The following is a 56,496-nucleotide window of genomic DNA, read 5'->3' on the forward strand; positions in this document are numbered from 1 at the left end:
CCCTACGAACGTACCCCGACCCGCCCGCCCGGCGCCCGTCCGGGGCGCCCGCGCGGCGGACGGCGTCCGTCCCACGGGTCGGCCCTGGCGTGCGGGTCGGCCCGGGGCGCCGGTCGGCCCTGGCGCACGGGTCGGCCCTAGCGCGCGACGAACTGCGTCAGGATCGCCTGCACCTCGTAGATGTCGACGCCCTTGGTGAAGGTCTTCTCGATCGGCACCGGGTTGCTGGATATCCAGATCTTGAGCTCGGCGTCCAGGTCGAAGTGGCCCGCGGTCTCCACCGCGAAGTGCGTGATGCTCCGGTACGGCACGGAGTGGTACTCGACCTTCTTGCCGGTCATCCCCTGCTTGTCGACGAAGATCATGCGCCGGTCGGTGAGCAGGATCGTGTCGCGTATCAGCCGGTACGCGGCGTACACCTGCTCGCCGTGGCCCATGAGCCGCGCGTACTCCTGCTGTGCCGACGCCGGGTCGACGGTGTGCGCGTTTCCGAACAGCGCCATGGTGGCCCCACCCTCGTTCGTTCCTCTGCGGTCGCCCGTACGCGCCGACGGCGCACCGGGACCTCTCACCGTACGGGACCGCGCGGACGGACCGCGAAGGGTGGCCGTCAGGCCCGCTGACGCGCCCTGCGGGCGGGGCGCGGGCTCTCGGCCGGGGTCGCCAAGTGCCCCTCGACCAGGCGGTTCAGGGCGCGGAGCAGGGCCGTGCGGTCGGTCTTGGACAGCGCGCCGAGCGCCCGCTCGTGCACCCCGTCGACGATCTCCTGGCTGCGGGCCGCGACCTCGGCGCCCTTCTCCGTGACGGCGATGACGCGGGCCCTGCGGTCCTCGCGCGCCGGGCGCCGCTCGGCGAGGCCGGCCTTCTCCAGGGCGTCCACGGTGACGACCATCGTCGTCTTGTCCATGTCCCCGATCTCGGCCAGCTGCGCCTGGGTGCGCTCCTCCTGGAGCGCGTGCACGAGGACGCAGTGCATCCGCGCCGTGAGCCCGATCTCGCCGAGCGCCGCCGCCATCTGCGTGCGCAGGACGTGGCTGGTGTGGTCGAGGAGGAAGGAGAGGTCCGGTTCGGTGCGGGTGGGTGCCATGGCGGTCATACGGCCAGGGTAGCCGAGCGGTGGGGTGTGCGACCGAGATAGATAGTCTGCAACGAAACTATCTGCTACGGTCCAGAGTGTTGATCGGGTCGGGCCCGCGCCGCGGAACGCCGTGGGCGGCCCGCGCTTCCCGCCCCCTTCTCGCGCGCCTGGCTCCGTCGCCCGGCCGTATCGGACAGGAGAGACACATGACAGCCACCACCGCAGCGAACGGGGCCCCGGAGGCCCCGGATGTCCCGGCGGCTTCGGGCGTCGTGGCGGCTCCGGACGCACCGGCGGCCTCGGGTGCCGGGAGCGCGCCGGTCAAGGGCCGCTCCCGGCGACTGGCCCTCGGTGTCATCGCCACCGGGATGCTGATGATCATCCTCGACGGCAGCATCGTGACCGTGGCCATGCCCGCCATGCAGGAGGACCTCAACTTCACGCCCGCCGGGCTGAGTTGGGTCGTGAACGCCTATCTCATCGCCTTCGGCAGCCTGCTCCTGCTCGCGGGGCGGCTCGGCGACCTGATCGGCCGCAAGCGGATGTTCGTCACCGGCATCGGGCTCTTCACGCTCGCCTCCGTCCTCGCGGGCGCGGCCACGAGTCCCGCGACGCTCATCGCCGCGCGCTTCCTGCAAGGCGTCGGCGGGGCCATGAGCTCGGCGGTCAGCCTCGGCATCCTCGTCACCCTGTTCACCGAGCCGGGCGAACGGGCCCGGGCCATCGCCGTGTTCAGCTTCACCGGGGCCGCGGGGGCCTCGCTCGGGCAGGTGCTCGGCGGCGTCCTCACCGACGCCCTGAACTGGCACTGGATCTTCTTCATCAACCTGCCGATCGGCCTCGCCGCCCTGCTCCTCGCCCTGCCCGCGCTGCCCGCCGACCGGGGGCTCGGGCTGCGCGCCGGGGCCGACGTCACGGGGGCGCTCCTGGTGACGGCGGGCCTGATGACCGGCATCTACAGCGTGGTGAAGGTGGAGCAGTACGGCTGGGCCTCCGGGCACACGCTCGGCTTCGGCGGGCTCGCCGCCGTGCTGCTCGCCGGCTTCGTGGTCCGCCAGACCAAGGCGCGCACGCCGCTGCTGCCCCTGCGGATGTTCCGCTCCCGGGCGGTGACCGGGGCCAACGTCGTACAGCTGCTGATGGTCGCCGCCCTCTTCTCCTTCCAGGTGCTCGTCGCCCTCTACCTGCAGAACGTCCTCGGGTACGGCGCCGCCGAGACCGGCCTCGCCATGCTGCCCGCCGCCGCCGTCATCGGCGCGGTGTCCCTCGGGGTCTCCGCCCGCCTCAACGCCCGCTTCGGCGAGCGCGCCGTGCTCCTCGCGGGGCTCGTGCTGCTCCTCGGCGTCCTCGGCCTGCTGACCCGGGTGCCCGTGCACGCCACCTACTGGGTGGACCTGCTCCCCGTCATGCTCCTCGCCGCCGGCTTCGGGCTCGCGCTGCCCGCGCTGACCTCGCTCGCGATGTCCGGGGCCCGCGCGGACGACGCGGGGCTCGCGTCCGGGCTCTTCAACACCACGCAGCAGATCGGCGGCGCGCTCGGCGTCGCCGTCCTCTCGACGCTCGCCGCCTCCCGTACGGAGTCCCTCCTCGCCACCGGCCACTCCCGGGCCGAGGCGCTGACCTCGGGCTACCACCTGGCCTTCGGCATCGGCACGGCGCTGCTGGCCGCGGCCTTCCTGACCGCAGCGGCCCTCCTGCGGCCTGCGCGCTGACCGGGGCCCGCGCCCGGTCGGGGCCTGCGCGGTGACCGGGGCCCTGCGCCCCGCCCGGGGCCCTGTGCGCCCGGGGCCCTGCGCCCCTGACCGGGGCGCGCGCTGGCCGGGCCCTGTGCGGCCGGGGCCCGCGCGCTGACCTGGGCCCTGACCGGGGCTCGCACTGGCCGGGGCCCGCGCTGGCCGGGGCCTTGGGCGCTGGCTGGGGCCTGCGCGGGCGGGCCGGGGCCTGCGCCCTGAGCAGGGGCTGTGTGCTGACCGGGGCCGTGCGGTGGCGGTGGCGGGGCCGGGGCCTGCGCGGCGGGGCCGGGGGCGCCTGCCCTCAGCCCCGGCCCGCGGGTGGCCGCGCTCCGCGCAGCCGGGGTGGACCCACCCACCCGCCCTGGCCTGGACACCTCGCGGCCCCGGCCCGCGCCCGGGGTGGACCCACCCACCCGCCCTGGCTTGGGCGCCTCGCGGCCCCGGCCCGCGCCCGGGGTGGTCCCCCCGCGCACCTGCCCTGACCTGGCACCTCGCGGCGCCTGCCCGCAGCCGGGCCCAGCGACCCGCCCACGCCTGGGGAGGTGCCCCCGAGGCAGGGCGTTCGCCCTCAGCCCCGGCACCAGGTGGCCGCGCTCCGCGCGGCCGGGACGGTCCCACCCACCCGCCCTGAACTTGGACGGGGACCTCGGAACCCTCCGCCGCAGACGCCCCACGCCGGGGCCGGGCCACACAGGCTCGACGTGGCCCCACCGCGCCCGGGGCAGGACCCGTGGGGCGTCCGGCCCAACCGCCTGGTGCCGGGCCCGGCGGGCGAACCCGACGCGGTACCGCAGCCCATGCCCGGCGTGGCCCCGGCCCACCCCCGCCGGGGCGGAGCACGCTGCCGCGGGCGCTTGGCGTCGGAGCCTGGCCGCGCACGCTCGGGGCAGTCCCGCCGCCGCCCCGATCCGGGGTGGGATCCGTGGGGCGCCGCGCGCGGGTGCTTGGTGTCTGACCCTGGCCGCGTATGCACGGGGTGGTCCCGCCGCCGCCTCACCCGGGGGATCCGTGGGGCGCCACGCGCGGGTGCTAGGCGCCGGAGCCTGGCCGCGCACCCACGGGGTGGCCCCGCCGCCCGCCCCCACCCGGGGGATCCGTTCAGGGCACCACCCGCGGGTGCTAGGTGCCGGGGCCCAGCCACCCGTGCCCGGCGTGGTCCCGCCGCCCGCCCCCGCCGGGGCGGAGCACGCTGCCGCGGGCGCTTGGCGTCGGAGCCTGGTCGCCCACGGCCGGTGTGGTCCTGCCGTCCGCCCGCGCCGGGGTGGGGTCCGTAGGGCACACCACGTGCGGGTGCTAGGTGTCCGGGCCCAGCTGTCCATGCCCGGCGTGGTCCTGCCGCCCCCGCCCGGGGTGGGATGCATGGGGCGCCACGCGCGGTCGCTCGGCGTCGGGGCCCGGCTGGCGAAGCTGCCGAGTGTTGGGAGGGTGGGAGAGGTCCGCCGCGGTAGCGGTGGTGGTGCCTGCTCGGCCGTAGTCGCAGGTTGTCGAGGCCCGCCCGAGTGAGCTCGGCGTGGTCCCGCCGCCCGACCCCGCCCGGGGTGGGATGCATGGGGCACCACCCGGGGGCGCTTGGTGTCGGGGCCCGGCGGGCAAGGCTGCCGAGTTTCGGGTGGGAGGGCGGGAGAGATCCGCCGCGGTAGCGGCGGCGCCGTCTGCTCGGCCGCAGCTGCAGCCGCAGCTGCAGCCGCAGCCGCAGCCGCAGGCGCAGGCGCTGCGCCTCGTGTCGAGGCGCGCTCGCGCGAGCCCGGTGCGGCGCCGCCGCCCATGCCCGGCGTGGTCCCGCCGCCCGCCCCCGCCGGGGCGGGACGAATGGGGCGCCACGCGCGGGCGCTTGGCGTCGGGGCCTGGTCGGCAAGGCTGCCGAGTTTCGGGTGGGAGGGCGGGAGAGATCCGCCGCGGTAGCGGTGGGGGTGCTCGCTCAGCCGCGGGCGCTTCGCGTCGGGGCCCGGCCGGCAAGGCCACCCAGTGCCGGGTGGGGGGGGGGAGGGAGCCCGCCGCGGTAGGGGCCGGGCTCAGCCGCTGCCGGCCAGGCCGCCCCGGCCCTGGCGCACCGCCGCCACCCCCGCGACCAGGGCCACAGCCACCAGGTGCTCCCGGCCCGCGAGGTTCGGGTTGAGGAGGGAGCCGACGACCGTGGGGACGACGAAGGCCAGGCACAGGACGGGGGCCCGTAGCCGTACCGCCAGATAGGTGAAGAGGCCCACGACGGCCGCGGAGGCCCCCGTGTCCACGTCGTGGGCGTAGGAGGCCGGGACCCCGGCCCAGTGGCCGGGGCCGATGGCGATCATCACGCGGGCGCCGAGCGTGCCCGCGAGCGTGGCCCCGTACGCGACCAGGAGCGTGCGGCGCCAGCCGACGAGGAGCTGCGCCAGGCCGAAGGCGAGGACCAGGCGGGGGATGCCGCCCCAGGGCGGCTGGTCGCGGGTCGGTATGAACACGGACAGGGGGGTGCGGAGCAGTGACTGCCACAGGGGCTGGTCGGCGCGGACCTCGCCGAGCATGCGGACGACGCGGTCGGGGTCGGGTATCTGCTCCAGGCCGTGCAGGACGAGCATCGCGAGGGTGCCGCCGACGGCGAGCGCGACGCCCGCCGCGCCCCGGGAGCGCAGCTCCCGCCACGCGGCGACGGCGACGCCTTGCCACTCCCGCCGCAGCACACCACGGATCCGGGACAGCACACCCCGCCCCTCCCGGGCCACGCCCCGCTCCGCCCGGAGCCCGCCCCGGTGCGCAGCCCCCGGAACCTGCGCCCGGGGAGCGGCGCCCGGCCGTGGCCCGGCCTCGTCCGGCACCTGGGACACGGAGCGCGACGCTGCCCCGGCCCCGCTCTGCGCCTGGGGCACAGGGCTGGACTCTGCCTCGGCCTCACTCTGCGCCCGGGGCGCGGGGCGGGACTCTGCCTCGGCCTCACCTTGGGCCTGGGACACGGGGTGGGACGCTGCCCCGGCCCCGCTCTGCGCCTGGGGCACAGGGCAGGACTCCGCCTCGGCCTCACCTCGCGCCCGGGGCGCGGGGCAGGACTCTCCCGCAGCTCCACCCTGTGCCCGGGGCACGGGGCCCGACTCCGCCTCGGCCTCACCCTGTGCCCGGGGCGCGGGGCCCGACTCCGCCCCGGCCCCGTCCCGAGCCCGCCGCGGCAGCGGTCCCTCAGGTCCTGGCGGCAGCGAGCCCTGTGGTCCCTCGGGCCCTGGCGGCGGCGAGCCCTCAGGGTCCGGCGGCAGCGAGGCCTCCGGCCCCGGCGGCATGGGCCCCTCCGCCCCCGGCGGAAGCGCCCCCGCTATCCGGGGCTGCGGGCGTCTTCGCCCGCGGGGGCGTCTCGGGGGCCGCCGCGGCATCGGTTGTCCGTCCTCTTGATTCACCGCGTCGCGCCGCGAGGCACTTCGCTCCGGTTCGCATGTCGGACATGTGTCCGACACACGGCAAGGCTAGAGGAGAACGTCACCCTTCGTGCGGCCCGGCGCCGCTCATTCCTTGAGGACGCGGAGCGTGCGGAGGGTGTGGTCGGCGGTGTCGGGGATGTACATGCCCGCCGCGTGGCCGCTCCGCAGGTACGCGAGGACCGGTTCGGTGAGGCGTTCGCCGGGGAGGGCGGCGGGGATGCCCGGGGGGTACGGCGTGGCCATCTCGGCGGCCACGCGGCCCGCGGCCCGGTCGAGGGGCACCGACTCCACGGCGCCGAAGTACGCGTCGCGCGGCAGGCACACCTGCTCCATGCGCAGCTCGGCGGGGGAGGGCACGTCGACGCGTGGCGCGTCGGCCAGTTCGGCGCGGTGCGCGGACAGGTCGCGCAGGGCGTCGAGGAGCGGGCCGACCGTCTCGCGGGAGTCGGCGTGGGTGAGCTGCGCGCCGATCCGGCGGTGGTCGCCGATGTGCACGGTGAGCGCGTGGTGCTCGCGCAGCCAGTCGGCGGCGCGGTAGCCCGTCGTACCGAGTCCCGAGATGTCGATCACCGTGGGCAGCGGGTCGAGGTCGGCGGCGAGCCCGGGGCCCGTGAGGTCGGCGCGGCCGTTCACGTGCAGGCCCGGGATCAGCTCGATCTCCTCGTGGACCTCGGCGGCGAGCCGCAGCGCGCCGGACATCAGCTCGTGGCCGCGCAGCACCATCTGGCGGCGCCAGGCGTCGAGGCCCGCGTAGATGAGGACGGAGGGGCTGGTGGTGCCGAGCAGGTCGGCGCGCGAGGCCAGCTCGGCGGGGTCGACGCGGTTGCCCTGGAGGTGGAAGACGGAGCCCTGCTCCAGGCCGCTGCCCATCTTGTGGATGCTGGTCACGCAGATGTCGGCGCCCGCGTCCATCGCCCACGACGGCAGGTCCTCGTGGAAGGGCAGGTGCGCGCCCCACGCCTCGTCGACGACGAGGGGCAGCCCGCGCCCGTGGCACAGCTCGGCGAGCCCCCGCAGATCGGCGCAGCTGCCGTACGGCGTGGGGCTGGTGACGAGCGCGCCGCGCGCGTCGGGGTGCCGGTCGAGGGCCGCCGCGTACGAGGCCACGGACGGGGGGTGCGCCAGGGAGCGCTCCGCGTCCCACTGGGGCTCCACCCACACCGGGTCGATGCCGCACAGGATCAGCCCCGCGACCACGGACTTGTGCGCGTCCCTGCCGATCAGGAGCCGGTCGCCGGGGTGGGCCACGGTCAGCATGGCCGCCTTGACGGACAGGGAACTGCCGCAGGTGGTGAAGTACGTGTGCTCGGCGTGCACGGCGTCGGCCATGAGGCGCTCGGCCCGGCTCAGCACGTGTCCGCTCGCGCGCCGGTCGTCGAGGCCGCCGACGGCGAGCACGTCGGACCGGAACACGGCGTCCCCCAGGACCCGCCGCGCCTGTGGATCGGCACCGCGGGCCTGCTTGTGGCCGGGCGGGGTGAAGGCGAGCCGGCCCCTGTCGTGGTAGGCGTCGAGGGCTTCCAGGACCGGGGCCGCGGTGTGGTCGATGGGCTCCATACGGGATGAGTACCGCGATAGCGGCGGATGTCACGCGGCGTTCAGGGCAACCGCCGGATACGGCCGTGCCGTCCCGCCACGGTGGAGGTCGGGCGCGGCCACCCCCTCCGCCGCGGTGGAGGTCGCGCGGTGCCCAGGGCAGCCGTCGGGCGCGGCCGAGCCCCCGCCGCGGCGGATGTCACGCGGCGTTCAGGGCAACCGTCGGACGCAGCCGTGCCGCCCGCGCGGCCGGGTACAGGCCCGCGAGTACGCCGGTGACGAGGGTCGCGGCCAGGCCGCCCGCGAGGGACCAGGGCGGTACGACCGGGGTCCAGCCCTGGGCGAGGGCGAAGCCGTGGGTGGCGAGGGCGCCCAGGCCCGCGCCCGCGACGCCGCCGATGGCCGACAGGAGCAGGGACTCGGTCAGGAACTGGATCCTGACGGCGCCCCGGGTGGCGCCGATGGCGCGCCGCAGGCCGATCTCCGTACGGCGTTCGAGCACCGAGATCACCATGGTGTTGGCGACGCCGACCCCGCCGACGAGGAGCGCCACCGCGCCGAGCCCGAGCATCAGCGCGGTCAGGCCCTCGTCGGTCGCGGTCTTGGCGGCGAGCGCGTCGGAGGGGCGCGAGACCGTCACGGAGCCCTTGTCGCCGGGGTTGACCGTGCGGGCGAGGACCGCGCGGACGTCCTCGACGGCGGCGTCCGTGGAGCGCTCGAAGACCGTCGTGGGATGGCCGTCGAAGCCGAAGTACCGCTCCGCGGCCGGGAATCCGACCAGGGCGACCCGGTCGAGCGTCGGCACCAGCTCCATCGGCGCGAGGATGCCGACGACCACGACGTACCGGTCGCCCATCATGATCTTCTCGCCGGGCGCGGTGATGCCGAGCCGCTCCGCGGCGATCCGGCCGAGCACGGTCACGGGCAGCCGCTCGCGCCCCCGGTCGAGCCAGCCGCCCTTGGCCACCCGGGTGTTGAGGGCGGAGAGCAGGTCGGGGCGGGCCGCCTGCGCGGTCACCGGCGCCGACCGCTCCTCCGGTACGGCGGCGCTGCGGCGGATGCGCGCGTCGACGTTCGCCGTCGCGGTGGCCTGCCGCACCGGGCCGATCCGCTCGACCATGGCGACGGCGCTCTTCGGCAGCTTCACCTCCTGCCCGCTCGCGTCCTTGCCCGCCTCGGCGGTCAGCAGATTGGTGCCGAGCCGGTCGAGGCGCTGCATCAGATCGGCACGGCTGGACGTGGACAGGCCCACGACGGCCACCATCGTGGCGATCCCGATGGCGATGCCGAGCGAGGAGAGCACCACGCGGGCGCGCCGGGCCCGCAGGCCGACGGAGCCGACGCGCAGCACGTCGGCGGGGGAGAGCCGCGCGGGCCTGAGCCGGTCCCTGCCGGGCGCGCTCATACGACGACCTCCCCGCCCCGGAAGTCGGCCTCCCCGTCCCGGAAGACGATCTCCCCGTCGCGGAAGCGGACGCGGCGCGGCAGCGAGTCGGCGATGTCGTGGTCGTGGGTGATGACGCACACGGTCGTGCCCGCCGCGTTCAGCTCGCGCAGCAGCTCCATCACCACCTGCCCGGACGCGGAGTCGAGGGCGCCGGTCGGCTCGTCGGCCAGCAGCAGCCGGGGCGCGCCGACGAGCGCGCGGGCGATCGCGACGCGCTGCTTCTCGCCGCCGGACAGCTCGCCGGGCCGGTGGCCGAGCCGGTGGCCGAGCCGCACCCGCTCCAGGGCCTCGGCGGCGGCCGCGCGCCGCCGCCGCGCGGGGACGCCCGCGTACAGCAGGCCGTCGGCGACGTTGTCGAGGGCGCTGCGCCCGGGGGCGAGGTGGAAGTGCTGGAAGACGAACCCGATGTGCCGGGCCCGGAGCGCCGCGACCTGTGCGTCGGACAGCGCCCCGACGTCGTGCCCGGCCACCCGTACGCTGCCGGAAGTGGGCCGGTCCAGCGTGCCGATGAGGTTCAGGGCGGTGGACTTCCCCGACCCGGAGGGGCCGACGATGGCGAGCAACTCCCCGTCGTGGACGGTGAGATCGACCTCGCGCAGGGCGGTGACGCCACCGGGGTAGACCTTGGTGGCCCGCCGCAGCTCGACCACGGCGGCGCCCGGGGGCCCGGCGGTGTCCTGCCGTGCCGCGGCCGCCCGGGACGTGGGCGGGTTCACTGGGCCGCCACCCCCACCCGTACGCCCTCGCGCAGCCCGGCGCCGCGCACCTCGATCCGGCCGTCCGCCGTCATGCCGGTCCCGACGCGGATCATGCGGGGCGGGCCGGAGGCGGGCACGAGCTGGAGGCCGTAGCCGCCGCTCTCGCCGCGCAGGGCGACCAGCGCCTCGACCGGTACGGCCAGGACGCCGCGTCTGCTCTCGCTGACGAAGGTGACGCTGGCGGTGGCCCGCGCCGCCTCGCCGAGGAGCGCGGCCGCTCCGCCGTCCAGGGCGATCTCCACGGTGATGCCGTCGCCGCCCGGCCCGGAGTCCTCGGTGCGCTCGGGGCGCACGGTCCCCGTCACCTTCCCCCGCACCTTCTTGCCGCCCGCCAGCCGGATCTCCGCCCGGGTGCCGCGCGCGGCGAGCGAGCCGTCGCCCTGGTCGAGCCCGGCCCGCACCACGGGCGTCGGCGAGGCTGCGGTGAGGACGGCCGCGTCGGGGCCGACCTGGTCACCGAGGGCGGCGTCCGCCGCGACGACCTTGACAGGACCGCCCTGGAACACCACCTCGCCCTTGCCGACCCGCCCGGTCGGCACCCGGTTGAGGGACCGCTGCCACCGCTTGACGGCGGCCGCGGTCGCGGCGTCGTACCGTACGTCGACGTAGAGGCCGGCCCCGTACCCCAAGTCGCGCAGGTTGCGCTCCAGTTGGAGCACGTCCGTGCCCCGGTCGCCCTGCTTCATCCCGCGGAACACCGGCACCGGCCCGTACAGCAGGGTCACCGGCTTGTCGTCCAGCTCGTACAGGGCCTGGCCCTGCCGCACCGTCGCGCCCTCGCGCGCCGCCACGGTCACCGTGCCCTGCACCGCCGGCTTCACGGGCCTGCGCCCGGCGAAGTCCACCGTGCCGTCCACCGTCTTGCTGAGCACCAGGTCGGTGCGGACGACCTCGGCGGTCGCGGGCGGCGCCCCGCCCTCGTCCGCGGCCCCGTCCCGCTGTCCACCGCCGACCGCGAAGGCACCCGCCGTCACGACCCCGGCGGCGGCCGCGCCCGCCGCCGCCAGCCATCCCGTACGGCGTCTCACTGCATGCCGTCCAGGCCGTCGAGCAGCTTGGACGCGCAGGCCTCCCGGGCCTCCTCGTAGGCGGGGGACTTCGTGTCGAGCTTCGGTGAGGTGGGGTCGGGCTCGCCGCCGGGCTGCGCGTTGCCGTCGGCCATCGTCGGGTTGCGGAACCGCGAGACGCCCTTGTCCCGCATGCACTTGGCGTGCGCGAGCATCGACTCGAAGTCCTGCTGCTGGTCGCGCTTGGGCTCCAGGTTCATCGCCGCGCGGAGCTCGTCGCCGCAGACGCCGTCCTTGCCGCCCTTGTACTCCTCGCCGCCGCCGTTGGGGTCGACGATCTTGTCGATCTCGGGCCAGTTGAGATAGCCGCTCAGCTTGGGGTCGGGATAGTCCTTCAGCCCCGCTTTGGTGCGCATGCAGCGGACGTACGTCATCTGCGCGTCGAAGAAGGCGCTCTTGCCCGCCTTGTCCCCGCCGGACGGGTCCGCCGAGCCCTTGGCCTTGTCGCCGCCGCCCCCCTTGCCGGGGGACTCGGGCGCGGAGGCGACCTGGTCCTGCTTGCCGCCGTCGCCGTCGCCGTCGCCGTCGCCGGAGCCCGAGCCGCAGGCGGCGGAGAGCGCGAGCACGGGGGCCGCGACGAGCGCGGCGAGCCGGAGCCGGGGTGCGCCGGAGACCGGCGCCCTGCGTGAGGTGGTGGTCATGCGCCTCACCGTCCGGCGGCCACATGATGGTCGCTCCATGGCCACATGATGAGCACGTAACAATGTGCGGGCGGCGCCCGTCCGACCCCCCTGACCAGCTGGGAAAGGCCGGGCCCTCGCCCATAATCGAGCGCATGCCGCATGTGCTGCTGATCGAGGACGACGCCTCCGTACGCGACGGGATGGAGCTGGTGCTGCGCCGCCACGGCTACGAGGTGTCCGCCGCCGCCACCGGGGAGGCCGCCCTCGCGCTGCTCGACGGGCCCGGGGGCGAGGCCGTCGACATCGCCGTGCTCGACCTGATGCTCCCCGGCCTCGACGGCTTCGAGGTGTGCCGCCGCGTGCGGGCCCGCGCGTCCCGCCCGACGCTGCCCGTGATCATGCTGACCGCGCGCGGCGACGACACGGACGTCGTCCGGGGCCTGGAGGCGGGCGCCGACGACTACGTGGTCAAGCCCGTCACCGCGCCCGTCCTGGAGGCCCGCATCCGCGCGGCCCTGCGCCGCGCCACCCCGGTCGCGGCCCGGGACACCTACGCGGGCCTCGTCGTGGACCGCGCGGGCCTGACCGTCACCAAGTCCGGCACCCCCCTCGCGCTCCCGCCCACCGAACTCCGCCTCCTCCTGGAGCTCTCCGCGTCGCCCGGCCAGGTCTTCAGCCGCGAACAGCTGCTGCGCAGCGTGTGGGACCACGACTTCCTCGGCGACTCCCGCATCGTGGACGCCGCCGTCGGCCGGCTGCGCGCCAAGATCGAGGACGTGGCGTCCCGGCCGCGCTACGTCCAGACGGTCCGCGGCTTCGGCTACCGGTTCGGCCCGCTGTGAAACGGCCCGGCCGCCGCCCAGGGAGTCCCGGCCGCCGCCCCGAGCGTCCCGGCCGCCGCCCCGGAAGGCTCCGGGCCCCGCGCGGTCTGCGCACCCGGCTCGTCGTCACCTTCGTCCTCGTCGCCCTCATCGGCACCGCCACCGCCACCGCCCTCGCCTACCGCGAGGCCCGCACGGCCGTCCTCAGCCGCACCCAGGAAGCCGCGCAGCAGGACCTGCGCACCCGCGTCGACGCGCTCGCGCCCGACGTCGACGTGCCGCCCGACCAGCGCTCGCTGGGCGTGTTCGCGCGCTCGGTGTCCTCCGGGCTCCCCGGCTCGCCCCTGGTCGTGGCCCGGTACGAGAACCTCAAGGCGGCCTCCGACGGATCGCCGGACGACCCCCGCGTCACGGCCGGTCTGCGGGCCGACGTCCGCGTCTCGGGCCGGATGAGCTTCCAGCGGGTCACCCACGAGGGCGAGCCGTATCTGGCGGTCGGCACGCCCGTCACCTACGAGGGCGGGCGCGCCTCCCGCCTGGAGGTCTTCGCCGTGACGCCGCTGCGCGCCGAAGAGCGGGACGTCGCCGCCCTGTTGACCTCGGTGCGGGACGGACTGCTGCCCGTCCTCGTCCTCACCGCCGTGCTCGCGCTGCTCGCCGCCCGTACGGTGCTCCGCCCGGTGCGGGACCTGGGCCGGGCCACGCGGCGCCTCGCCGACGGCGACCTCGGCACCCGCGTCGAACCCCGGGGCCGCGACGAACTCGCCGATCTGGCCCGGGACTTCAACACCACCGCCGACGCGCTCCAGACCACGGTCGCCGAGCTGCGCGACCAGGAGGCGAAGGCCAGGGAGCAGGAGGCGAGGGCGCGCCGGTTCGTCGCCGACGTGTCGCACGAGCTGCGCACCCCGCTGGCCGCGATGACGATGGTGGCGACCGTGCTCGACGAGGACGCCGACCGGCTCCCGCCCGACGCCGCGCACGCGGCCCGCACCGTCAGCGCCGAGACGGCGAAGCTGACCCGCCTGGTCGACGACCTGATGGAGATGTCCCGCTTCGACGCCGGGGTGGCCCGGCTGCGGCTGACGGAGGCGGATCTGGCCGCCACTGTCCGCTCGTCCCTCGCCCTGCGCGCCTGGACCGGCCGGGTCACCGCCGAACTCCCGGACTCCGCGCCCGCCCTGATCGACGTACGGAGGATCGACGTGGTCGTCGCGAACCTCGTCGGGAACGCGCTGCGGCACGGCGCCCCGCCGGTGACCGTCCGCCTCACCACCGGGGCGGGCCTCGCCACGGTCACCGTCACCGACCACGGCCCCGGCCTCGCCCCGGACGCCCTCGCCCACGTCTTCGACCGCTTCTACAAGGCCGACGCGGCCCGCACCCGCTCCGAGGGCAGCGGCCTGGGCACCGCCATCGCCCTGGAGAACGCGCGGCTGCACGGCGGCACCATCGAGGCCGCGAACGGCCCCGGCGGCCGGGGCGCGGTCTTCACCCTGCGCCTGCCGCTGCGCCCGGCGGCGGGCCCCGGGGACGGGCCCCGGTGACCCCCGCACGCGCGGCCGCGCTCGCCCTTGCCCTCGCGCTCGCCGCCGCCCTCACGGCCTGCGGGGTGCGCCCCACCGGCGTGGTGACCGGCGCGGACCCGGCCACCGGCCTCACCCGGGGGCTGCGGCTGTACTTCGTGGACGGCACCGGGCTGCGGGGCGTGTCCCGCCCCGAGGCGAAGATCCGGGACCTCGCCGGTGCCGTCAAGCTGCTCGGCGCGGGCCCGAACCGCACCGAGCGGGAGAGCGGTCTGACCAACCTCGTGGAGATCGGCCGGATCGACGTGACCGGCAGGGGCGACCGGGTCACCTACCGCTCGCCCGGCTCCTTCTTCGACGCCGACAGCGACCGCCTGCCCAACGGCCAGCTCGTCTGCACCCTGGCCCGCGCCCAGTCGTACCTGTCGTCGAAGGACGAGGACCGCCGCGTCCGCCCCGACGACGTCCAGGTCACCCTCGACAACGGCGAGCGCCGCTTCGGCCCGTACCGCTGCTCGCAGTTCCTGGACGGCTAACCCTTCCGGTCCTTCTGGTCCTTCCGGTCCTTCTGGTCCTTCCGGGCGAAGACGTACATCATGAACCGCTCGGGCCCCTTCGCGCCGGACGTGAACGCCAGGTCGGTGCTCATGTACAGCCTGCCGTCGACGAAGTGCAGCTCCGACTCGACCGGTACGAGCCCGCCGGGCCGCTTGGCCGAGGTGAGCAGCTTCCGCTCGCGCAGGGTCCGGCCGTCGAGGGTCACCACCTGGACGCCCAGCTGGTCCCGGTAGGCGAGGACGTTCCCGCCGTCCATGCGGAAGGGGAACGTGGGGCCGTTGCTGTCCGTGTTGCCGCGCTGCCCGGTCGTCTTCCCGGTGGCGAGCGAGAAGACGACGATGTCGTTCGTGGACGCGATCCCGTCCTTGGCGTCGCGGCGCGCGGTCGGGGCGTACAGCCGGTCGTTGCCGACGACCAGGCCCCGGCAGTCGTTGACGACGGCGGTGTCGCCGCAGTCGTGCGCGTACTGGCGCTCCGGCAGCGAGATCCTGGAGCGCAGCCTGCCGCGCCCGTCGAGGGCGAAGACGTCGCTGGCGCCGTGCGCGGTGATCTCGCCCGAGTCGAGGCCGACGACCACGGGGTCGGTGGAGACGACGTTGAGGTTCCGCACGCCGCCCGGCAGCTTGTACCGCCAGCGCGGCTTGCCGGACCGGGGGTCGAGGTCCTGCACCTCGTACTTCTCCGCGCCGTAGTCGCCGCAGGTGCGGATCGCGACGAGCCGCGCGCCGCCGCCGTACCCCACGTCCCGGCAGGTGTCGCCCGCGCGGGGCTTCCAGCGCGGCTCGCCGGTGCGCAGGTCGAAGGCGGCCCCGCCGTAGAGCCCGCCGACGGCGACCGTCCGGCCGCTGATCGCGACCTGGTTGAACGGTGTCTTCTCCGTCTGGTAGCCGATCCGGACGGTCTTCGTCCAGAGCTTCTCGCCGGTCGCGACCCTGAAGGCCAGGACCTGGGTGCAGGGCGCGCGGAACCCCTTGGCGTCGTGCGTGGTGGGGGCGACGACGACCACGGCGATGCCGCCCGCGCCGATCTCCGGCGAACCGCCGCAGGACTGGCCGGGCTTGGGCAGGGTCCAGCGGGTCTCGCCGGTGGCGGCGTCGAGCCCCGTTATCTTCGCGACGGACGACTTCACGTACACCTCGTCCGTGAGCCAGGACCCCTTCACGGGCCAGGTGCTCTCCTTCTTCGGCAGCTTCGGCACGGGCGCCCCGCCGTGGAAGGTCGCCTTCGGGTCGGCGGGCACGACCTCCGCGGGCTTCGCGTACGCGGGCCCCGGCTTCTTGCCGCCGCCCTTGCTCCCGCCGCCGTCGGGGCCGTCCCCGCGCGCGGCGACGTACCAGGCCCCGCCCCCGGCGACGAGGGCGAGCGCCGCCACCGAAGCGATCACGACGACCCTGCGGCGGCGGGCCCTCGGCGGGGGCGGCCCCACCGGCGCGGGCGGCCCGAAGCCCCCGGGCGGCGGCTCCACCGGCGGCCCGAACCCTGCCGGAGGCAGGGGGACCGGCGGGCCGAACCCGGCCTGCGGCGGCGGCCCGAACTGCCCCTGGGGCCCGGGTGGTCCGGGCGGGGGTTGCGTCATGGTGTCTCCAAGTCTCCGCCGAACGACAGCAGTCGCCCCTGTTCCTTGTTCCCGCCGAGGCTCTTGGGGGCGAGCCGCGACGGCGCCACGAAGACGCGCCCGCCGCTGTACAGCGTCTCCCCGGCGAACATCTCGGCCTCCCACTTCTGCGCGGGCGTCGAGTGCCGCAGCAGCACCCGCGGCGCCCCGCCCGAGGCCGGGAAGCGCACGGTGCGGCCGGGCTTCCCGGCCTGCGCGCGCACGTACACGACGACCCCGGAGCCCTTGCCGCCCCCGGCCTGCCGCACGGGCGTGAGCTGCCGCCCGCCGGGCACGGCGGCGGCCCACCGCCGCTTGCCCGTGGCGAGGTCGAAGGCGACGACCTTGTTGGGCCCGAGGCCGCCCTTGGGCGCGGTGGGGAGGTGGAGCACGTCGCCGACGACGGCGCCCCCGGGGCAGTTCTGCACGCCTTCGCCCGCGTCCCCCGCGCCGTCGCACATCTCGAACGCGTACGGCCCCCGGTGGAGCGGGATCCAGGCGCGCTCGCGGCCCTTCCCGTCCACGGAGACGATCCCCCACTCGTCGGGGTCGTCCCTGCTCCGGACGGCGAGGACGAGGGGGTCGACGGAGTACACCTTGTCGACGGTCCAGCCGTCCCTGCTGCGGTACTGCCAGCGGACGTCACCGGTCCTGGGGTCGACGTTCCGCACCCGCCCGTGGGCCTTCGGCGCCCCGGCCGCGCAGTTCTCGACGTACAGGAGCCGCGCGCCGCCCGCGACGTCGCGCAGGTAGCAGGTGCCCACGCGGTCCCGCTGCGAGGAGAAGAGCCGCTTGCCGTCACTGACGCGGTACGTGTGGGCGAGGTCGCCCTGGGCCACGGTGACGGTGGCGCCGGTGACGGCCAGACGGACGGAGCTGGTGCTGTCCGAGAGGTCGTGCTCCTTGAGCTCGCGGTGCCAGCCCCGCTCACCGGTGCGCAGGTCGATCTGCTGGAGCTGGTTGCACTTGCCGGTGCCGCTGGTGCTGCCGTCGCCGTACGCCACGACGACGTGGCCGCCGGGCGCGGTGTCGACGGGGGTGTCGCACACCTTGTCGGGCAGCCGCAGGGTCCACGCCTTCTCGCCGTCCCGCGCGCGGTACGCGGTGACCGTGTCGTAGAGGGCCTGGACGACGAGCGCGTCGGACCGGCCGCCCACGGTCCACAGGTCGCCGAGCATGGCGCCCTTGCCGGGCAGCCGGACGCCGTTCAGGTCGAGCCAGCCCCTGGACTCGCCGGGTTTCGCCCCGGCGTTGACGTCGATCCGCCGCACCGGCGGGCCGGAACCGCCGGGCGCGTCCGTCCGCTCCCCCGAGCCGGACGGCTCGCCCGACGGTCCCCGGTCCCGGGCGAGGGGGGCGCGGAAACCGCCCGACCCCTTGCCGCCGTCCTCCTTCAGGAGCGCGTACGCCCCCGCGCCCGCCCCCACGGCCGCGAGCACGGCGCCCGCGGCGATCCAGGCCGTCGCGCTCCCGCGCCGCCGCGGGGCGGGGACGGGGTCGACGTACGGATTGCCGGGAACGGGCTCGTGCGGGCGCTGGGGCGGAGGACCTGCCATGACAAGAGTGTGGCCCAGCAAGCGAGTTGGTGGAGATAGTTTCTAGAAAATTCCTCTAGAAGACCTGGGTGCCGAAGCGTTCCGGCCGACCTCCGAGCGGCCGGTTCTGCTCTACGCTGGAACGCATGGCGGCGGACGAGGTGACAGCAGCCGGACGCATCCGTTCCGGAGCCACGCGGAAGGCCGGGCGGCGGCGTGTCCCCTAAGCAGCAGCGGGGCGAGGCCACCGTCGACCTGCTGCTGGACACCGCGCTGCGGGTGTACGCGCACGCGGGCGCGCAGGGCTTCACGGTCAACGCGGTCACGGCGGGCAGCGGCGTGAGCTTCGGCAGCCTGTACCACCACTTCGGCAGCTTCGACGGCCTGGCCGCCGCGCTCTACCTGCGCTGCGTGGACCAGCTCTGCGACCCGGTGGCGGCCGCCGTCACCCGCTGCCGCACGGCCCGCACCGGCATCCGCGCCCTGGTGCGGACGTATCTGGACTTCACCCGCGACCACCGGGACGTGGCCCTCTTCCTGCACGGCTCCGCGTACTCCAGCTATCTGGCGGCCCACGCGCAGGAGGTGATGGCGGCGAAGGAGGCCAAGTTCGCGCCCATCGCCGCCTGGCTGCGCCCGCGCATCGTCGCGGGCGAGGTGGCGGCCCTGCCTCCCGCCCTGATCGAGGTCCTGGTCATGGGCCCCGTCGCGGAGACGGCCCACCGCTGGCTCTCCAGCACGTACGAGGTGGACCTGGACGAGGCGGCCCGGGTCCTGCCCGACCGCATCTGGCGGTCACTGCGGCCCGACTAGGGCCGGGCGGCCGCCCGGGAGCGGGCCAGCAGCTCCGCGGCGCCCTGCACGAGCAGGCCCACGTCACTGCCGACGGCGACGAAGGAACAGCCCTCCCGCCGTGCTGCGGCGGCGAGTTCGGGCGTCGGCGCGAAGGTGCCGCACGGCTTCCCCGCCCCGCGGCACGCGGCGACGACCCCGGTGAAGGCGGCCCACACGTCCGGGTGGTCCGGCGCGCCGAGGCGCCCGAGCGCTGCCGACAGGTCGTAGAGCCCCACGAACAGCGCGTCCACGCCGTCCACCGCCGCGATGTCCGCCGCGGCGGCCACCGCACCCGGCGTCTCGATCTGCGGGATCAGACACATGGCGGCGTCGGCGGCGCCCAGATAGCCGGGCGTGCGGTTCCAGCGCGAGGCGCGGGTCACCGCGCTGGCGACGCCCCGGGTGCCGTGCGGCGGGTAGCGGGTGGCGCGGACCAACTCCCGCGCCTGCGCGGCCGATTCGACCATCGGTATCAGGAACGTCCGCACGCCGATGTCGATCAGCGGCCGCAGCCCGTCCGCGCGCCCGCTCGGGGGCCGTACGACGGTGTCGGTCCGGTCACCGATCGCGCGGAGCTGGTCCAGCGTGCTGCGCACGTCGTTGGGCCCGTGCTCGCCGTCGACGAGCAGCCAGTCGAACCCGGCGTCCGCGCAGACCTCGGCCACGGACGCCTCCCCGAGGCTCAGCCAGAGCCCGGTGCGACAACCGCCCCCGGCCAGGCGCTCCTTGAACGCGTTGAGAGGGGCGGGGGAGGTGGTCATGGCGTCCTCCGGAGGGGCGGCGGCGGTCTCCGGGCAGTCTGGCCCCCGGCCGCCCGGGGCGGGCCCCGGACGGCCGAAGTCGGCGTGAACCTGATCGCCGGTCCGGGCGCAGGGGCCCGGCGTCTCAGGCCGGGCGCGGCACGTAGGCCAGGCCGTGGGCGCCGGCCTCGCCGCGCCGGGCGACGTCGATGCGGGCCAGGCGCCGCAGCGTCTCCAGGTCCACGACGTCGACGGTGGAGGAGACGACGCCGGAGACGTAGCCGAGCCTGCCGTCGGGCGACGAGGTGATCGTCAGCGGGAAGTGCCCCACCTCGGTCTCGCCGAGGGCCTCGTGGGTGTCCGCGGAGTACACCCGGAGGCGTCCGGGCGCGTGGCCCCCCAGGCTGCTCCCCGTCGCGGGGGTCATCCGCAGCTCGCCCGCGAGCAGCTTGCCCGTGGACGTCAGGTGCACGGGGAAGACGACGTTCTCCGTGGGCAGGAAGCCCGTGACGGACGCCGTCCGGGCGTCGACGACGCGGATGCCGGGGGCGGGCGGGGCCCCCGCCGTCCCGTCGGCGGCCCGCGGCGGCGCGAAGGACCCGTACGGGGAGGCGACGAAGGCGTGCGTGCCGTCGGCGGAGACGGCCAGGCCCTCGCTGCCCGGCACCTCGACCTTCGCGGTGAGCACACCCCGTTCGAGGTCGACGACCGACACGAACGGCGCCTCCTTGTTGGTGGCGTACCCGGTGGTGCCCGCCGGGTCGATGGCGAACCAGTGCGGGCCCGGCGCGTCCGTGTCGATCCGGCCCAGCGGCTTGCGGCTCTCGACGTCGATCACCACGACCCCGCCGGGCCGGTCGGCGGACCCCTCCACGCTGACGTAGAGACGCCCGCGTGCGACGTCCAACGCGAGCCCGTGCGGCCCGTGTTCGGGCGCGATGTCGACGACCTCGACGACGCGGCGCGCGTCCGGGTCGATGACGGTCAGCTCCGTACGCCGCCCGGTGTTGTCGTGGTAGTAGCCGGAGGCGTACGTCGTCGCGCACCACAGCAGTCGCCGGGCCGGGTCGAAGCACACCTCGTGCGGCTCGGCGCGGACCTCCACCGAGCCGACGCGGCGGTCGGTGACGGCGTCGAAGAACGAGACGGTCGCACCGCTCTGGCTGACCACGGCGAGCACGTCGCCTTCGCGGCCTGCGCGGGCCGTCTTGTCCTGGTCGGACTGGTGCATGAGGTCTCCTGAGAAAGGCGGAGGGGGCGCGGTCCGGGCTGTCGCGGGCGCCCCGGGGAATGCCTCCACCCTCGCCACCGCGGGAGGCCGGAGCAATGCAAGGATCGGCACCCAATAGTTGCCGCCTACGCAAAAATGCAGCTCAGGAGGGCCCATGGATCTCAACCTGCTGCGCGCCCTGGACGCCCTGCTCCAGGAGAACAGCGTGACGCGCGCCGCCGAGCGGCTCGGCACGTCCCCGGCGGCGGCCAGCCGCACCCTCGCCCGGCTCCGCCGCGCCGTCGGCGACCCCCTCCTGGTGCGCGCGGGCCAGGGCATGGTCCCCACGCCGCGGGCGCTCGAACTCCGCGAGGAGGTCGCCGCGTTACTGCGCGGCTGCGACGACGTGCTGCGCCCCGGCGCGGGCTTCGCGGCCGAGCACCTGCGGCGCACCTTCACCGTGCAGACCATCGACCTGCTCCAGGCGGGCCTCGCCGGGACCCTCACCGAGCGCGTCCACGCCCAGGCGCCGCACGTCGACGTGGTCTTCCTGCCGGAGTCGGCGGAGGGCGGCCCGGCCCTCCGCCAGGGCCTGGTGGACGTCGAACTGGGCGTCCTGGCCCATCTGGACCCGGAGACCCGCACCCGGCAGCTCTCCCGGCTGACCCTGGTCGGCGTCGCCCGCGCCGGGCACCCGCTGTTCGACGGGCCCCTCGACGCCCGCCGCTTCGCCGAGGCGGGCCACATCGGCATCTCCCGGCTCGGCAAGCGGCTGGGCCCCATCGACACCGAGCTGGCGAAGCTGGGCCTGCGCCGCCGGGTCGCGGTCGTCGTCCCCAGCCACACCGGCGCGCTGCTCCTGGCCCGGGACACCGACCTCGTCGCCCTGACCCTGCCCGGCTGGCTCCCCGGCGCGACCGAGGCCCTGGGCCTGCGGACCTTCCCCGTGCCGCTGCCCCTGCCGCCGATCGACCTGGGCATGGCCTGGCACCCGCGCAACGACGCCGACCCGGGCCACCGCTGGTTCCGCGGCCACCTGGAGGCGGCGGTCCGCGCCCCGCGCGAGGCGAAGCCGGGGCCTAGGACACCGAGTTGAACCGCGACACGCCCTCGGCCCGGACGGTCCTGCCGGCGCCCGGCACCGCCCGCGCCACCTCCACCACCCGCTCCCGCAGCCGCTCCACCACGAGCCGCATGTTCTTGTACGCGGCGTCGGTGTCCGGGTAGCGGCAGGCGAACTGGAGCCCCTCGTGGAGCCGCGTGATCCACGCGCACACCTGGTCGCCGTACGACACCCGGATCAGGCCGTACGCCTTCAGCTCCTGCCACCGCTCCGCACCCGGGGTCGCGCGCGTGTCGACGTAGGAGACGATCGAGTACAGGTCGGGGGAGGTGGGCCGGAAGTCGGCGCCGAGGAGCTGGAGCACCCGCGCGATCGGCATCCGGGACAGCGGCCTGGCCTCGCGCAGGGCGGCGCGGACCATCCGCAGCGCGTCGTCGAAGTCCACCGCCTCGGCCACGGGCACCTCGATCGGCGCCCCGCCCACGTACCAGCCCACCGACTCGGCCCACTGGGAGCGCACCCGGGTGTGGAAGGGCACCACCGTGCGGTACACCCGCAGGCCGCTGATCTCCCGGGTGATGAGGGCGACGGCGGCGAGGACGCCGACGAGGCTGCCGCCGTAGGGACGGCAGTACGCCTCGAAGGCGGCGGCCTCCGCGTCGCCCACGAGCATCTCGTGCAGCAGCCGCTGTTCGGGCAGCGGGCCCTCGGGGTCGAGGCCGAGGTCGACGGGGAAGTTCGGCAGCTTCCCGTCGCACCGGCCGATGAACTCCCGCCAGCGCGCCACGACGGCGTGGGTGTGGTCGATCCGGTCGGCGTCCGTGCGCTCGCTCGCGCAGAAGTCGACGTAGCTGGCGACCGGCTCGGAGGCCACGGGGGTGCCCCCGAGCCCGGCGGCGTACAGCTCGTGGATCTCGGCGGTGATGCGGTGGACCGAGTACGCGTCGACGTTGCTGTGGTCGAACGCCATGCACACGGTCGCCCCGTCGTCCCGGACGATCGCGGTGAAGATGAAGTTCGGCCAGGTCAGCGCGTCGGCCGCGGTGTCGAAGCGATCCTGGAGATAGCGGGTCAGGGTCGCGGCGTCGGTGAAGGCGCCGCCGTCCGCGCGGTGCAGGGCCACGTCCTCGGCGGCCAGCGTGAAGCGCCGCATCTCGTCGCCCGCCCAGCGGAATCCGCTGCGCAGCGTCTCGTGCCGCAGCGTCCAGGCCCGCAGCGCCTCCTGGAGCACGTCGAGGTCGATCCGCCCCGGCAGGTCGAAGACGGTGCCGAGCCAGGTCGGCACGAAGAGGCCGTCGCCGCGCACCGTACGCGAGGTGCGGATGTGGGACTCCTGTACGTACGCGGGCGGCCGGACGTCGTCGGGCAGGTCGCGCGCGGCCCCCACCGCCGCCGGGTGCAGCGTCCACTCCACGAGCCGTCCGGGACGGAGCTCGCACCGCTGAAGGTCGGTCATGCGCACGGGGCTCTCACCTCACCTGCCCTCGGGAGGCCGACGCCGGGCAGCACTGTCGATCCATGCCTCCATGCCGCTCGGGCACCGCTCACACCGCACTGAGGGGATCAACGAGCGTAGGGGCAAAAGGGCCCGGGGCGCGGGTTTCAAGCCCCGGTCGGCTCAAAACCGATCCGGCAGGGCCCGTCCGTCGGCACCCGTACCTTGGTCACCACCGCGTCGCACAGGTCACCGAAGACGGCGAGCTCCTCGGGCGTCATCGCGTCGACGAACCACGCGCGCACGTGCGCGACATGGCGCGGCGCCGCCGCCTCTATCGCCGCCCGGCCGGTGTCGGTCAGGACGACGTCGGCGTACCTGCTGTCGTCGGCGCACGCCTCGCGGCGCAGCAGGCCGCGCCGCTCCATGCGGCTGAGGTGGTGCGAGAGGCGGCTCTTCTCCCAGCCGGTCTCCCGGGCCAGGGCGGTGGCCCTGGCGCGGCCGTCCGGCGCTTCGGAGAGGGCGACCAGGATCTGGTAGTCGGGGGAGGACAGGCCCCCTTCGTCCTGGAGGTGGGCGTTCAGGCGCGTGAGCAGTGCCGTGTGCATGGAAAGGAAGCTCCGCCACGCGCGCTGTTGTTCGTCGCTCAGCCACCCGGAATCGCTCATGGCGCGATACTACGCGTTCAGGTTGACGTATCAACCTACCGGGCTTAGCTTCGGGTTGACGCATCAACCTGACGCGTCGTCCGACGGGCGATCCACGAAGGGCAGCCGCATGACGAGCACGCCGAAGCAGGACGGACCCCTCAGCGGCAAGGCCGCCCTGGTGACCGGCGGGAGCCGGGGCATCGGCGCGGCCATCGCCCGCCGGCTCGCCCGCGAGGGCGCGTCCGTGGCGCTCACCTACCACTCCTCGCCCGGCAGCGCGGACGCCGTCGTCGCGGACATCGAGGCCGAGGGCGGCACGGCGGTGGCCATCGCGGCGGACTCGGCCGACGCGGAGGCGGTCCGCGCCGCCGTCACCGGCACGGTGTCCGCCTTCGGCCGCCTGGACGTCCTGGTCAACAACGCGGGCGTCGGCTCCATGGGCCCGCTCGGCGAGCTCACCGTCGACGACTTCGACCGGGACGTCGCGGTGAACGTGCGCGCGGTGTGGGTGGCCTCGCAGGAGGCCCTGCGCCACCTGGGCGACGGCGGCCGGATCATCACGATCGGCAGCGTCTTCGCCGACCGGATGCCGTTCCCGAACGGTACGACGTACGCCCTCACCAAGGCGGCCGTCGCCGGCTTCACCCGCGCCCTCGCCCGGGAGCTGGGCCCCAGGGCGATCACGGTCAACAACGTCCAGCCCGGCCCGGTGGCCACCGACACCAACCCGCCCGAGGGCCCGGTCGCCGACGTCATGACCGGCCTGACCCCGGCGGGCCGCTACGCGACCCCGGAGGAACTGACGGGCCTGATCGTCTACTTGGCGGGCCCGGAGTCCGCGTACGTGACGGGCGCGACGCTCAACATCGACGGCGGCTTCCTGACCTGAGCGCGGCGGTCACCACGCACCGGCGGGGCGGCGGTCACAGCAGACCGGCGGTCACCGCGCACCGGCGGGGCCGAGCAGCCGCGTCAGGGCCTCGGCGGCCCGCACCGCGGCGTCGCCGCAGCAGTTGTTGAACAGGGCGTGGATCCGCTCGACCCGCTCGGCGAGGGCGCGCAGCCTCGGCACCCACTCGGCGAGTTCGGCGTCCGTGTACGCGTGCCGGAACCGCTCCTCCTTGCTCCCCGTCCCCCACGCGGCACTGCGCCCGTGGAACCGCACGACGGAGAGCCGCGACGTGGTGACGGACGTGACCGGCGGCACCGAAGCGGGCAGCGTCCGGTTCATGTCGACGGCGACGGCGGCCATGCCGTACCGCGCGAGCAGCGCACGCGTGGCTCCGCCCCGCTCGGCGGACCACCACGCCGGATGCCGGAACTCGACCGCGACGGGCCACCCCCGGGTGCGCCGGGCGCAGTCCGCGAGGAACTCCTCCGCCGTGGCCCCGGGCCGGAACCACGGCGGGAACTGGAAGAGCACGCTGCCCAGCCGCCCGGCCCGGCGCAGCGGCGCGATCCCCGCGGCGAACCGCTCCCACACCTCGTCGAGCACCCCCGGGCCCCGGGGCCCGCCCCGCAGCTCCTCCGGCAGCGCCGCGTTCCGCGTGGGATGGCCGGTGAGCAGCGAGAACGCCTTCACGTCGAAGACGAACCCGGGCGGCGTCCGCTCCGCCCACAAGAGGCTGTTCCGTGCGCTGGGCAGCGCGTAGTAGGAGGCGTCCACCTCCACGACCGGGAACCGCTCGGCGTAGTGCCGCAGACGCCCCTCGGCGTCCCGCCGCCCCACCGGGTACCAGCCGCTCCGCACGAGCTCCCGGTCGGTCCACGAACACGTGCCCACGAGGATGTCACCCATCCCGTGCGGCTACCCGGACCCCTCGGGGCCAGTACGCGTGCCGCCGTCTCGTCTCAACTCGTCCCGGGCGTGCGCCCGTCCGCGAGAGTGGATCCCGGCCGGCGAACCGGTCGGCCGCCCGAGTCCACCGAGACAGGAGCCCCGTCATGCCCCGACGCCCCCTGAGCCGTCGCGAGCGGCTGACCCTGCTGGGATTCGTCCTGAGCGGCCTCGTGTCCGCCCTCGTCGGAGCGGCCGCCGACGAGACCTTCCGGGCCCTCGTCTCCTGACCGGCCGCCCCTGACGCCCCGTCCGCGGCCGAATCCGCCACTTTCGCGGCGGCCGCGCCCCGCCCACGCAAGGATGCTTCGATGACCGGTCGCAAGAGTGGTGCGCGGCAAGGGAGCCAGCGACGGATTCCGCAGCCGCTGGGCGTGACTCCCGCCCCGCTGCGGGACTTGAAGGAGTACGTCTACGAGCTCTACGTGGACGCCGGGACGCCGTCGACACAGCGCATGGCGGAGGAGATCGGGCAGGACGACGCCCTCCCCGGCAGCCCCTCGAAGGCCACCATCCACCGCATCATCGGCTCCACGGAGCTCCCGGCGGGGCAGGAGGACGTCGCCTCCGTCGCCCTCCTGCTCGCCCGGTGGGCGGGCCGGGACCCGGGCAAGGTGGCGACGCGGGTGCGGCGCATGTGGGTCGCCGCCCAGCTCGCCCAGCCCCTCGGCAGCCCCGTCGTCGACCTCGACCCTTTCGCCCTCGAGGTGCACCGGTCGATCAGCGTGCCCGGCGACCGGTCGCTGCCGAGGCTGCCCGCGTACGTACCGAGGGACCACGACGCGGCCCTCGGCGACCTCGTGGACCGGGCGACCGGCGGCGAGAGCCTCATGGTCACGCTGGTCGGCGAGTCCTCGACCGGCAAGACCCGCGCCTGCTGGGAGGTGCTGCGGCGGCTGCCGCCCGGGTGGCGGGTGTGGCACCCCTTCGACCCGACCCGCCCGGACGCCGCCCTCGTGCACCTCGCGGAGGTCGGCGCCCAGACGGTGATCTGGCTGAACGAGATCCAGCACTACCTCCTCGCCCCCGACGCCCGGACCGCCGAGGGCATCGCCGCCGCCCTGCGCTCGCTCCTGACCGACCGGCGCCGCGGCCCGGTCCTGGTCCTCGCCACCATCTGGCCCCGCTTCTGGGAGGCCCTGACGCTGCCCTCGGCCACCGGCGCCGACGACCGCTTCGAGCAGCAGCGCAAGCTCCTCACCGGCATCGGCCGGTGCGTCGTGGTGCCCAAGTCGTTCACCGAGCACGACCTGTACCGGGCGCGGCAGCGCGCTCACCACGACCCGCGCCTCGCCAGCGCCCTCGCGGGGGCGACCGACGGCGAGATCACCCAGTTCCTCGCGGGCGTGCCCGAACTGATGCGGCGCTATCTGTGCGCGCCCCCGGCGGAGAAGGCGCTCGTCCACGCCGCCATGGACTACCGCAGGCTGGGGCACGGCCCCGCCCTGCCGCACGAGCTGCTCGCCGAGGCCGCCGAGGGCTATCTGAAGGACCAGGAGCGGGGCCTGCGCGGCAGCGCCTGGCTGGAGGAGGCCCTCGCGTACTGCGCCATGCCGTGCCACGGGGTGCCGGGACCGCTCACGCCCGTGGCGTCCCGGAGCGGCACGGGCATGGGCACGGGCATGGGCACGGGCCGGGCCTACCGGCTCGCGGACTACCTGGAGCAGTACGGCCGCGTCGAGCGCCGCCTGCTGTGCCCCCCTGCCCCCTTCTGGGCCGCGGCCGAGCGCCACTGCCTCACCACCGACGACAGCGTCACCCTGGCGCGCGCCGCGCAGACGCGGGGCCGGTTCCGGATCGCCGCGTCCCTCTACGGCCGGGCGCTGAAGGCCGGGAACACCGACGTGCGGCCCGAGTTGGGCCGCATCGCCGAGGGCGTCGGCGACCTCGACCGGGCGAAGGACTTCTACGAGGCCGCGTGGGAGGACGACCGCAGGGCCCGCTGGGAACTCGTCCGCCTTCGCCAGCTCAAGGGCGAGCCGGGCCGGGCGGAGGAACTGGCCCACGAGGCCGCCAACCAGGGCGACAGCTCCTGTCTGACCCGCCTCGTCCGGCTCCGCCAGGAGGCCGGGGACGAGGAGGGCGCCCAGCGCCTGACCAGGAACGCCGCCGCCACCGGCAAGATCAGGACGTACGCGGGACTCGCCCGGTCCCGGGAGGAGGCGGGGGACCGCCACGGCGCCGAGGAGCTCGCGTTCCTCGCCCTGACCCAGACCGGCAGCACGTACGCCCTCTCCGACCTGGTGGGCCTGCGCGAGAAGGCGGGCGACGGCGCGGCGGCGGAGCGCCTGGTGATCGCGGCCGCCGCCCGGGGCAAGGTGCGCCCGGCGCTGCGCCTCGCCGGGGTGCGGCGGCAGGCCGGGGACCGCGAGGGCGCGGCCCGCGCCCTCGACCTCGCCGCGGACTCCGGCAGCATCTTCGCCCTCACCGAGCTGGCCCGGCTCAAGCGGCGGTGGGGCGACAGCGAGGGCGCCGAGCGGTTCCTGGGCACGGCCGTGCGCCAGGGCAGCGTGTACGCCCTGACCGAGCTGGCCCGGCTGCGGGAGAAGGCCGGGGACCGGGAGGCCGCGGTGGGCCTCTACCGCAGCGCGGCCTCGTACGGCAGCACGGACGCGCTCGCCCATCTCGCGCTGCTCAAGGAGGAGGAGGGCGCGGGCGCGGAGGCCGAGCGCATGGCGTGCGGCGCGGCGGGCGGCGGCAGCACCTTCGCGCTGCTCGAACTGTCCTGGCTGCGCGAGAAGAACAGCGACTCCGAAGGCGCCGAACGCCTGGCCCACACCGCCAACCGGGCGGGCAACTCCGGCGCCCTCGTCCTCCTCGCCCGGCTGCGCGAGAAGTCCGGCGACAAGTCCGGGGCCGAGGCGCTCGTCCTGCGCGCCGCCCGCGCCGGGGACGCCCAGGTGCTCAACGAGTTCGTGCTGCGCCGGGAGAAGAGCGGCGACAGCGAGGGCGCCGAACGCCTGGCCGCCGCCGGGGGCGGGCGCGTCCTGCTGCAACTGGCCGGGCTCTGGGAGTCCGACGGCAGGAAGCCCGAGGCGGAGCGCCTCTACCAGCGCGCCGCCGACCTGGGCCGCACCCAGGCCCTGGGCGAACTGGCCCGCCTCAAACAGCAGTCGGGCGACCACGAGGCGGCCGGACACCACGCCCGCGCCGCCGCCCACGCGGGCCATGTGGAGGCCCTCTCCGACCTGGCCGACCTCTGCGCCCGGCGGGGCTCCCGCGCCGAGGCCGACCGCCTCTACCGCCTCGCGGTCGACGCGGGCCACGACGCGTCCCTGCCCGCCTGGTCCGCCCTCCGCGCCCGCACGGACCCCCGCTGGCACGACCTTCCCCACTACGGCCTCACCGCGGAAGGAGACCTCTCGGGCCCCTGGCGCTTCGCACCCCGGCGCCGCTGAGGGGCCACCGGTCCTGGCCCGGCCGGTTCGCGCGTGCGGTCAGCCGGGGCCCGGGGCGGAACGGTCGGACGCCGCAGCCGCGGCACGGCGGTACTCGGCGTTGATGCGCTGGGCCTCCTCGAGCTGGTCCTCGAGGATGACGATGCGGCAGGCGGCCTCGATCGGCGTGCCCCGGTCGACGAGTTCGCGGGCGCGGGCGGCGATCCGCAGTTGGTAGCGCGAGTACCGGCGGTGTCCGCCCTCCGAGCGCAGCGGAGTGATCAGCCGCGCCTCACCGATGGCCCGGAGGAAGCCGGGGGTGGTGCCGAGCATTTCGGCGGCCCGGCCCATCGTGTACGCGGGGTAGTCGTCGTCGTCCAGACGATCGCTGAGCGGATTATCTGCTGCCATGTCACCTCGTCGTGCAACGCGTCGAGGGGCCCCGTGCCGTACGGCACCAGGGCCCCGGAGGGAATTCAACACCATCCGCCGACCCTCACGCTGTGCCGACCTTCTGTTTCTGCCACCCCGCCGTGCGGCGGGCCCCGGGCTTCCTGCGGCCCGGGGCGGTGGGGGCCGGGGGCCGCGCCGCGGGCGGTGCTGCGGCGAGACGCCGGTGAGGGCCCTGCCGACACGTGTCGGCAGGGCCCTCACCGGGTCTCTGGTGGCGGTCTCCCGCCGGTCGTCACATCTCCGTGGTGGCGGTGCCGCCGAGCAGCGCCGACGCGTTCTGGAACGGCGTGGGGGCGTCCGCCGGCGCCGCCTCGGGCTGCGCGTGGCAGGTGAAGCCGAGGCGGGTCATGGCCCGGACGATCTCGCCGCTGGTGAAGTCACGGCGGTCCTGTCGGGTGATGACCTGGCCCACTTGCTTGACCGGGTAGCGGCGGCGGCCGATGGTCACGGACTCGCCCGTGACGAATTCGGGCGTGACGCCCTCCATCGAGGCCAGCACCCCTTCCTTGGTCAACTCGAACGGGTACCGGGCGATGACACAGCGCATGATGCCTCACAGGGAAGGAGTAAGGGGGTCGGCTCCGGTCCGGGGTCGGTGACGAGCGGCACGGGCACGGTGCTCTCCGGCAGCGCGCACGCGCGCCGCGTACGGCCTGGCAATTTCCGCACGCCTGCGCAGGACACGGACCGCGGTGCACACCTGAAATTCATAGAGCACATTCCCTGGTGCGTCGAGAGGACGGCACGGGGAATAACGAGAACGACCCGGAGCGACAAGCTGAAATGACATGAAATGACGCGGGTCGTACCCGGAAAAGCAGCGAGCTGGGGCCCGCATCCCAAGGTGCGGGCCCCAGCTGCGAAGTATGCGCGGTGGTGCGGGTGTCAGGCGGGAACGATGTTCTCGGCCGTCGGGCCCTTCTGGCCCTGCGCGATGTCGAACGTCACCTTCTGGCCTTCCAGCAGCTCGCGGAAGCCCTGGGTGGCGATGTTCGAGTAGTGGGCGAAGACGTCGGGGCCGCCGCCGTCCTGCTCGATGAAGCCGAAGCCCTTTTCCGCGTTGAACCACTTCACGGTGCCGGCAGCCATGTCATTTCTCCTTCGGAGGCGTTTTCAGGAATGCACTGCGCGCATTCCGTGTCGCCGTGATGATTACCCCGTCGGAATAAACCCTGCTGGCAACCACACCTGCAACTGCGATCGACAGTAGCACGCCGCGATCGGCCGGACACGATCAATAACTTCCCTCCGGGCGAGGCCCGAGAAATACTCGCCACGGCTCGCGCCTATTTCTCACCCGGCGAGCACAGATATTGCTCCGCGCGGACACGGTATTCCTGGCGCCCGCCCTGGTGCGGGCGCCTTCCGCGGCGGGGAGGCAGCCCTCTCCGCCTGGCGGCCTGGCGACTTGGCGGCCTGGCTCCCGGCCGACCTGGCGGCCGGCCCTCGTCGCACCCCGTCTCGCGCGTCACACCGCGACGGGGGCGGCCAACGCCGGATCCTGGCCGGAGCGGCGCAGCGCCTCGGCGACGAACCCGGACGCCACCAGCTCGGCCACGAGTTCGCTGAGGAACCGCACGGTCTCCGGACTCCGCTCCCGCGTCGTGCCCATGGCCTGCCGGATGGTCATGAACGCGGGCTCAAGCAGGCGCAGTTCGGGGCGCCGGGCCACGTGCGCGGTCAGCGGCTGGCGGATACCGGCCGCCACGTCCAGACCCTCGGCATGGAACACGTCGACACCGTCAACACCACGCACCACAGTGGCGTGCCGGAGCGCACGGCTCAGATAAAGGTCGTACGCGGACCCCTCCTTGACGCCGACGCGCACCCCGTCCCGGTCCACATCGGCGGCGGAGACGAACGGCGAGCCCTGCTCCACCGCGTACATCCCCTCGATGTGCACGTACGGCGCACTGAACGCGACCTCCTCCTCGCGATCCGGATCCACGGCCAGAAAACACAAATCGGCGTGCCCCTCAACCATCGCGGCGTACGACTTACGAGCCGCGTCGAAGCAGACGAACCGCACCGGCACCCCCAGCCGCCCCCCAACCTCCCGAGCCAACGCGACAGCCACCCCACCCGGCGCCTCGGACGTGCCCTGAGCAAGAACGGGATTCCCGAGATTGATGGAGACCCGCAACACGCTGCCGGGCGCCAGGTCGTGAACGAGGTCTGCGTCGATAGGAGCCATGCCCTCGAGCCTAGGCGGCAGTTGCCCCAACGCTCACGGGCCCTGCCCTGTCCACTCCCGGCGCCCCCTGGCGAGCGACCGGCCGGGCCGCGCCCGAGGCCGAGTCAAGACGACGCCTGGCGAGCGACCGGCCGCGCCACGGCCGAGGCCGAACACTGCGCCGCCCAGAACGTCCGCCGCCCCGACGCACGAGAACTCGCAACCGATCCCGCCCCCCCCCCCGCTACCCGCGCCGTACGCTGCCCGAGCCGCACCACCTCCACCGCAGACCGGGAGCCCTCGCGTGACCGCCCCGACCACACCCCCGAGCGAGAAGCCCTTCCTCTACGTCATCGTCTGCGCCTGCGGAGTCGCCCCCGACGTCGGCAAGCTGATCACCGCCGCGCAGGATGTCGGACCCTCCCGTACGTGAACGCCGCTCAGGCGTCCCTCCCCGCCTACGCGGAGAGCCTGGAGCGGCTGCGCGGGATGGGTGTGCTCATCGGTTCGTACGAGCCCCATCAGCCGAAGGCGGGAGGCGGCGCGGAGCGGTACCGATGGGAGGAGGCGCTGGATCTGCTGGAGCCACGGCTCGGGCGGTAGACCCGCCCCGGAAAACAACAAACCCCAGGTCGCTGACCTGGGGCTTCAGAAGAGCGGGTGACGAGAATCGAACTCGCGCTCTCAGCTTGGGAAGCTGATGTTCTACCATTAAACTACACCCGCGCGGTACACCGGTTGAACCGGTTTCGTACTGTCGCACACTCTACCTCATCCCAGGCCCCGGGCACCGCGCCCCGAGGGCCCGGCTGCGCTGTGTGGGGTCTGCGTGACTGCGGGCGAAGGGAGTTGGGGCGTACGGTGGGGGGTCTTCCCAAGGCCCCTCGGGAGGTCTCGGCGTGCCGGATCCGGGGGTCGTGTGTGGGGGGCGTGAGGGGTCGGAGTGCCGCCTGGAGTGGCGTCCCTTTCATCCCGTAATGTGGCTTTCGTCGTCCGCCAGTTACGGCTTTGGGGAAGGGACTCAAAGACTTGATGGAGCGCACCGTCGTCCGCTGTGCCGAGGGGCACGTGTTCAGCACCGCTTCGTTCCCGATGCAGCAGGCCGACCGGCTCGGGCCCGGCCGCCTCATCCGCTGTCCGCGGTGTGCGCGGCTCCGCCACGCGGTGCCGGTGGAGTTCGAGAAGCGGTAAGCGGGGGGGTGCGGAGGAAAGGGCTGTGCGCCCCTCCGCCCCGCACCACCACCGCCAGTACGGCGACAGAGCGCGCGGGTGCCGCATTGCGCAAATTGCGGCCTTCCCGCGCGCTCTGCGTATCCTCGGTGCGTGCTTCTCTCAGACAAGGACATCCGGGCCGAGATCGACGCCGGGCGGGTACGGATCGATCCCTACGACGAATCCATGGTGCAGCCGTCGAGCATCGACGTGCGCCTCGACCGGTACTTCCGGGTGTTCGAGAACCACCGGTACCCGCACATCGACCCCTCCGTCGAGCAGGCGGACCTGACCCGGCTCGTCGAGCCGGAGGGGGACGAGCCGTTCATCCTCCACCCGGGGGAGTTCGCGCTCGCGTCGACGTACGAGGTCATCACGCTCCCCGACGACCTGGCGAGCAGGCTCGAGGGGAAGTCGAGCCTCGGGCGGCTCGGGCTCGTCACGCACTCCACCGCCGGGTTCATCGACCCCGGCTTCTCGGGGCACGTGACCCTGGAGCTGTCGAACCTCGCCACGCTGCCGATCAAGCTCTGGCCGGGGATGAAGATCGGGCAGCTCTGCATGTTCCGGCTGACCTCGCCCGCCGAGGCCCCGTACGGGTCCGAGCGCTACGGGTCGCGTTACCAGGGCCAGCGCGGGCCCACCGCTTCCCGTTCCTTCCTCAACTTCCATCGGACCCAGGTGTGACATCCCCCATGAGCGACGTGCGCGAGAACCTTACGTACGAGAAGTTCGGCGGCGCGATCCGTGATCTCGCCCAGACGATCGCCGACGACGGGTACGAGCCCGACGTCGTGCTGAGCATCGCCCGCGGCGGCGTCTTCGTCGCGGGCGGCCTCGCGTACGCCCTCGACTGCAAGAACATCCACCTGGTGAACGTGGAGTTCTACACGGGCGTCGGGACCACCCTGGAGATGCCGGTCATGCTGGCCCCGGTGCCGAACGCGATCGACTTCACCGACAAGAAGGTGCTCATCGCCGACGACGTCGCCGACACCGGCAAGACGCTGAAGCTCGTGCACGACTTCTGCCTCGACCACGTCGCCGAGGTCCGCTCCGCCGTGATCTATGAGAAGTCCCACTCGCTCGTGAAGTGCGAGTACGTGTGGAAGCGGACCGACGAGTGGATCAACTTCCCGTGGAGCGTCGAGCCGCCGGTCGTGAAGCGGCACGGGCAGGTTCTCGACGCCTGAGCGGTTCCTTCACGTGCGACGGCGCGCCCCCATCCGTAACGGGTGGGGGCGCGCCGTCGTTCTGCGTCGGGGCTCAGGCCCCGGCCGCCGCCCGGGCGCCCCGCGCCGCCCGCCACAGCAGCCGCGCGCCGAGCACCGGCAGGACCAGGCTGAAGAACATCAGCAGGAGCAGTTCCATCGGGCCGATGCGGCCCGCCGCGAGGAGCAGGCCGACGAGCACCGGCAGGAGCGGGACCAGCAGGGTCAGGGCCGTGCCCGTGACCTTCTGCCGGGTGGTCCACCGGGTGGACTTCGACAGCAGATAGAGGCCGGCGCCACCCGCCACCACCGTCGCGAAGGGGTGCCAGAGCAGGCCGAGCGGGGCGGCGCAGAGCAGCAGCAGGATCGTCAGCTTGGTGCGGACGGCGTCGGAGCCGGAATCGGCGGTGGCCCCCGCCGCGGCCGGGGCTGCAGCCGGTGCCGGAGCCGGTGCGGACTCCGCCAGGGCCGAGGCCGCGATGGCCGCCGGGGTGCCGAGGTCCGCGAGCATCCCGCGCACCGTGGCGTCGTCGGGCGCGCCCGCGTCGGCGATGCGGGACTCGACGTGCTCGCGCAGATCGGCCAGCAGTTCCTGGCGGCGGGCCGGCTCCAGGGCGCTCGTGGCCCGCTCCACCTCGGTCAGGTAGGCGCGGACCAGGGCGTGGTCAAGAGCGTTCATGAGGGGTCTCCGTGTCGTGCGACGTGCCGGGCGCCGGGGCCAGGAAGTGGTCGACCGCGTCCCGGAAGAGCGGCCAGCTCGTGTGGAAGTCCGCGAGGGCGGTGCGGCCCTCGGGCGTGAGCGTGTAGTAGCGGCGGGGCGGGCCGCTGGGGGACTCGCGCAGTTCCGTGTCCACCAGGCGGTCGCGGCGCAGCCGGGCCAGGAGCGGGTAGATCGTGCCCTGGCTCGTCGTCATCACGGCGACGGCGGACAGCTCCTCGACCAGCTCCACCCCGTAGCGCGGGCCGTCCCGCATCAGGGCCAGGACGCAGTACTCCAGGACGCCCTTGCGCAGCTGGCTCGCGGCCTTCGTCAGCGGATCCGTCATCCCCCGCCCCCCTTCGGTTCCTTGCTTCGCCTGGAACATTGCATTGCAAGGTACGTGACGGAGGCGGGCATGAGCAAGGGCCCCGGCGGTCGTACCCGCCGGGGCCCCTGGACTCGCGTGCGTGCGCGGCGGCGTCAGAACGTACCGAGCTTGATGATCGACAGGATCGCGAGCAGCTGAATGGCGCTGGCGCCGAGGGCGCGGGGCCAGGGCAGGTCGTGTGACTTGCTCACCATCAGGGTGAGCAGGGCGCCCGCCGCGAGCCAGGTGGCCCAGCCGAGCAGCTGGACGAAGCCGTTGCCGCCGCCGAGGAACAGGGCGACGATGACGCGCGGCGCGTCCGTGATCGCCATGATCAGCATGGACAGGCCGACGGTCGGCTGCCAGGCGCCGTCACCGCCGAACTGGCGGGCCAGGCTGTGCGTGACGACGCCGAGGATGAGGGCGCTCAGGGAGATCGCGACGCCGGTGGTGAGGACGTACGGGATCGCCGTGGACAGCGTGGCGTTGAGCACGTCCTCGCGGGCCTCGTCGAAGCCGAAGACGGCGAGCAGGCCGTAGAGGAACGTGACGATGACCGCCGGGGCCCACATCGCGTAGTCGCGCATCTGCAGGAAGGTCGGGCCCGGGCGCAGCACGATGCCGCGCAGCAGGTCCTTCCAGGGCAGCTTGGGGCCGATGGGGCCGGCCGGGGCCTGGCCCGCGCGGTAGGTGTCCCCGTCGTTGTACGGGTCCTCGCCGAGGGAGAAGGCCTGGGTGCTGCCGGGGTTGTTGGCGGCGTACGGGTCGTGTCCGCCGCCGTGTCCGCCGTGTCCGCCATGGCTGCCGTGGCCGCCCTGGCCGCCGAAGTACTCGGGCTCGTCCCGGCCGCCGGGGGGCTGGGGCCACTGCTGGGCGCCGCCGTGGTGCTGGCCGCCGCCGTACTGGCCGCCGCCGTACTGGCCGGGGCCGGGGCCCTGGCCGCCGTACTGGGGCGGGGCGGGGTGCCCGTGCGAGGGCGCGGGCGGGTAGCCGTACGGCGTCTGGCCGCCGCCTTGGTGCGGGGGCCGCTGTCCGTACGGGGCCTGCCCGGGACCCTGCTGAGGGCTCTGTCCCGGTCCCTGGTGTCCCCCCTGGTGTCCCTGGGGGCGTCCCGATTGCTGTGCGCGGTTGTCCCGGCCGCCGCGTCCGATCCTGAATCCAGCCACGGAATCGAACGTACCTGGTCCGGCGGGGCGGCCGCGCCCCTCCTGTGGGGGAGAGTCCGTTTGCGGCCGACCTGTGACAACCCCTAGGGGGACCCTGAGGGGTTGTCCTCAGGGCCCCCGGGGCGCGGGTGACCTGCTGTGACGCGGGTGCCTCGGGTGGTGCGGGCGGTGCGGCGGCCTAGCGGCCGAGGACGGCGCCGTACGTCAGCGCGGACGAAGGCGCGGGCAGCTTCAGGGACTTGGGGGTGAAGACGGTGGTGCCGGGCGGCAGGACGTCCGGGGAGGCCCAGACGCCGCCGGACGAGGCGTTCTCGCCGGGGGCGGCGGTGGCCAGGTCGGGCTTGCCGTCGTGGTCGAAGTCGCCGGTGGCGAGGGCGGCGCCGAAGCGGTCGCCGGTCTCGGCGGGGCCGGGGATCTGGTTGGTGTCCTGCTGGAAGGCGTAGCCGTTGGCCTTGCCGTCGCCGAGCTCGTCGTCGGCGTCGAGGATGCCCTTCTTGGCGCCGTACAGGACGGTGACGCTGCCCGCGGTCTTCTTGCTGCCGATGGCCTCGCCGGGGGCGCCGACGATCAGGTCGGTGTAGCCGTCGTTGTCGATGTCGCGGGCGGTGACGGCCTCGCCGAAGCCGTCGCCCTTCTCGGCGGCGCCGGGGACGCCCGGGGTGCCCTGGTTGAGGGTCTGGGTCCGGGAGCCGAAGGAGCCGTTGGGGTTGCCGTAGCGGATGTGGACGCCGCCGCCCTTGGTGAGCTCCTCGGGGCCGCAGGGGTCGTCGATGTTCTCGTCGGCGATCTCGCGGCAGTTGCCGAGCGCGAGGTCGTCCAGGCCGTCGCCGTTGAAGTCGCCGGTGGCGAGGGCGGAGGCGGCGCCGTTGCTGCTGGCCCAGGACAGGAGGAGGCGGCGCTCCTGCTTGTCGTAGCGGTAGAGGTGGACGTGGGACTGGGTGTACGGCTGCTGCTTGGTGTAGTAGGCCACGGCCAGGTCGGTGAGGCCGTCGTCGTCGAAGTCGCCCGTGGACAGGACGGGGGCGCGGCCGCCCATGCGGTCGCCCATGCCCGGCTGGGTCTTCGCGCCGCGCGGGTCGTAGTTGACGACGACCTTGTCGGTGCCGCCGATGGCCAGGTCGGTCCGCTTGTCGCCGTCGAAGTCGGCGGCGGCCAGGGCGTTGCCGTAGCTGTCCTTGGCCTTGGCGCCGCGGCCCGCGCTGTTGGCCTTGCCGAAGCCGTCCTTCGCGCCGTGCACGACGGTCGCGTTGCCCGCGTCCGCCTTGCCGTCGACGTCCTCGCCCGGGGCGCCGACCGCGAGGTCCGTGAGCCCGTCGCCGTCGAAGTCGGCCACGGCCACGGCCGCGCCGAAGCGGTCCCCGGCCTCCGGGGCGCCCGGCACGTTCGCCGTCGCCTGGCTGATCCGTACGTTGTCCTTGACGCTCAGCCCCCGGGGCCCGCCCCAGACCACGCTCACGTACCCGGCCTCGGCCTTTCCGCCGACGCTCCCCGCGGGGACGCCGACGGCGAGGTCCTCGTAGCCGTCCCCGTTGAAGTCGGCCTTGACGGGCGGGGTGGCGCCGCCGGGCGCGGCCCCCGCGCTCGCGGCGAACGGCAGGGTGAGGCCGGTCGCCGCGAGCGCCGAGGCGGCGGCCAGGGCGAGGGTGCGTGTGCGCACGGGTGCTCCAACTCTGTGGGTGACGCTTGGTCTTCACCTGTGTGACACATGAGGTTGGGCGAGGGTTGTGGTGAGGGGCGGCGCCATCCCCTCGGCCCTTGCCCCGCACCCGTGAGCGTCCTCCGCGAGGGCCGGGGCCGACTCTGTCCTACTGGAGGAAGCCCTCGACGATTCCGTACTCCACGCGGGTCACCCCGCTGTTCTTGATCCCGGACGGGGAGCCGGGCAGGCGGACCGGGTCGACCTCGCCGTGCGCGTACAGGTCCGCGTAGCCGTCGAGGTCGGTGTCCCGCAGGCGTACCGTGCTGCCGAAGCGGTCCCCCTCGGAGGGGGCGCCCGGGATCCCCGCGCTGTCGCGGGCGAACCACTTCGACCCGGCGCCCTTCAGGCCGCCCGCGCCGCCGCGCAGGACGTGGACACCGCCCCCGTCCCGCGTGCCGCCGACGTCCTCGCTGCTCGCGCCCACCGCCAGGTCCGGGTACCCGTCACCGTTGGTGTCGCCCGCCGAGACGGATCCGCCGAAGCGGTCCCCCTTCTCCGGGGCGCCCGCCACGCCGGGGGTGCCCTGCGTGAGCCGGGTCGCCGTACCCGGGCCGTTCCTGCCGCCGCGCCACACGGCCACCGCGCCCTTGTACTTGGCGTCCGCGTAGTTGCCGAGCGCGAGGTCGCCGTACCCGTTCTTGTCGAAGTCGGCGATCACACCGCTCGTGCTGTCCGCGTACGCGCCGAGGCGCAGCGTCGCGCCGGGCTTGAGGGTGGTGCCGCCCTTGACGAACCAGGCGTCGCCCGTCTCCTTCCAGTCCCTGATCACCTGGCCGACGACGACCAGGTCCGTCGCGCGGTCCTTGGTGACCCTGCCCGCGATCAGGTCGTCGGGGGACAGACCCCGCTTGGCGAGGCGCTGCACGGAACCGCCCACGCCGGAGCGGGAGATGCCGCCCTTGTAGACGTACACCGCACCGCCGTTGGTCGCCGCCAGGTCCGGTCTGCCGTCTCCGTTGAAGTCGCCGGTGGCGAGGCCGTACCCGAAGGCCTTCCGCGCGCCGGGGGCCTTGTTGGGGATCTCCGTGCCGCCCTTCAGGCCGGTCGGTGACCCCCACAGCACGGTCACCGAGCCCTGGCCGCGGTTCCGGCCGACCTTCTCGCCCACGGCGGACACGGCGAGGTCTCCGTACCCGTCGCGGTCGAAGTCGGCGGCCACACGGGTGCCCTCGGCCCAGGAGTCCCCCCGTTCGTCGGCGCCGGGGACGCCCGGGCTGTCCTGGTCGACGACCTGGGTCCGGGTGCCGGGGCCGTTCGCCGTGCCGAAGGTGACGTGGACGGATCCGCCCTTGTTGCCTTCGCCCGACTGCGGGGTGGCGTAGTCCCGGTAGCCGTCTCCGTTGAAGTCGTCCGCGTGCTTGGCGGGGGCCGCCGTCGCCGTCGCGGGCAGTGCGAGCGGGGTGAGCGTCGCGGCGGTGAGGGTGGTGGTGAGGAGTGCTGCGGTGCGCAGGCGCACAGGGGCTCCTTGGGGAGGGAGGGCCGGGCCCGTGCGGTGGGCCCGGCCGGAGGTGGGCAGGGGGGGTCTCAGTCGGCGAAGTTGGCGCCCAGGCGGGGGGTGCCCGTGGTCGGGAGGCCCGCTGTGCCGGGGTAGACGCCGGAGGTGCCCTTGAGGGAGCCGTCGGGGGCGGAGAGCAGGGGGTAGACGGCGCCGTTGCCGCCGTTCTCGCCGTGGGCGCCCAGGATCACGTCCGCGCGTCCGTCGCCGTTCAGGTCGTCGGCGTGCACGTCCGTGCCGAGGAAGTCGTGCTTCTCGTTGGAGTTCGGTACGCCGGGGCTGTCCTGGGTGAGGAGCTTCGCGCCGCGGCCGCTGAGGCCGGAGCCGTTGGCACGGCCGTACAGGACGGTCACCGCGCCCGTGTCCTCGACGCCGTCGACGGTCTCGCCGGGGGCGCCGACGACCAGGTCGAGGTTGCCGTCGCCGTTGACGTCGCCGAGGTCCAGCTCGTTGCCGAAGCTGTCGCCCTTCTCGCTGCCGCCGGGGACGCCGGAGGTGTCCTGGGTGAACTTGTCCCGGTCGCCGTGCGCCGGGCCCCGCGCCCCGCCGTGCACGACGTGCACCGCGCCGCCCTTGGCCGCGCCCGGGATGCCGCTGTCCCAGTGGTTGCCGATGACGACGTCGTCGTAACCGTCCTTGTCGGTGTCGCCCAGGTCCGTGATGACGCCGGGCAGCAGCTTCTGCGCGGAGGACACCTTGAGGCCGGAACGGGAGCCGGGGATCCACCAGTTGGCGTCGTAGCCGCGCTGGGTGTCGTTCTCGTAGCCGTTGACGATCAGGTCGTCCTTGCCGTCGCCGTTGGCGTCGCCGGAGTGCAGGTTCTTGACGCCGACCTCGCCGTTGCCGTGGATGCGGGGGGTGACGGTGTAGTGGCCGCCGGTCCTGCCCCCGCGGGTGAAGCCGCCGCGGTAGACGTCGACGACCGCCGTGGTCACCGTGCCCATGGCGATGTCGTCCTTGCCGTCGCCGTCGAAGTCACCGGCCTGGAGGACCCCGCCGAAGTTGTCGTGCTTGCTGGGGCGCGGGTCCTTCAGGGTCGTGCCGCCCCGCAGGCCGATCGCCGAGCCCCACAGGATCTGCAGGCTGCCGCCGTCCTTGTCGCGGCCGACGTCCTCGCCGGAGACGCTCACGAGCAGGTCGTCGTAGCCGTCGCTGTCGAAGTCCCCGTACGCCAGCTCGTTGCCGAACCAGTCCTGTGCCTCGGCGTCCCCGGGGACGCCCTGGCTGTTCTGCGTGTACTTCACGGAACGGTCGACGCCGCTCGCCTTCCCGTACGTGACGACGACGGCGCCCGCCGCCTTCTTGCCGTTCACGTAGGTGAAGGGGGCGGAGGTGGCGACGTCCGCGTAGCCGTCGCCGTCGAAGTCGGCGTCCGCGGCCGGGAGCGCGGCCCGCGGCGCCGCGGAGGCCGTCGGTACGGCGCCCAGGAGGAGCCCGCCGGTGAGCGCCACGGCGGTCGTGGCGGCGGCGAGGCGGAGGTGGCGGCCGGGTCTGTGGGGCCGGGTGTCGCGGGAGGCGGTGCGCTTGCGCTGAGCCATGCGGTGATCTCTCCTGCGGGTCTGATGACAGGGGTGCCGGGTCCCGGTCGCGCGTTTGCGTATGCGTTGGCCTGGACCTTGGCCTAGGAGAGACCGCTGACGGGGTGTGAGGGTTGTGTGCCCCTGGGGTGAAGTTACCTTGCTGTGATGGGGAGTTGGGGGCTCCGCCCCGACGCGCGTGCCGGGTGCCGGTGCCGGCGTACGCGTCGGCAGGTCGCCCCGCGCGCCGGAGGCAGGCACGGCCGCGCCGGACGCGCGCCGCGGAGTTGGATCCGGCGCCTGAAGCTGTGTAAGATCAAGGCACAACTTCGGCGCACAACACCGGAGTCGCGCGTCTGTGGTCCAAGGAAAGACGCCCATCATCCGATGGGAAATGTAGGTGCAAGGCCTGCCGGGCGCTCCATGAAGTCGATGGCCCCCTCACTGGTTCGGTGAGGGGGCCATCGGCGTTCACGGGCAGGAAAGCCGGGGGCCGGAACCGCGCGCGGCAGCGCGCGGCCCCGGCCCGTACGGGGGCGGTGGGGCTAGCGCCCCAGGACCGTGCCGTACTTGTGGGCTCCCTTGAGGGCGAGCTTGCCCGGGGTGACGGTGACCTGGTCCGGGTTGGGGCCGTCCTTCGGGGTCCGGCCGTACCAGACGCCGCCGGTCGCCGCGTCCTCGCCGGGCGCGCCGACCGCCGTGTCGGGGTAGCCGTCGCCGTTGAAGTCACCGGTGGCGACGGCCGCGCCGAAGCGGTCGCCCGCCTCGGCCGTGCCGGGGACGCCCGCCGAGTTCTGGGTGAACGACGGGCCCACGAAGGGCTTGCCGGTGCCCGCGGAGGCCAGCGTCCAGTAGCTGCCCGCCTTCTTCGCGGTGCCCACTGTCTCCGTGTCGGCGCCCACGATCAGCTCGTCGACGCCGTCCCGGTCGAGGTTCCCCACGGCCAGGTGCGCGCCGAAGTTGTCCTCGATCTCGGCGGTGCCGCCGACCTCCGGGGAGTCCTGCGTGGTGCAGGCGACCGGGCCGCCGAGCGCGGTGTCCTTCTTGCCGTAGACCGTGGCGATCGCGCCGCCCACCGGGCTCTGGCAGAACGCCTCGCTCGGGTCCTCCGACTCCGGGTTGGCCTGGACGCCGCCCAGGGCCAGGTCCGTCGTGCCGTCGCCGTCGAAGTCGCCCGCGGCGAGCGCGGTCGACCCGTTGCCGGTGGACCACTGGGTCTTCCACTCGCCGGAGGCGCGGCTGACGACCCTGGTGCCCAGGATCTCCATGCCGCCGTACGCCAGCGCCAGGTCGTCGCGGCCGTCGCCGTCGGAGTCGCCGGTCGTGACCGCGCGCGGGCCGCCGAAGTGCCAGCTGTCGATGCGCGACAGCTTCGCGGGCGTGCCCGCCTTGAACGGGCCGGGGCGCAGCATCAGCGCGCTGGACTCGTCGAAGTGGGAGTTCAGGACGATGTCCTGTTTGCCGTCGCCGTCGAAGTCGCCGGTGGTGAGGACCGCGCCCAGGCTGTTGTCGGAGTACTCGCCGTTGGCGGCCGTGAAGCCGCCCTTGATGCCGGACTTCGAGCCCCACAGGACCGTGACGGTGCCCGCGCTCAGCGTCGGGCCGTTGTCCTCGTCGGGGGTGCCGACGACGATGTCCGTGATGCCGTCGCCGTTCATGTCGGCGGGCTTCACCGTGTGGCCGAAGCCGTCGTCCTTCTCGGCGTTGCCGGGGACTCCGGCCGTGTCCTGGCTGATGGTCGCCGAACCGTGCTTGCCGAGGCCGTTCTTGCCGCCCCAGACCACGTTCACGTAACCGGCCTTGGTCTTGCCTCCGACGGTCGCGTCGGGGACGCCGACCGCGAGGTCCGCGAAGCCGTCGCCGTTGAAGTCGGCCTTCGGCCGGGGCGCGGGCTCGGCCGCCGCGGCGGGCGTGACGGACAGGCCCGCGACACCGATCACGGTCGCGGCGCACAGCACCGCGGCCGACAGGGTCTTCTTGCGCAAGGTTGCTCCAACTGTGCTGGGAGAGATGAGGAATGAGGAGAGGGAAGGTCAGCGAAGGGTTTCGCCGAAGGCCCTGCCGACGCCGCCCGCGCCCGCGGGCAGCCGTACGCCGACGTCGGAGCCGTTGAACGAGGCCGCGTGCGAGGCCGTGACGCCGCCCGCGGAGCCGCGCAGGACCCACACGGCACCCGCGTCCCGCCGCGCGGCGGAGCCCGAGCCGATGTCCTCGCCGCCCGCGCCGACCGCCAGGTCCGCCCTGCCGTCCTTGGTGACGTCCTTCAGCCGGACGCTGGACCCGAACGCGTCGCCGGTCTCGCCGACGCCCGGCACCCCGGGCGAGTCCTGGTGCACGGCACGGCCGTTCCCCAGGCCGCGGGCGCCGCTCCTGAGGACGACGACGCCGCCCGCGCCCCGCACGGACGGGGCACCGACCGTCTCGCCGGGCGCGCCGACGGCGACGTCCGCACGGCCGTCGCCCGTCACGTCGCCCGCCGCCACCGACCCGCCGAACGCGTCGCCCGGCTCGTCGCTCCCGGGCACGCCCGCGCTGTCCTGCGTGTACGTCACGGGTGCGCCGAACTTCGTGTCGGCGCCGTAGCGGACGCTGACGGCGCCGCCCTTCGCCGCGCGGGGGTTGCCCGTGACCAGGTCGTCGTAGCCGTCGCCGTCGACGTCGCCCACGGCGAGCGGGTCGCGCGAGGCGCTCGGGTCGTCGCCCTCGGCGAGGACGCCGGACCAGTAGCCGAGGTCGCCCGCACCGCCCTTCATATAGGCCGTGTACGCGCCACCGTCCGCGCGCTCGCCGGTGAGGACGAACGTGTAGCCGTCCCTGGACGTGAAGTGGCCCGCCGTCATGTTGTCCAGGCGGACGCCCTCGGGCAGGAAGTCGGTCTCCAGGCCGATCGCGCGGCCGTCCTGCGGGAGGCCGCTGTCAGGGTAGTACCACCAGCTGTTTCCGCTGATCACGGCGAGGTTGGCGGCATCGCCGCCGTCGAAGTCGACGAAGACGGCGGCCTCGCCGAAGCGGCGCTCGCTGCCGGCGGGCGCGGTGAGCGCCGTGCCGCCCTTGGTGAAGCCGTCCTTGCCGCCCCAGACGATCGTGACCGTGCCGCCGGACTTGCCCGGGGTCTTCTCTCCCGGGGCGCCGACGACCAGGTCCGCGTAGCCGTCGTTGTTCACGTCGCCGCTGGTGACGCTCTCGCCGAACTCGTCGCCCTTCTCGGTGACTCCGGGCACCCCGGCCGTGTCCTGCGTGACCGTGGTGGACCGGCGCTCGCCGACACCGGCCGCCGAACCGTACGTCACGGTCACGGAATTGGCCCCCGGCGTACCGATCACGAGGTCGCGGTGGCCGTCGCCGTTGAAGTCGTCCTTGCGGACGGTGGCACCCTCGGCCGCGGCCGTCCCGGCCAGCGGCAGCGTGACACCGGCGGCGGCGACGGCGACCGCGGTCGCCGTGAGGGCCAGGTTCCTTGCGCGCACGTACGCTCCCCGTGAGTGAAGTGGTCCTTCCGGGGATGTGACCGGCGGGCTGTACGAATGGTTGTGCGAGGTGGGCTGTGAAGTGAACCGGAGCTTGCGGGCTAGCGGTTCGCGAACAGGGTGGTGGAGAAGGTGAGGCTCGGCTTCCGCTCCACCAGGGCGTCGGAGCGCACGCCCCGGTACACCTCCACGCGGTCCGTGCCCCGGCCCGTGGACGTCCGTACGACCACGTCCGCGCGGCGGTCGCCGTCGAAGTCGGCCACCTTCAGGACCTGGAGGCCCTCGCCTCCGCCCGTGGGGGCGAGCGTGGCTGTGGCGCGGGCCGCGAGGCCCTGGGCCCGGCCCCGGTAGAGCCACACCTCGCCGGGGCGCCCCCCGGTCACGACGAGCTCGCTGCGGCCGTCGCCGTCGAAGTCGCCGGTCCGCACGGAGGCGTCGCGCACCGCGAGGGTGGCCCGCGCGGTGCCGGGCACGTCGTAGCGCAGGGCGATGCCGCGCGGCCCCGGGAGCGCCGCGTCCACCGCACGGCCGCCGCGGAACGTGCCGAAGGCCGTGTCCGTGCCCGCGGGGAGCAGCGCCCCGGTGCGGCTCGGCCCCTTGGGCCCGCCCAGGACCAGGGAGCCACGGGACGCGCCCGCCTCCGCGCGGACCGCCAGGTCGTCGTAGCCGTCGCGGTTCACGTCCACGGCGGGGCCGCCCGTCACCAGCTCGTTGCCGGGCGCGGTGAGCGGGGCCGCGGCCGCGCGCGGCCCGCCCGCGCGGGTGAAGGGGCCGCGCAGGAAGGTCAGATGGGCGCCGCTCGCGTGCAGCACGAGGTCCTGGGCGCCGTCCCCGTCGAAGTCGCCGCACACCGGCTGGTCCGGCCAGTCGTTGCCGAGCCGCGCCCGCGCGGGCACCCGGAGCTTGACGGCCTTGCCGGTCAGGCCCTTCGGGGAGCCGAAGAGGAGCTGGAGCGGCACCGGCGGCTGCCCCTGGCCGTCGTAGGGCGGATCCGTCGACACCACCAGGTCGGTGAACCCGTCCGCGTCCAGGTCGCAGGCCGCCTCCGACTCGAACGCGGCGGGCAGTTCGCCCTTCGTACGGGCGCCGTTGGCGCGCGCGGTCAGCAGCTGCCGGGTGCCGGGGGAGAGCCCGGCGCGAGTGCCGTACACCACGCCGATGCCGGGGTCGTCGCCGTGCCCGCGGTGCGCCAGGTCGTCGAGGACGAGGTCGCGGGCGCCGTCGCCGTTGAAGTCGTCGGGCACCTTGCTGCCCCTGCCCTGCGGGACGGCCTTCTGGGGCGCGCCCCGGGCCGTGAGCCCGTCGGGCGCGGGGCGGGCGTGGGACTCGCCGTCGCCGCCGCAGCCCGCGAGGACCAGGGCGCCGCCGACGGCGGCGGCCAGCAGCCGTATACCGGATCTCCTCAAGCCACCCACCCCTGAGTCGTCACAGTCGTCATGAGCACCACAGGTTTACACGAACGACGAAGGGCCGGTTCCGCCAGGGCGGAACCGGCCCGTTACGACCGTCTTGTACGGCTCACCTCACCGGGTCACCGGCATCGGCTCACTTCACCGGCTCGGGCTCCGGCTCGCTCTCCGTCTCGGCCTCGCCCGCCGGGGGCGGGTTGTCGGCCGGGGTCTTCACCGAGTCCAGCAGCAACTGGGCGACGTCGACGACCTGGAGGGACTCCTTGGCCGCGCCGTCGTTCTTCTTGCCGTTCACCGAGTCCGTGAGCATGACGAGGCAGAACGGGCAGGCGGTCGACACGATGTCCGGGTTGAGGCTGAGGGCCTCGTCCACGCGCTCCGTGTTGATGCGCTTGCCGATCCGCTCCTCCATCCACATCCGCGCGCCGCCCGCGCCGCAGCAGAAGCCGCGCTCCTTGTGGCGGTGCATCTCCTGCTGACGCAGGCCCGGGACGGCGGACATGATCTCGCGCGGCGGCGTGTAGACCTTGTTGTGCCGGCCCAGGTAGCACGGGTCGTGGTAGGTGATCAGGCCCTCGACCGGGGTCACCGGGACCAGCTTGCCCTCGTCGATGAGGTGCTGGAGCAGCTGGGTGTGGTGGATGACCTCGTAGTCGCCGCCGAGCTGCGGGTACTCGTTCGCGATGGTGTTGAAGCAGTGCGGGCAGGTGGAGACGATCTTCTTCGCCGACTTGGGCTTCTTCGTCGACTCGTCCACACCGCCGTCCTCGTCGAGGGACTCCCCGAACGCCATGTTCAGGGAGGCCACGTTCTCCGCGCCCAGCTGCTGGAACAGCGGCTCGTTGCCGAGTCGCCGGGCCGAGTCGCCGGTGCACTTCTCGTCGCCGCCCATGATCGCGAACTTGACGCCCGCGATGTGCAGGAGCTCCGCGAAGGCCTTCGTGGTCTTCTTGGCCCGGTCCTCCAGGGCGCCCGCGCAGCCGACCCAGTACAGGTAGTCGACCTCGGTGAGGTCCTCGATGTCCTTGCCGACGACCGGGACCTCGAAGTCGACCTCCTTGGTCCACTCCAGGCGCTGCTTCTTGGCGAGGCCCCAGGGGTTGCCCTTCTTCTCCAGGTTCTTGAGCATCGTGCCCGCCTCGGACGGGAACGCGGACTCGATCATCACCTGGTAGCGGCGCATGTCGACGATGTGGTCGATGTGCTCGATGTCGACGGGGCACTGCTCGACGCAGGCGCCGCAGGTGGTGCAGGACCACAGGACGTCGGGGTCGATGACCCCGCCCGCGGCGGAGCCGCCGTCGGATACGGCCTCCAGCGTGCCGATCAGCGGGCGCTCGGCCTCGGCGAGGGCGGCGGCGGGGACGTCGGCGAGCTGCTCGGCGGTCGCCTTCTCCTCGCCCTCCATGGTCTTGCCGCCACCGGCGAGCAGGTACGGGGCCTTGGCGTGCGCGTGGTCGCGCAGCGACATGATCAGGAGCTTCGGCGAGAGCGGCTTGCCGGTGTTCCAGGCGGGGCACTGCGACTGGCAGCGGCCGCACTCGGTGCAGGTGGAGAAGTCGAGGATGCCCTTCCAGGAGAACTGCTCGACCTGGCTGACGCCGAAGACGGTGTCCTCGTCCGGGTCCTCCCAGTCGATCTCCTTGCCGCCGCTCGTCATCGGCAGGAGCGCGCCGAGCGCGGTGGAGCCGTCGGCCTTGCGCTTGAACCAGATGTTGGGGAAGGCCAGGAAGCGGTGCCAGGCGACGCCCATGTCGGTCTTCAGGGAGACCGTGATCATCCAGATGAACGACGTCGCGATCTTCAGACCGGCGAAGAAGTACGTCAGGTTCTGGAGCGTCGAGACGTCCATGCCGGAGAACCACGAGACGAACGGGTACGAGAGGAAGAACGAGGCCTCGTAGCCGTCCACGTGGTGCTGGGCGCCCTCCAGGGCGTGCAGCATGAAGATGCAGACGCCGACGACGAGGATGACGCCCTCGACGAAGTACGCCTGGCCCGTGTTGGAGCCCGCGAAGCGGGACTTGCGGCCCGGCTTGCCCGGCCGGTTCAGCTGCCGGATGACGATCAGCGTCAGGATGCCGAGCACGGTCATGGTGCCGAGGAACTCGACGAAGACGTTGTACGGCGCCCAGTCGCCGATGACCGGCAGGATCCAGTCGGCCTTGAAGAGCTGGCCGATGGCGTTCACGATCGTGAGCAGCAGGGAGAAGAAGCCCACCGCCACGAACCAGTGCGCGACGCCGACGATGCCCCACCGGTTCATCCGGGTGTGGCCGAGGAACTCCTTGGCCACGGTGAGGGTGCGCTCGGCGGGAGCGTCGGTCCGGGTGCCTGCGGGCACGGCCTGGCCGAGCCGTACGAACTGGTAGATCTGCAGGATGGCACGGCCGAACAGCGCGACGCCGACCGCGATTAGGACCAGCGACACGATGATCGCGGCGAGTTGCATTTCGGGGCTCCTCAGGCCTGCGAGGCGTCTATTACTAAGCAGTAACTTATGCAGTCCGTCTGAGACTACCCACATACGGTGCGGCCGCGCAGCCAGGCAGGCGGTGATCTGTGTCGCTCAGGCTCCCCTTTCCGCCCCCGCTCGCCCCCTGCTCGCCCCCGCTCAACCGTTCCGGGCCCGGGGCCGTCTCTCTCCGTGACCCCCGGGTTGCGCGTAAGGGTGGGATAAGAGTTGAGTCTCTCTGACTCAGCTCTGTTGACTCGGGGCGACCTGTGGGGCATCCTTGAGTCAGTTCCACTCAAGTAGTCATCTGGAGGCATCGCAATGGCACGTGCGGTCGGCATCGACCTGGGCACGACTAACTCCGTCGTCAGCGTTCTCGAAGGCGGCGAGCCCACCGTCATCACCAACGCCGAAGGCGCCAGGACCACGCCGTCCGTCGTCGCCTTCGCCAAGAACGGTGAGGTCCTGGTGGGCGAGGTCGCCAAGCGCCAGGCAGTCACCAACGTCGACAGGACCATCCGCTCCGTGAAGCGCCACATGGGCACGGACTGGAAGGTCGACATCGATGACAAGAACTTCAACCCGCAGCAGATCAGCGCCTTCATCCTGCAGAAGCTGAAGCGCGACGCCGAGGCGTACCTGGGCGAGAAGGTCACGGACGCGGTCATCACCGTGCCCGCGTACTTCAACGACTCCGAGCGCCAGGCCACCAAGGAGGCCGGCGAGATCGCGGGTCTGAACGTCCTGCGCATTGTCAACGAGCCGACTGCCGCCGCCCTGGCCTACGGCCTCGACAAGGACGACCAGACCATTCTCGTCTTCGACCTCGGTGGCGGCACCTTCGACGTCTCGCTGCTCGAGATCGGCGACGGCGTCGTCGAGGTGAAGGCCACCAACGGCGACAACCACCTCGGTGGTGACGACTGGGACCAGCGCGTCGTCGACTACCTGGTCAAGCAGTTCGCCAACGGCCACGGCGTCGACCTGTCCAAGGACAAGATGGCGCTCCAGCGCCTGCGCGAGGCCGCCGAGAAGGCGAAGATCGAGCTCTCGTCCTCGACCGAGACGACGATCAACCTGCCGTACATCACGGCCTCCGCCGAGGGCCCGCTGCACCTGGACGAGAAGCTCACGCGCGCCCAGTTCCAGCAGCTGACCAGCGACCTCCTGGAGCGCTGCAAGACGCCGTTCCACAACGTCATCAAGGACGCGGGCATCGCCCTCTCCGAGATCGACCACGTGGTCCTCGTCGGCGGCTCCACCCGCATGCCCGCCGTCGCCGAGCTCGTCAAGGAGCTGACCGGTGGCAACGAGGCCAACAAGGGCGTGAACCCGGACGAGGTCGTCGCCATCGGCGCCGCCCTCCAGGCCGGTGTCCTCAAGGGTGAGGTCAAGGACGTCCTGCTCCTCGACGTGACCCCGCTGTCCCTCGGCATCGAGACCAAGGGCGGCATCATGACCAAGCTGATCGAGCGGAACACCACGATTCCGACGAAGCGCTCCGAGATCTTCACGACGGCCGAGGACAACCAGCCGTCCGTGCAGATCCAGGTCTACCAGGGCGAGCGCGAGATCGCGGCGTACAACAAGAAGCTCGGCATGTTCGAGCTGACCGGTCTGCCCCCGGCCCCGCGCGGCGTCCCGCAGATCGAGGTCTCCTTCGACATCGACGCCAACGGCATCATGCACGTGACCGCGAAGGACCTCGGCACGGGCAAGGAGCAGAAGATGACCGTCACCGGTGGCTCCTCGCTGCCGAAGGACGAGGTCAACCGCATGCGCGAAGAGGCCGAGAAGTACGCGGACGAGGACCACGCCCGCCGCGAGGCCGCCGAGTCGCGCAACCAGGGCGAGCAGCTCGTCTACCAGACGGAGAAGTTCCTCAAGGACAACGAGGACAAGGTCCCCGGTGACGTCAAGACCGAGGTCGAGACGGCCGTCGCCGAGCTGAAGGAGAAGCTCAAGGGCGAGGACACCGCGGAGATCCGCACCGCCACGGAGAAGGTCGCCGCCGTCTCCCAGAAGCTGGGCCAGGCCATGTACGCCGACGCCCAGGCCGCGGGCGCGGCCGGTGCCGAAGGCGCCGCCCCGGGCGCCGAAGCGCCGAACATGTCCAAGGAGGACGACGTCGTGGACGCCGAGATCGTCGACGACGAGAAGCCCGGTGACGCGAAGGGCGGCGCTGTCTGATGACGGAGGAGACCCCGGGCTTCGGCGACGCCGACCGGCCCGACGTCCCCTCCGGCGCCACCCCTGACGAAGCGGCGCCGCAGGCCGCCGAGCCCTCCACCGAGGAGGGCCCGGCGGCCCCGGCCGGGGACGCAATGCGAGAAGCAGGACTGACGGCCCAGCTGGACCAGGCCCGCTCCGCGCTCGGCGAGCGCACCGCGGACCTCCAGCGGCTCCAGGCCGAGTACCAGAACTACCGCCGCCGCGTGGAGCGGGACAAGGTGACGGTGAAGGAGATCGCCTCGGCGAACCTCCTCTCCGAGCTCCTCCCGACCCTCGACGACGTCGGCCGCGCGCGGGACCACGGCGAGCTGGTCGGCGGCTTCAAGTCGGTGGCCGAATCCCTGGAGACCGTCGTCGCCAAGATGGGCCTCCAGCAGTTCGGCAAGGAGGGCGAGCCCTTCGACCCGACGATCCACGAGGCCCTGATGCACAGCTACGCACCGGACGTCACGGAGACGACGTGCGTCGCGATCCTCCAGCCGGGGTATCGCATCGGCGAGCGCGTCATCCGTCCCGCCCGCGTGGCGGTGGCGGAGCCGCAGCCCGGCGCGCAGACGGTGAAGCCGGACGCGGCCGAGGGCGCCGACGGCGAGGGCGAGACGCCGGACGCCGCGGACAAGGCCGAGGCCAAGGACGCGGGCCGGCCCGCCGACCAGGCCGACAAGGCCGAGAGCAAGGAGAACGGTGGCCCGGACAAGGGCTGACGTTGACACGGACGGCGACGTCGGCCGCGGCCGGGCCCCCGGCGACCATGATGGTCGCGGACCCGGCGTCGCGGTCGGCGTCGGCGTCGACCTGACGACGAGGAAGGAGGGACGTCGGGGATGAGCACCAAGGACTTCATCGAGAAGGACTTCTACAAGGTCCTCGGCGTCCCCAAGGACGCCACCGAAGCCGAGATCAAGAAGGCGTACCGGAAGCTCGCCCGCGAGAACCACCCGGACGCCAACAAGGGCAACGCGAAGGCCGAGGAGCGCTTCAAGGAGATCTCCGAGGCGAACGACGTCCTCGGCGACCCGAAGAAGCGCAAGGAGTACGACGAGGCCCGCGCGCTCTTCGGCAACGGCGGATTCAGGCCAGGCCCCGGAGCGGGCGGCGGCACGTTCAACTTCGACCTGGGCGACCTCTTCGGAGGCGGCGCCCCGGGCGGCGGTGGAGCGGGCGCCGGCGGCTTCGGCGGCGGCCTAGGTGACGTCTTCGGGGGCCTGTTCAACCGCGGCGGCGCGGGCGCGGGGACGCGGACGCAGCCGCGCCGCGGCCAGGACATCGAGTCCGAGGTCACGCTGAGCTTCACGGAGGCGGTGGAGGGCGCGACGGTTCCGCTGCGCATGTCCTCCCAGGCCGCCTGCAAGGCGTGCTCGGGCACCGGCGACAAGAACGGCACGCCGCGCGTGTGCCCCACCTGTGTGGGCACGGGCCAGGTCTCCCGGGGCGGCGGTGGCGGGTTCTCCCTCACCGACCCCTGCGTGGACTGCAAGGGCCGCGGCCTGATCGCCGAGACGCCCTGCGAGGTGTGCCACGGCAGCGGCCGCGCGAAGTCGTCGCGGACGATGCAGGTGCGCATCCCGGCGGGCGTCAGCGACGGCCAGCGCATCCGGCTGCGCGGCAAGGGCGCGCCCGGTGAGCGCGGCGGCCCCGCGGGCGATCTGTACGTGGTCGTCCATGTGGACGCCCACCCGGTCTTCGGCCGCAAGGGCGAGAACCTCACGGTGACGGTCCCGGTGACCCTCCCCGAGGCCGCGCTCGGCGGCGAGGTGCGGGTGCCCACGCTCGGCGGCGTGCCCGTCACCCTGAAGCTGCCCCCGGGCACGCCGAACGGGCGCACGATGCGGGTGCGCGGCAAGGGCCCCGCCCGTAAGGACGGCACGCCCGGCGACCTGCTCGTCACGGTGGAGGTGGCCGTCCCGGCGACGCTGTCCCCCGCGGCGAAGGAAGCCCTGGAGGAGTACCGCGAGGCGACTGCGGATCTGGATCCGCGGGCAGAACTGTTCAAGGCCGCGAAGGGAGCGTGACCTCATGGAGCGGGACGGCCGCCGACGCAACCCGTATCAGCTGACGGACGAGACCCCGGTGTACGTCATCTCGGTGGCGGCCCAGCTCTCCGGTCTCCACCCCCAGACCCTGCGGCAGTACGACCGCCTGGGCCTGGTCTCGCCCGACCGCACCGCGGGCCGGGGCCGGCGGTACTCCGCCCGGGACATCGAGCTGCTCCGCACCGTCCAGCAGCTCTCCCAGGAGGAGGGCATCAACCTCGCGGGCATCAAGCGCATCATCGAGCTGGAGAACCAGGTCGCCGCGCTCCAGTCCCGGGTCGCCGAGCTGTCGGCGGCCGTCGAGGGCGCGGCCGCCGCGATGCAGCAGCGCGAGGCCCAGGTCCACGCCTCCTACCGCCGCGACCTGGTGCCGTACCAGGACGTGCAGCAGGCGAGCGCGCTCGTGGTGTGGCGGCCCAAGAGGTCGCCGGAGCAGTAGCCCGCAGCGCTCCGGCGCGACGAAAGGCCGGGCGCCCGCACGCGAACGACTCGTGTGCGGGCGCCCGGCCTTCGCCGTGCCGGGGCACTCCGGCGGGCAGCCGTAGGGGAACGATGGACGGCGCGCCGCACTCCTATAGTTGGCAGGCTGTTGTGTTTCTTCCGCGGGAAAGCTGGATTCTCCATGGCCATGGTCGGGCTGTTCTGGATCGCCGAGGGTGATGTGTACGTGGGCTCGAAGCCGTCCGGGCTCGCTCCCGGGGTCCGGCTGACACCCGAGGGGGTGGCCGGTCTCGGGCATCAGCAGTCGGGCCTGTGGCTCTGGGACGACGTACGGGCGCTGAGCATCGAGGACGTTCCGGTGAAGTCGCTGAAGCGGCAGGTCGGGATGGTGGTGGACATGGCGCTCACGGTCGGGCTCGGCGGCGGTGACGACGCGCCCTCGATGACCGTGTGCGTGGAGACCGCCGACCAGGAGGTCGAGCTGACCGCGTACGTGGCGGCGGCGTACGGCTACTCCCAGAAGGAGTACGACCTGTCCCGCGCGCTGCTCGCCCGGCTCACGGAGGGCGCCGCCACGCTGCTGACCACGCTCTCGGCGATGGCCGAGTGGGGGCGCTCGCACGAGGGCGGCACGCCGCGCCGCGAGCTGCGCGAGCGCCTGCTGCGGGAGTGGGCGGACCAGGCGTAGGCGCCTGCTCCGCGGGGCGCGTGGCTGCCCCGGCCCGCCACGGAACGAGGCGGGCCGGAGAGCCTTAGGGAAGCGCGACCCCGCGGGGGGAGACCACAACAGAGCCGCTGCGGGAATCACCATGCAGGGCCGCGCCCGCGCTCCGCTACCGTCAGCTTGTTGCGGTGCAAGGGGCGGGGGCGGGGGCAAGTGCCGCAATTGCGGACGTTCGTGGTTCAGCGGGTGCGGCCGCGGTCGCGGGGGCCGCGCGGGCTGCCAGGGCTGCCGGGACCGAGCAGGCCCGACTGGCCGATGCGGTAGCCGAGTTGGGTGCGGCCCGTGCTGCCGAGGACCTGGGCCAGTCCGGCGATGTGGACGCGTACGGTCCGGACGTTCATGCCGAGGCGTTCGGCGATGCCCGCGTCGGTGAGGCCCTCCGTGAGCAGTTCGGCGATGGCGCGCTGGCGGGGCGTGACGCCGCCCCGCGCGGGCTGCGGCGCCGGGTGCGGGAACAGGGGCGTCGCCAGGCGCCACAGGCGGTCGAAGAGCGCGGCCAGATGGCCGGCCAGGGCGGGCACGCGGACCTCCAGGGCCAGGGCGCGGTCCCGGTCGGCGGGGACGAAGGCGACCGCGCGGTCGAAGACGACGAGCTGGGCCGTGACCTCGCTCAGCGTGCGGACCTCCACGTCGCCCTCAAGGCCCGCGAAGCGGGCGAGCACGGGGGAGGCGTGCCGGGCCGTGTGCTGGTGCAGGGTGCGCAGCCGGCAGCCGCGGGCCAGCAGCGGCTGTTCGCGCGGCGGCGCCGGGCCCAGGTCCCAGACGCGGTGGAAACCGCCGGGCTGCACGGTCAGGACCTCCTCGGCGCAGGCGTCCGCGGCCCGGCAGACGGCGTCGGCGATCCGGGGCAGGCCCCTGAGCAGGGTGAGTGCGGGCGGCCCGGCCGGGAGGTCACCGTCCGGCGCGGGGGGCGCGGCCGCCTGCGCCGCCGCCGGGCGCGCGAGGGCGGGCAACGGCGCGAAGGCGGCGGTCAGTTCGGCCTCGCGGCGCCGTTCGTGCGCCACGTCCTCCTCGATGCCGCGCAGCAGCCGCAGCAGGGCGCGCGAGGGGGCGCTGGGCAGCAGCCACGCCATGTCGTCGGGGTCGGGGTGCAGGAGCCCGAAGTCGACGAGGCAGGGTGCGCCTGCCGCGTCCCGCGCGGGCACGCGGCGCTCGCGCAGGGCCCGGACGTAGAGCGCGGCCCCCGCGGCGCACCACGCGTCGGCCCCGTGCGGGCGGTGGCGCTCGTCCCCCGGGGGCACGCTGGTACTCCCCCTCACCGGCCGGGTGAGAAACGCCGTGAGGAATGGCGTTCGAGTATTCCGGACTGGCTTATGAGAAAGCCGAGTTGCGTACGGCTCGTACTGCCGAGCACCTGCGCCACCTTGGCGATGTGGACGCGTACGGTCCGGACGTTCAGATCCGTGCGCGTGGCGATTTCCGTGTCGGTGAGGCCTTCGGTGAGAAGGCGTGCGATCTCCAGCTGCACCGGTGAGATCGCCTTGTCGGGCAGGGGCGGGGCGTCTTCCCGGTACAGCGGTCTCGCGAGCCGCCAGAGAATGTCGAAGGCGCTCGCGACGTACGCGATGAGTGCGGGTGAGCGCACTTCGAAGGAGATCTCGCCGCCGGGGTCCGCCGGAATGAACGCGACGCGCCGGTCGAAGAGGATGAGGCAGGGCGGGAGTTCGTCGAGCGTGCGGGCCTCGCCGTCGACGGCGGGCCCCAGCGGATGCGTCCGGGGCGGCGGCGCGCCGCCCCGCGGCGGCCGGGCGAGGGTGCGCAGCTGCCCGCCGCGCGCGACGAACTCGGCCATGCGCCAGGGCTCGTCGTGGGGCAGCAGGCGCGGTCGCGGGCCGCTCGGCTGGACCGCGAGCAGCTCCTCGCGGGCGTCGGCGAGGGCCTGCCGCACGGCCGTCCTGATCCGCGGTACGCCCTGGAGGACGGTGAGGTGTGCCGCCGCCGAGTCCGGGTCGGGGGCCGGTTCCGCCAGGATGAGCGGCTCGAAGGCGGCCGCGAGCCGGGCGGCCCGGACGCGGTGGCGGGCCACGCGCCGCTCGATGTCCTCCAGGAGCCGGGGCAGGGCCACGACGGGCGCGGCGGGCAGCAGCCACGCCGGGTCGCCCGCCGGGTCGGCGCGCAGCAGGCCGAAGGGGCGCAGACAGTCGGCGTGGGGCGCGTCGGCGGGGACGCGGCCGTCGTGCAGGGCCCGGCTGTACAGGGCCCGTGCCTGCTCGCAGAGGACGTCGTGGCCGTGCGGCGGGTGGGCCGGGAGGCCCGCGTCCGTCTCGCGCATCGCTCCGTCCGGCACGGCGCTCCCTTGCTCCTCCCGCCGGTGCGGCACGTAAGTGACCATTGTTGCCAACGCGGCAACTGCCTTCAATGGTGGGGCTATTCCTAGCATTCCACACCCAATTATTCAGACTTCCACGTATGCCTCGGCAGGTCGGCGGCAGGGCTGTGGCGGGGCCCGCGTGCCACCGCGCGGCACGGAGACCACCGGCGCCGGGGGCCGGTGCCGGCGGCGCGCCGGACGCGCGGGCGGCTCCATTGGTCGGTGCCGCCCTTGGGCTTATGGTGCAGAGAACGCGCTCGCGGACCCGTGTGCCCGCCCGCGCGGAGAAGGGGGGCAGGAGTGGGGGAGACCGGGCTGCGGGGAATACTCCGGAGACCGCGCGCCGGAATCAGGCCCGAGGGAGTCGGGCTGAATGCCGAACCGCCGCGCAGGCCCGGCCCGCGCGTCACCGGCCTCTCCCGGCCCGATGTGGACATTCTCATGAACCGGTCGGTGGGCACGCACCACCGATTCGAGAGCGGCCGGATTTCCCCGCGCGACGACTGTCTGCGCCAAGTGGGCCGCGCCGACCGGACCTGAAAGCCCTGACGCCCTGAACGGCCCTGAACGGTGAGGTGATGGCGACATGGAGGCAGCCGGGGTACGCATGCCCGCCGAGCCCTCGGGCC

At 74.0% G+C, this 56,496-nt stretch carries 49 protein-coding genes, 1 tRNA gene and 1 pseudogene (1 of these 51 cut by a window edge); 19 read left to right on the forward strand and 32 right to left on the reverse strand.

What is annotated here, in order from left to right; translation table 11 throughout:
- Positions 1 to 137: 137 nt before the first annotated feature.
- Positions 138 to 503 carry a PH domain-containing protein gene (locus C9F11_RS22060; protein ID WP_030688977.1) on the reverse strand — a complete coding sequence of 122 codons (366 nt, stop codon included), beginning with the start codon at positions 501 to 503 and terminating at the stop codon, positions 138 to 140.
- A 107-nt stretch (positions 504 to 610) separates the two neighbouring features.
- Positions 611 to 1,096: a MarR family winged helix-turn-helix transcriptional regulator gene (locus C9F11_RS22065; RefSeq protein ID WP_138960901.1), complete on the reverse strand. Its 486-nt coding sequence runs from the start codon at positions 1,094 to 1,096 to the stop codon at positions 611 to 613.
- A 188-nt stretch (positions 1,097 to 1,284) separates the two neighbouring features.
- Between C9F11_RS22065 and C9F11_RS22070 the strand changes: the two genes are divergently transcribed.
- Positions 1,285 to 2,790, forward strand: a complete 1,506-nt coding sequence (locus C9F11_RS22070) for an MFS transporter (protein ID WP_138960902.1) — start codon at positions 1,285 to 1,287, stop codon at positions 2,788 to 2,790.
- A gap of 2,033 nt (positions 2,791 to 4,823) precedes the next feature.
- Here C9F11_RS22070 and C9F11_RS22075 read toward each other — a convergent pair.
- The 6 genes from C9F11_RS22075 to C9F11_RS48725 form a co-directional block, all read right to left on the reverse strand.
- Positions 4,824 to 5,489 carry a hypothetical protein gene (locus C9F11_RS22075; protein ID WP_138960903.1) on the reverse strand — a complete coding sequence of 222 codons (666 nt, stop codon included), beginning with the start codon at positions 5,487 to 5,489 and terminating at the stop codon, positions 4,824 to 4,826.
- 786 nt (positions 5,490 to 6,275) lie between these two features.
- On the reverse strand, positions 6,276 to 7,748 hold the full coding sequence (locus tag C9F11_RS22080; protein WP_138960904.1) for an ornithine decarboxylase: 1,473 nt from the start codon (positions 7,746 to 7,748) through the stop codon (positions 6,276 to 6,278).
- A gap of 178 nt (positions 7,749 to 7,926) precedes the next feature.
- Positions 7,927 to 9,132 (reverse strand): ABC transporter permease, encoded by a 1,206-nt coding sequence (locus C9F11_RS22085; RefSeq protein ID WP_138960905.1) that lies wholly within the window; start codon positions 9,130 to 9,132, stop codon positions 7,927 to 7,929.
- Complete coding sequence (locus tag C9F11_RS22090; RefSeq protein ID WP_138966839.1) at positions 9,129 to 9,824, reverse strand: ABC transporter ATP-binding protein; 696 nt, start codon at positions 9,822 to 9,824, stop codon at positions 9,129 to 9,131. Before C9F11_RS22090 ends, C9F11_RS22085 begins: the two co-directional genes overlap by 4 nt.
- 62 nt (positions 9,825 to 9,886) lie before the next feature.
- Positions 9,887 to 10,906: a peptidoglycan-binding protein gene (locus C9F11_RS48720; protein ID WP_249402212.1), complete on the reverse strand. Its 1,020-nt coding sequence runs from the start codon at positions 10,904 to 10,906 to the stop codon at positions 9,887 to 9,889.
- A gap of 50 nt (positions 10,907 to 10,956) precedes the next feature.
- Positions 10,957 to 11,640, reverse strand: a complete 684-nt coding sequence (locus C9F11_RS48725) for a hypothetical protein (RefSeq protein WP_249401834.1) — start codon at positions 11,638 to 11,640, stop codon at positions 10,957 to 10,959.
- A 134-nt stretch (positions 11,641 to 11,774) separates the two neighbouring features.
- Between C9F11_RS48725 and C9F11_RS22100 the strand changes: the two genes are divergently transcribed.
- The 3 genes from C9F11_RS22100 (at position 11,775) to C9F11_RS22110 (ending at position 14,505) form a co-directional block, all read left to right on the forward strand.
- Positions 11,775 to 12,464 (forward strand): response regulator transcription factor, encoded by a 690-nt coding sequence (locus C9F11_RS22100; protein WP_138960906.1) that lies wholly within the window; start codon positions 11,775 to 11,777, stop codon positions 12,462 to 12,464.
- Positions 12,465 to 12,550: 86 nt separating this feature from the next.
- Entirely contained in the window at positions 12,551 to 13,990 is a 1,440-nt protein-coding gene (locus C9F11_RS22105) for an ATP-binding protein (protein WP_249402213.1), read from the forward strand.
- Positions 13,987 to 14,505, forward strand: a complete 519-nt coding sequence (locus tag C9F11_RS22110) for a hypothetical protein (RefSeq protein ID WP_138960908.1) — start codon at positions 13,987 to 13,989, stop codon at positions 14,503 to 14,505. The genes C9F11_RS22105 and C9F11_RS22110 overlap by 4 nt, the downstream gene beginning before the upstream one ends.
- On the opposite strand, the gene C9F11_RS22115 is transcribed toward C9F11_RS22110, so the two are convergent.
- A complete protein-coding gene (locus tag C9F11_RS22115; protein WP_138960909.1) occupies positions 14,502 to 16,103 on the reverse strand; it encodes a PQQ-binding-like beta-propeller repeat protein in 1,602 nt (533 codons plus the stop codon). The two genes, C9F11_RS22110 and C9F11_RS22115, sit on opposite strands and share 4 nt — an antisense overlap.
- Positions 16,100 to 17,677: a PQQ-binding-like beta-propeller repeat protein gene (locus C9F11_RS22120; protein ID WP_138960910.1), complete on the reverse strand. Its 1,578-nt coding sequence runs from the start codon at positions 17,675 to 17,677 to the stop codon at positions 16,100 to 16,102. Before C9F11_RS22120 ends, C9F11_RS22115 begins: the two co-directional genes overlap by 4 nt.
- A gap of 195 nt (positions 17,678 to 17,872) precedes the next feature.
- Here C9F11_RS22120 and C9F11_RS22125 point away from each other — a divergent pair, with 195 nt between their 5' ends.
- On the forward strand, positions 17,873 to 18,469 hold the full coding sequence (locus C9F11_RS22125) for a TetR/AcrR family transcriptional regulator (RefSeq protein WP_138960911.1): 597 nt from the start codon (positions 17,873 to 17,875) through the stop codon (positions 18,467 to 18,469).
- Here C9F11_RS22125 and C9F11_RS22130 read toward each other — a convergent pair.
- Together C9F11_RS22130 and C9F11_RS22135 are read right to left on the reverse strand one after the other, a co-directional pair.
- Positions 18,466 to 19,251: an aldolase/citrate lyase family protein gene (locus C9F11_RS22130; RefSeq protein WP_138960912.1), complete on the reverse strand. Its 786-nt coding sequence runs from the start codon at positions 19,249 to 19,251 to the stop codon at positions 18,466 to 18,468. The two genes, C9F11_RS22125 and C9F11_RS22130, sit on opposite strands and share 4 nt — an antisense overlap.
- Before the next feature lie 124 nt (positions 19,252 to 19,375).
- Positions 19,376 to 20,461, reverse strand: a complete 1,086-nt coding sequence (locus tag C9F11_RS22135; protein WP_138960913.1) for a YncE family protein — start codon at positions 20,459 to 20,461, stop codon at positions 19,376 to 19,378.
- Positions 20,462 to 20,615: 154 nt separating this feature from the next.
- On the opposite strand from C9F11_RS22135, the gene C9F11_RS22140 reads away from it, so the two are divergent.
- Positions 20,616 to 21,536, forward strand: coding sequence for a LysR family transcriptional regulator (locus tag C9F11_RS22140; RefSeq protein ID WP_138960914.1), 921 nt, complete (start codon positions 20,616 to 20,618; stop codon positions 21,534 to 21,536).
- Here C9F11_RS22140 and C9F11_RS22145 read toward each other — a convergent pair.
- Positions 21,520 to 22,959 (reverse strand): condensation domain-containing protein, encoded by a 1,440-nt coding sequence (locus C9F11_RS22145; RefSeq protein WP_138960915.1) that lies wholly within the window; start codon positions 22,957 to 22,959, stop codon positions 21,520 to 21,522. The two genes, C9F11_RS22140 and C9F11_RS22145, sit on opposite strands and share 17 nt — an antisense overlap.
- Before the next feature lie 146 nt (positions 22,960 to 23,105).
- Entirely contained in the window at positions 23,106 to 23,606 is a 501-nt protein-coding gene (locus C9F11_RS22150; protein ID WP_138960916.1) for a MarR family winged helix-turn-helix transcriptional regulator, read from the reverse strand.
- A 109-nt stretch (positions 23,607 to 23,715) separates the two neighbouring features.
- Here C9F11_RS22150 and C9F11_RS22155 point away from each other — a divergent pair, with 109 nt between their 5' ends.
- Positions 23,716 to 24,477 carry a 3-oxoacyl-ACP reductase family protein gene (locus C9F11_RS22155; RefSeq protein WP_138960917.1) on the forward strand — a complete coding sequence of 254 codons (762 nt, stop codon included), beginning with the start codon at positions 23,716 to 23,718 and terminating at the stop codon, positions 24,475 to 24,477.
- 51 nt (positions 24,478 to 24,528) lie between these two features.
- Here the strand turns inward: C9F11_RS22155 and C9F11_RS22160 are convergent, their stop codons facing one another.
- Positions 24,529 to 25,386, reverse strand: coding sequence for a DUF72 domain-containing protein (locus tag C9F11_RS22160; RefSeq protein ID WP_138960918.1), 858 nt, complete (start codon positions 25,384 to 25,386; stop codon positions 24,529 to 24,531).
- Positions 25,387 to 25,532: 146 nt separating this feature from the next.
- Between C9F11_RS22160 and C9F11_RS49670 the strand changes: the two genes are divergently transcribed.
- Both C9F11_RS49670 and C9F11_RS22165 read left to right on the forward strand, forming a co-directional pair.
- Complete coding sequence (locus C9F11_RS49670; RefSeq protein ID WP_260422877.1) at positions 25,533 to 25,655, forward strand: hypothetical protein; 123 nt, start codon at positions 25,533 to 25,535, stop codon at positions 25,653 to 25,655.
- An 81-nt stretch (positions 25,656 to 25,736) separates the two neighbouring features.
- Positions 25,737 to 28,823, forward strand: coding sequence for a hypothetical protein (locus tag C9F11_RS22165; protein ID WP_138960919.1), 3,087 nt, complete (start codon positions 25,737 to 25,739; stop codon positions 28,821 to 28,823).
- Between the two features lie 39 nt (positions 28,824 to 28,862).
- Here C9F11_RS22165 and C9F11_RS22170 read toward each other — a convergent pair whose 3' ends face one another.
- From C9F11_RS22170 to C9F11_RS22185, 4 genes are all read right to left on the reverse strand, one after another.
- Positions 28,863 to 29,213: a MerR family transcriptional regulator gene (locus C9F11_RS22170; protein ID WP_138960920.1), complete on the reverse strand. Its 351-nt coding sequence runs from the start codon at positions 29,211 to 29,213 to the stop codon at positions 28,863 to 28,865.
- Positions 29,214 to 29,487: 274 nt separating this feature from the next.
- The gene (locus C9F11_RS22175; RefSeq protein ID WP_138960921.1) at positions 29,488 to 29,802 is read right to left on the reverse strand and encodes an SCO5918 family protein; all 315 of its coding nucleotides are present in this window, start codon (positions 29,800 to 29,802) and stop codon (positions 29,488 to 29,490) included.
- A gap of 338 nt (positions 29,803 to 30,140) precedes the next feature.
- Positions 30,141 to 30,344, reverse strand: coding sequence for a cold-shock protein (locus C9F11_RS22180; RefSeq protein ID WP_030362120.1), 204 nt, complete (start codon positions 30,342 to 30,344; stop codon positions 30,141 to 30,143).
- 379 nt (positions 30,345 to 30,723) lie between these two features.
- A complete protein-coding gene (locus C9F11_RS22185; RefSeq protein ID WP_138960922.1) occupies positions 30,724 to 31,449 on the reverse strand; it encodes a transporter substrate-binding domain-containing protein in 726 nt (241 codons plus the stop codon).
- Positions 31,450 to 31,732: 283 nt separating this feature from the next.
- On the opposite strand from C9F11_RS22185, the pseudogene C9F11_RS22195 reads away from it, so the two are divergent.
- Positions 31,733 to 32,031: pseudogene (locus C9F11_RS22195) on the forward strand (hypothetical protein).
- A 52-nt stretch (positions 32,032 to 32,083) separates the two neighbouring features.
- Here C9F11_RS22195 and C9F11_RS22200 read toward each other — a convergent pair.
- Positions 32,084 to 32,154: transfer RNA gene (locus C9F11_RS22200), tRNA-Gly, on the reverse strand.
- A gap of 306 nt (positions 32,155 to 32,460) precedes the next feature.
- Between C9F11_RS22200 and C9F11_RS47465 the strand changes: the two genes are divergently transcribed.
- The 3 genes from C9F11_RS47465 to C9F11_RS22210 all read left to right on the forward strand — a co-directional run bounded on the left by C9F11_RS47465 (position 32,461) and on the right by C9F11_RS22210 (position 33,833).
- Entirely contained in the window at positions 32,461 to 32,619 is a 159-nt protein-coding gene (locus C9F11_RS47465; RefSeq protein ID WP_170316473.1) for a hypothetical protein, read from the forward strand.
- Positions 32,620 to 32,751: 132 nt separating this feature from the next.
- Positions 32,752 to 33,327, forward strand: a complete 576-nt coding sequence (dcd, locus tag C9F11_RS22205) for a dCTP deaminase (RefSeq protein ID WP_138960924.1) — start codon at positions 32,752 to 32,754, stop codon at positions 33,325 to 33,327.
- Positions 33,328 to 33,335: 8 nt separating this feature from the next.
- Positions 33,336 to 33,833 carry a phosphoribosyltransferase gene (locus C9F11_RS22210; RefSeq protein WP_138960925.1) on the forward strand — a complete coding sequence of 166 codons (498 nt, stop codon included), beginning with the start codon at positions 33,336 to 33,338 and terminating at the stop codon, positions 33,831 to 33,833.
- Positions 33,834 to 33,906: 73 nt separating this feature from the next.
- Here C9F11_RS22210 and C9F11_RS22215 read toward each other — a convergent pair whose 3' ends face one another.
- From C9F11_RS22215 to C9F11_RS22260, 10 genes are all read right to left on the reverse strand, one after another.
- Positions 33,907 to 34,530: a hypothetical protein gene (locus C9F11_RS22215; RefSeq protein ID WP_138960926.1), complete on the reverse strand. Its 624-nt coding sequence runs from the start codon at positions 34,528 to 34,530 to the stop codon at positions 33,907 to 33,909.
- A complete protein-coding gene (locus C9F11_RS22220; protein WP_138960927.1) occupies positions 34,517 to 34,897 on the reverse strand; it encodes a PadR family transcriptional regulator in 381 nt (126 codons plus the stop codon). The genes C9F11_RS22215 and C9F11_RS22220 overlap by 14 nt, the downstream gene beginning before the upstream one ends.
- Positions 34,898 to 35,031: 134 nt before the next feature.
- On the reverse strand, positions 35,032 to 36,084 hold the full coding sequence (locus C9F11_RS22225) for a Yip1 family protein (protein WP_138960928.1): 1,053 nt from the start codon (positions 36,082 to 36,084) through the stop codon (positions 35,032 to 35,034).
- A 178-nt stretch (positions 36,085 to 36,262) separates the two neighbouring features.
- Positions 36,263 to 37,741, reverse strand: coding sequence for an FG-GAP-like repeat-containing protein (locus C9F11_RS22230; RefSeq protein ID WP_138960929.1), 1,479 nt, complete (start codon positions 37,739 to 37,741; stop codon positions 36,263 to 36,265).
- A gap of 148 nt (positions 37,742 to 37,889) precedes the next feature.
- Positions 37,890 to 39,239, reverse strand: coding sequence for an FG-GAP-like repeat-containing protein (locus tag C9F11_RS22235; RefSeq protein ID WP_138960930.1), 1,350 nt, complete (start codon positions 39,237 to 39,239; stop codon positions 37,890 to 37,892).
- A 68-nt stretch (positions 39,240 to 39,307) separates the two neighbouring features.
- On the reverse strand, positions 39,308 to 40,816 hold the full coding sequence (locus C9F11_RS22240; RefSeq protein WP_138960931.1) for an FG-GAP repeat protein: 1,509 nt from the start codon (positions 40,814 to 40,816) through the stop codon (positions 39,308 to 39,310).
- A 524-nt stretch (positions 40,817 to 41,340) separates the two neighbouring features.
- Positions 41,341 to 42,780 carry an FG-GAP and VCBS repeat-containing protein gene (locus C9F11_RS22245; RefSeq protein WP_138960932.1) on the reverse strand — a complete coding sequence of 480 codons (1,440 nt, stop codon included), beginning with the start codon at positions 42,778 to 42,780 and terminating at the stop codon, positions 41,341 to 41,343.
- Positions 42,781 to 42,828: 48 nt separating this feature from the next.
- Positions 42,829 to 44,262, reverse strand: a complete 1,434-nt coding sequence (locus C9F11_RS22250) for an FG-GAP and VCBS repeat-containing protein (RefSeq protein WP_138960933.1) — start codon at positions 44,260 to 44,262, stop codon at positions 42,829 to 42,831.
- 101 nt (positions 44,263 to 44,363) lie between these two features.
- On the reverse strand, positions 44,364 to 45,677 hold the full coding sequence (locus tag C9F11_RS22255) for a VCBS repeat-containing protein (protein WP_346347328.1): 1,314 nt from the start codon (positions 45,675 to 45,677) through the stop codon (positions 44,364 to 44,366).
- Positions 45,678 to 45,807: 130 nt separating this feature from the next.
- Entirely contained in the window at positions 45,808 to 48,123 is a 2,316-nt protein-coding gene (locus C9F11_RS22260; protein WP_138960935.1) for a heterodisulfide reductase-related iron-sulfur binding cluster, read from the reverse strand.
- A gap of 324 nt (positions 48,124 to 48,447) precedes the next feature.
- Here C9F11_RS22260 and dnaK point away from each other — a divergent pair, with 324 nt between their 5' ends.
- The 5 genes from dnaK (at position 48,448) to C9F11_RS22285 (ending at position 53,520) form a co-directional block, all read left to right on the forward strand.
- A complete protein-coding gene (gene dnaK / locus C9F11_RS22265) occupies positions 48,448 to 50,316 on the forward strand; it encodes a molecular chaperone DnaK (protein ID WP_138960936.1) in 1,869 nt (622 codons plus the stop codon).
- Positions 50,316 to 51,062, forward strand: coding sequence for a nucleotide exchange factor GrpE (grpE, locus tag C9F11_RS22270; protein ID WP_138960937.1), 747 nt, complete (start codon positions 50,316 to 50,318; stop codon positions 51,060 to 51,062). The genes dnaK and grpE overlap by 1 nt, the downstream gene beginning before the upstream one ends.
- 120 nt (positions 51,063 to 51,182) lie before the next feature.
- Positions 51,183 to 52,370 carry a molecular chaperone DnaJ gene (gene dnaJ / locus C9F11_RS22275; protein WP_138960938.1) on the forward strand — a complete coding sequence of 396 codons (1,188 nt, stop codon included), beginning with the start codon at positions 51,183 to 51,185 and terminating at the stop codon, positions 52,368 to 52,370.
- 4 nt (positions 52,371 to 52,374) lie between these two features.
- Complete coding sequence (locus C9F11_RS22280) at positions 52,375 to 52,830, forward strand: helix-turn-helix domain-containing protein (RefSeq protein WP_030682652.1); 456 nt, start codon at positions 52,375 to 52,377, stop codon at positions 52,828 to 52,830.
- 183 nt (positions 52,831 to 53,013) lie between these two features.
- Positions 53,014 to 53,520, forward strand: a complete 507-nt coding sequence (locus C9F11_RS22285) for a hypothetical protein (RefSeq protein ID WP_138960939.1) — start codon at positions 53,014 to 53,016, stop codon at positions 53,518 to 53,520.
- 215 nt (positions 53,521 to 53,735) lie between these two features.
- Here the strand turns inward: C9F11_RS22285 and C9F11_RS22290 are convergent, their stop codons facing one another.
- Both C9F11_RS22290 and C9F11_RS22295 read right to left on the reverse strand, forming a co-directional pair.
- Positions 53,736 to 54,797 (reverse strand): LuxR C-terminal-related transcriptional regulator, encoded by a 1,062-nt coding sequence (locus tag C9F11_RS22290; RefSeq protein WP_171075816.1) that lies wholly within the window; start codon positions 54,795 to 54,797, stop codon positions 53,736 to 53,738.
- A 14-nt stretch (positions 54,798 to 54,811) separates the two neighbouring features.
- Positions 54,812 to 55,843 carry a LuxR C-terminal-related transcriptional regulator gene (locus C9F11_RS22295; protein WP_138960940.1) on the reverse strand — a complete coding sequence of 344 codons (1,032 nt, stop codon included), beginning with the start codon at positions 55,841 to 55,843 and terminating at the stop codon, positions 54,812 to 54,814.
- Between the two features lie 610 nt (positions 55,844 to 56,453).
- On the opposite strand from C9F11_RS22295, the gene C9F11_RS22300 reads away from it, so the two are divergent.
- On the forward strand, positions 56,454 to 56,496 hold the start of the coding sequence (locus tag C9F11_RS22300; protein ID WP_138960941.1) for a hypothetical protein. Its footprint extends 377 nt past the window's final position; the window shows 43 of its 420 coding nt (coding positions 1–43); its start codon is at positions 56,454 to 56,456; the stop codon falls past the right edge of the window.

The organism is Streptomyces sp. YIM 121038, assembly GCF_006088715.1.
GTDB lineage: Bacteria > Actinomycetota > Actinomycetes > Streptomycetales > Streptomycetaceae > Streptomyces.

Coding starts and splice junctions, on each gene's coding strand:
- C9F11_RS22215 (WP_138960926.1), bottom strand. CDS start 34,530: ATGAACGCTCTTGACCACGCCCTGGTCCGCGCCTACCTGACCGAGGTG.
- C9F11_RS22070 (WP_138960902.1), top strand. CDS start 1,285: ATGACAGCCACCACCGCAGCGAACGGGGCCCCGGAGGCCCCGGATGTC.
- C9F11_RS22065 (WP_138960901.1), bottom strand. CDS start 1,096: ATGACCGCCATGGCACCCACCCGCACCGAACCGGACCTCTCCTTCCTC.
- C9F11_RS22285 (WP_138960939.1), top strand. CDS start 53,014: ATGGCCATGGTCGGGCTGTTCTGGATCGCCGAGGGTGATGTGTACGTG.
- C9F11_RS22140 (WP_138960914.1), top strand. CDS start 20,616: ATGGATCTCAACCTGCTGCGCGCCCTGGACGCCCTGCTCCAGGAGAAC.
- C9F11_RS49670 (WP_260422877.1), top strand. CDS start 25,533: ATGCCCCGACGCCCCCTGAGCCGTCGCGAGCGGCTGACCCTGCTGGGA.
- grpE (WP_138960937.1), top strand. CDS start 50,316: ATGACGGAGGAGACCCCGGGCTTCGGCGACGCCGACCGGCCCGACGTC.
- C9F11_RS22085 (WP_138960905.1), bottom strand. CDS start 9,132: ATGAGCGCGCCCGGCAGGGACCGGCTCAGGCCCGCGCGGCTCTCCCCC.
- C9F11_RS22115 (WP_138960909.1), bottom strand. CDS start 16,103: ATGACGCAACCCCCGCCCGGACCACCCGGGCCCCAGGGGCAGTTCGGG.
- C9F11_RS22150 (WP_138960916.1), bottom strand. CDS start 23,606: ATGAGCGATTCCGGGTGGCTGAGCGACGAACAACAGCGCGCGTGGCGG.
- C9F11_RS47465 (WP_170316473.1), top strand. CDS start 32,461: ATGGAGCGCACCGTCGTCCGCTGTGCCGAGGGGCACGTGTTCAGCACC.
- C9F11_RS22120 (WP_138960910.1), bottom strand. CDS start 17,677: ATGGCAGGTCCTCCGCCCCAGCGCCCGCACGAGCCCGTTCCCGGCAAT.
- C9F11_RS22220 (WP_138960927.1), bottom strand. CDS start 34,897: ATGACGGATCCGCTGACGAAGGCCGCGAGCCAGCTGCGCAAGGGCGTC.
- C9F11_RS22210 (WP_138960925.1), top strand. CDS start 33,336: ATGAGCGACGTGCGCGAGAACCTTACGTACGAGAAGTTCGGCGGCGCG.
- C9F11_RS22280 (WP_030682652.1), top strand. CDS start 52,375: ATGGAGCGGGACGGCCGCCGACGCAACCCGTATCAGCTGACGGACGAG.
- C9F11_RS22060 (WP_030688977.1), bottom strand. CDS start 503: ATGGCGCTGTTCGGAAACGCGCACACCGTCGACCCGGCGTCGGCACAG.
- C9F11_RS48725 (WP_249401834.1), bottom strand. CDS start 11,640: ATGACCACCACCTCACGCAGGGCGCCGGTCTCCGGCGCACCCCGGCTC.
- dnaJ (WP_138960938.1), top strand. CDS start 51,183: ATGAGCACCAAGGACTTCATCGAGAAGGACTTCTACAAGGTCCTCGGC.
- C9F11_RS22185 (WP_138960922.1), bottom strand. CDS start 31,449: ATGGCTCCTATCGACGCAGACCTCGTTCACGACCTGGCGCCCGGCAGC.
- C9F11_RS22080 (WP_138960904.1), bottom strand. CDS start 7,748: ATGGAGCCCATCGACCACACCGCGGCCCCGGTCCTGGAAGCCCTCGAC.
- C9F11_RS22130 (WP_138960912.1), bottom strand. CDS start 19,251: ATGACCACCTCCCCCGCCCCTCTCAACGCGTTCAAGGAGCGCCTGGCC.
- C9F11_RS22135 (WP_138960913.1), bottom strand. CDS start 20,461: ATGCACCAGTCCGACCAGGACAAGACGGCCCGCGCAGGCCGCGAAGGC.
- C9F11_RS22155 (WP_138960917.1), top strand. CDS start 23,716: ATGACGAGCACGCCGAAGCAGGACGGACCCCTCAGCGGCAAGGCCGCC.
- C9F11_RS22240 (WP_138960931.1), bottom strand. CDS start 40,816: ATGGCTCAGCGCAAGCGCACCGCCTCCCGCGACACCCGGCCCCACAGA.
- C9F11_RS22100 (WP_138960906.1), top strand. CDS start 11,775: ATGCCGCATGTGCTGCTGATCGAGGACGACGCCTCCGTACGCGACGGG.
- C9F11_RS22145 (WP_138960915.1), bottom strand. CDS start 22,959: ATGACCGACCTTCAGCGGTGCGAGCTCCGTCCCGGACGGCTCGTGGAG.
- C9F11_RS22160 (WP_138960918.1), bottom strand. CDS start 25,386: ATGGGTGACATCCTCGTGGGCACGTGTTCGTGGACCGACCGGGAGCTC.
- C9F11_RS22165 (WP_138960919.1), top strand. CDS start 25,737: ATGACCGGTCGCAAGAGTGGTGCGCGGCAAGGGAGCCAGCGACGGATT.
- C9F11_RS22170 (WP_138960920.1), bottom strand. CDS start 29,213: ATGGCAGCAGATAATCCGCTCAGCGATCGTCTGGACGACGACGACTAC.
- C9F11_RS22180 (WP_030362120.1), bottom strand. CDS start 30,344: ATGGCTGCCGGCACCGTGAAGTGGTTCAACGCGGAAAAGGGCTTCGGC.
- C9F11_RS22260 (WP_138960935.1), bottom strand. CDS start 48,123: ATGCAACTCGCCGCGATCATCGTGTCGCTGGTCCTAATCGCGGTCGGC.
- C9F11_RS22175 (WP_138960921.1), bottom strand. CDS start 29,802: ATGCGCTGTGTCATCGCCCGGTACCCGTTCGAGTTGACCAAGGAAGGG.
- dnaK (WP_138960936.1), top strand. CDS start 48,448: ATGGCACGTGCGGTCGGCATCGACCTGGGCACGACTAACTCCGTCGTC.